This window comes from Streptosporangium sp. NPDC053982, from assembly GCF_055585205.1.
This window is the reverse complement of the sequence record NZ_JBVJKQ010000011.1, coordinates 110,336-167,505: the sequence shown is the minus strand read 5'-3', so window position 1 is coordinate 167,505 and position 57,170 is coordinate 110,336. Positions and strand designations below refer to the sequence as shown.

46 protein-coding genes (1 of these 46 cut by a window edge) are annotated in these 57,170 nt (G+C 72.7%); 24 read left to right on the top strand and 22 right to left on the bottom strand.

The features are described from left to right. Together ACZ6W9_RS21415 and wecB are read right to left on the bottom strand one after the other, a co-directional pair. Positions 1 to 1,360, bottom strand: the 5' portion of a protein-coding gene (locus ACZ6W9_RS21415; protein WP_389966889.1) for a glycosyltransferase family protein. The gene continues 698 nt to the left of window position 1, outside the view; the window shows 1,360 of its 2,058 coding nt (coding positions 1–1,360); the start codon lies at positions 1,358 to 1,360; the stop codon falls past the left edge of the window. A 165-nt stretch (positions 1,361 to 1,525) separates the two neighbouring features. Continuing rightward, on the bottom strand, positions 1,526 to 2,695 hold the full coding sequence (gene wecB, locus ACZ6W9_RS21410; protein ID WP_362939826.1) for a non-hydrolyzing UDP-N-acetylglucosamine 2-epimerase: 1,170 nt from the start codon (positions 2,693 to 2,695) through the stop codon (positions 1,526 to 1,528). 56 nt (positions 2,696 to 2,751) lie between these two features. Between wecB and ACZ6W9_RS21405 the strand changes: the two genes are divergently transcribed. The 5 genes from ACZ6W9_RS21405 to ACZ6W9_RS21385 all read left to right on the top strand — a co-directional run bounded on the left by ACZ6W9_RS21405 (position 2,752) and on the right by ACZ6W9_RS21385 (position 9,595). Beyond that, on the top strand, positions 2,752 to 4,425 hold the full coding sequence (locus tag ACZ6W9_RS21405; RefSeq protein WP_470119217.1) for a glycosyltransferase family 4 protein: 1,674 nt from the start codon (positions 2,752 to 2,754) through the stop codon (positions 4,423 to 4,425). Between the two features lie 240 nt (positions 4,426 to 4,665). Further along, entirely contained in the window at positions 4,666 to 5,883 is a 1,218-nt protein-coding gene (locus ACZ6W9_RS21400; RefSeq protein ID WP_389967141.1) for a nucleotide sugar dehydrogenase, read from the top strand. Positions 5,884 to 5,901: 18 nt separating this feature from the next. Next, complete coding sequence (locus tag ACZ6W9_RS21395) at positions 5,902 to 6,990, top strand: glycosyltransferase (protein WP_362939832.1); 1,089 nt, start codon at positions 5,902 to 5,904, stop codon at positions 6,988 to 6,990. A gap of 69 nt (positions 6,991 to 7,059) precedes the next feature. Then, entirely contained in the window at positions 7,060 to 8,910 is a 1,851-nt protein-coding gene (locus ACZ6W9_RS21390; RefSeq protein WP_470119215.1) for a DUF4434 domain-containing protein, read from the top strand. A gap of 19 nt (positions 8,911 to 8,929) precedes the next feature. Then, the gene (locus ACZ6W9_RS21385) at positions 8,930 to 9,595 is read left to right on the top strand and encodes an NUDIX hydrolase (protein WP_362939838.1); all 666 of its coding nucleotides are present in this window, start codon (positions 8,930 to 8,932) and stop codon (positions 9,593 to 9,595) included. Positions 9,596 to 9,639: 44 nt separating this feature from the next. Here the strand turns inward: ACZ6W9_RS21385 and ACZ6W9_RS21380 are convergent, their stop codons facing one another. Next, positions 9,640 to 10,266: a Uma2 family endonuclease gene (locus ACZ6W9_RS21380; protein ID WP_389966877.1), complete on the bottom strand. Its 627-nt coding sequence runs from the start codon at positions 10,264 to 10,266 to the stop codon at positions 9,640 to 9,642. 102 nt (positions 10,267 to 10,368) lie between these two features. On the opposite strand from ACZ6W9_RS21380, the gene hisC reads away from it, so the two are divergent. Beyond that, a complete protein-coding gene (gene hisC, locus ACZ6W9_RS21375; protein WP_362939844.1) occupies positions 10,369 to 11,430 on the top strand; it encodes a histidinol-phosphate transaminase in 1,062 nt (353 codons plus the stop codon). Positions 11,431 to 11,510: 80 nt separating this feature from the next. On the opposite strand, the gene ACZ6W9_RS21370 is transcribed toward hisC, so the two are convergent. From ACZ6W9_RS21370 to purD, 5 genes are all read right to left on the bottom strand, one after another. Then, positions 11,511 to 12,452 (bottom strand): EamA family transporter, encoded by a 942-nt coding sequence (locus ACZ6W9_RS21370; protein ID WP_389966871.1) that lies wholly within the window; start codon positions 12,450 to 12,452, stop codon positions 11,511 to 11,513. Between the two features lie 589 nt (positions 12,453 to 13,041). Further along, the gene (locus ACZ6W9_RS21365; protein ID WP_389966868.1) at positions 13,042 to 14,331 is read right to left on the bottom strand and encodes a GTP cyclohydrolase IIa; all 1,290 of its coding nucleotides are present in this window, start codon (positions 14,329 to 14,331) and stop codon (positions 13,042 to 13,044) included. A gap of 225 nt (positions 14,332 to 14,556) precedes the next feature. Continuing rightward, positions 14,557 to 15,825, bottom strand: coding sequence for a UDP-N-acetylglucosamine 1-carboxyvinyltransferase (gene murA, locus ACZ6W9_RS21360; protein ID WP_362939853.1), 1,269 nt, complete (start codon positions 15,823 to 15,825; stop codon positions 14,557 to 14,559). Between the two features lie 207 nt (positions 15,826 to 16,032). Then, the gene (locus ACZ6W9_RS21355; RefSeq protein WP_389966864.1) at positions 16,033 to 17,070 is read right to left on the bottom strand and encodes a hypothetical protein; all 1,038 of its coding nucleotides are present in this window, start codon (positions 17,068 to 17,070) and stop codon (positions 16,033 to 16,035) included. A gap of 198 nt (positions 17,071 to 17,268) precedes the next feature. Then, entirely contained in the window at positions 17,269 to 18,501 is a 1,233-nt protein-coding gene (gene purD / locus ACZ6W9_RS21350; protein WP_470119211.1) for a phosphoribosylamine--glycine ligase, read from the bottom strand. A 364-nt stretch (positions 18,502 to 18,865) separates the two neighbouring features. On the opposite strand from purD, the gene corA reads away from it, so the two are divergent. From corA to ACZ6W9_RS21330, 4 genes are all read left to right on the top strand, one after another. After that, on the top strand, positions 18,866 to 19,987 hold the full coding sequence (corA, locus tag ACZ6W9_RS21345) for a magnesium/cobalt transporter CorA (protein WP_389966859.1): 1,122 nt from the start codon (positions 18,866 to 18,868) through the stop codon (positions 19,985 to 19,987). A gap of 66 nt (positions 19,988 to 20,053) precedes the next feature. Next, the gene (locus tag ACZ6W9_RS21340; protein WP_389966856.1) at positions 20,054 to 21,181 is read left to right on the top strand and encodes a sensor histidine kinase; all 1,128 of its coding nucleotides are present in this window, start codon (positions 20,054 to 20,056) and stop codon (positions 21,179 to 21,181) included. Beyond that, positions 21,178 to 21,870 (top strand): response regulator, encoded by a 693-nt coding sequence (locus ACZ6W9_RS21335; RefSeq protein WP_389966853.1) that lies wholly within the window; start codon positions 21,178 to 21,180, stop codon positions 21,868 to 21,870. Before ACZ6W9_RS21340 ends, ACZ6W9_RS21335 begins: the two co-directional genes overlap by 4 nt. Positions 21,871 to 21,968: 98 nt before the next feature. Then, a complete protein-coding gene (locus ACZ6W9_RS21330; protein ID WP_389966849.1) occupies positions 21,969 to 22,724 on the top strand; it encodes a hypothetical protein in 756 nt (251 codons plus the stop codon). Here the strand turns inward: ACZ6W9_RS21330 and ACZ6W9_RS21325 are convergent. Further along, the gene (locus tag ACZ6W9_RS21325) at positions 22,721 to 23,377 is read right to left on the bottom strand and encodes a TetR/AcrR family transcriptional regulator (protein ID WP_389966846.1); all 657 of its coding nucleotides are present in this window, start codon (positions 23,375 to 23,377) and stop codon (positions 22,721 to 22,723) included. The two genes, ACZ6W9_RS21330 and ACZ6W9_RS21325, sit on opposite strands and share 4 nt — an antisense overlap. Positions 23,378 to 23,436: 59 nt before the next feature. On the opposite strand from ACZ6W9_RS21325, the gene ACZ6W9_RS21320 reads away from it, so the two are divergent. Continuing rightward, entirely contained in the window at positions 23,437 to 24,405 is a 969-nt protein-coding gene (locus ACZ6W9_RS21320) for an NAD(P)-dependent alcohol dehydrogenase (RefSeq protein WP_389966843.1), read from the top strand. A gap of 152 nt (positions 24,406 to 24,557) precedes the next feature. On the opposite strand, the gene ACZ6W9_RS21315 is transcribed toward ACZ6W9_RS21320, so the two are convergent. From ACZ6W9_RS21315 to fbaA, 4 genes are all read right to left on the bottom strand, one after another. Beyond that, the gene (locus ACZ6W9_RS21315) at positions 24,558 to 25,496 is read right to left on the bottom strand and encodes a glycerophosphodiester phosphodiesterase family protein (RefSeq protein WP_470119207.1); all 939 of its coding nucleotides are present in this window, start codon (positions 25,494 to 25,496) and stop codon (positions 24,558 to 24,560) included. A gap of 98 nt (positions 25,497 to 25,594) precedes the next feature. Further along, positions 25,595 to 26,878: an adenylosuccinate synthase gene (locus tag ACZ6W9_RS21310; protein WP_389966835.1), complete on the bottom strand. Its 1,284-nt coding sequence runs from the start codon at positions 26,876 to 26,878 to the stop codon at positions 25,595 to 25,597. 127 nt (positions 26,879 to 27,005) lie between these two features. Then, positions 27,006 to 27,425: a DUF3151 domain-containing protein gene (locus ACZ6W9_RS21305; RefSeq protein WP_362939886.1), complete on the bottom strand. Its 420-nt coding sequence runs from the start codon at positions 27,423 to 27,425 to the stop codon at positions 27,006 to 27,008. Between the two features lie 185 nt (positions 27,426 to 27,610). Further along, positions 27,611 to 28,633: a class II fructose-bisphosphate aldolase gene (fbaA, locus tag ACZ6W9_RS21300; RefSeq protein ID WP_389966829.1), complete on the bottom strand. Its 1,023-nt coding sequence runs from the start codon at positions 28,631 to 28,633 to the stop codon at positions 27,611 to 27,613. 169 nt (positions 28,634 to 28,802) lie between these two features. Between fbaA and ACZ6W9_RS21295 the strand changes: the two genes are divergently transcribed. Beyond that, complete coding sequence (locus tag ACZ6W9_RS21295) at positions 28,803 to 29,648, top strand: VTT domain-containing protein (protein ID WP_389966826.1); 846 nt, start codon at positions 28,803 to 28,805, stop codon at positions 29,646 to 29,648. A gap of 46 nt (positions 29,649 to 29,694) precedes the next feature. Here ACZ6W9_RS21295 and pyrE read toward each other — a convergent pair whose 3' ends face one another. Next, positions 29,695 to 30,237: an orotate phosphoribosyltransferase gene (pyrE, locus tag ACZ6W9_RS21290; protein ID WP_362939894.1), complete on the bottom strand. Its 543-nt coding sequence runs from the start codon at positions 30,235 to 30,237 to the stop codon at positions 29,695 to 29,697. A gap of 232 nt (positions 30,238 to 30,469) precedes the next feature. On the opposite strand from pyrE, the gene ACZ6W9_RS21285 reads away from it, so the two are divergent. The 3 genes from ACZ6W9_RS21285 (at position 30,470) to ACZ6W9_RS21275 (ending at position 34,996) form a co-directional block, all read left to right on the top strand. Continuing rightward, positions 30,470 to 31,510: a sigma factor gene (locus tag ACZ6W9_RS21285; protein WP_470119205.1), complete on the top strand. Its 1,041-nt coding sequence runs from the start codon at positions 30,470 to 30,472 to the stop codon at positions 31,508 to 31,510. A 259-nt stretch (positions 31,511 to 31,769) separates the two neighbouring features. Next, the gene (locus ACZ6W9_RS21280; protein ID WP_470119203.1) at positions 31,770 to 33,527 is read left to right on the top strand and encodes an NYN domain-containing protein; all 1,758 of its coding nucleotides are present in this window, start codon (positions 31,770 to 31,772) and stop codon (positions 33,525 to 33,527) included. A gap of 692 nt (positions 33,528 to 34,219) precedes the next feature. Continuing rightward, on the top strand, positions 34,220 to 34,996 hold the full coding sequence (locus ACZ6W9_RS21275; RefSeq protein ID WP_389966816.1) for a MerR family transcriptional regulator: 777 nt from the start codon (positions 34,220 to 34,222) through the stop codon (positions 34,994 to 34,996). 402 nt (positions 34,997 to 35,398) lie between these two features. Here ACZ6W9_RS21275 and ACZ6W9_RS21270 read toward each other — a convergent pair whose 3' ends face one another. Then, positions 35,399 to 36,031 carry a response regulator gene (locus ACZ6W9_RS21270; RefSeq protein WP_389966812.1) on the bottom strand — a complete coding sequence of 211 codons (633 nt, stop codon included), beginning with the start codon at positions 36,029 to 36,031 and terminating at the stop codon, positions 35,399 to 35,401. A gap of 3 nt (positions 36,032 to 36,034) precedes the next feature. Continuing rightward, positions 36,035 to 40,231, bottom strand: a complete 4,197-nt coding sequence (locus ACZ6W9_RS21265; RefSeq protein ID WP_470119201.1) for a HAMP domain-containing protein — start codon at positions 40,229 to 40,231, stop codon at positions 36,035 to 36,037. A 121-nt stretch (positions 40,232 to 40,352) separates the two neighbouring features. On the opposite strand from ACZ6W9_RS21265, the gene ACZ6W9_RS21260 reads away from it, so the two are divergent. Continuing rightward, the gene (locus ACZ6W9_RS21260; protein WP_362946510.1) at positions 40,353 to 41,894 is read left to right on the top strand and encodes a PP2C family protein-serine/threonine phosphatase; all 1,542 of its coding nucleotides are present in this window, start codon (positions 40,353 to 40,355) and stop codon (positions 41,892 to 41,894) included. A gap of 49 nt (positions 41,895 to 41,943) precedes the next feature. On the opposite strand, the gene ACZ6W9_RS21255 is transcribed toward ACZ6W9_RS21260, so the two are convergent. Together ACZ6W9_RS21255 and ACZ6W9_RS21250 are read right to left on the bottom strand one after the other, a co-directional pair. Next, positions 41,944 to 43,710: a prolyl oligopeptidase family serine peptidase gene (locus ACZ6W9_RS21255; RefSeq protein ID WP_470119199.1), complete on the bottom strand. Its 1,767-nt coding sequence runs from the start codon at positions 43,708 to 43,710 to the stop codon at positions 41,944 to 41,946. Between the two features lie 173 nt (positions 43,711 to 43,883). Next, positions 43,884 to 44,732, bottom strand: coding sequence for a putative RNA methyltransferase (locus ACZ6W9_RS21250; protein WP_470119197.1), 849 nt, complete (start codon positions 44,730 to 44,732; stop codon positions 43,884 to 43,886). A 312-nt stretch (positions 44,733 to 45,044) separates the two neighbouring features. Between ACZ6W9_RS21250 and ACZ6W9_RS21245 the strand changes: the two genes are divergently transcribed. Beyond that, entirely contained in the window at positions 45,045 to 45,341 is a 297-nt protein-coding gene (locus tag ACZ6W9_RS21245; RefSeq protein WP_470119195.1) for a type II toxin-antitoxin system TacA family antitoxin, read from the top strand. A 111-nt stretch (positions 45,342 to 45,452) separates the two neighbouring features. Next, complete coding sequence (locus ACZ6W9_RS21240; RefSeq protein ID WP_470119193.1) at positions 45,453 to 46,196, top strand: MBL fold metallo-hydrolase; 744 nt, start codon at positions 45,453 to 45,455, stop codon at positions 46,194 to 46,196. A 48-nt stretch (positions 46,197 to 46,244) separates the two neighbouring features. Here ACZ6W9_RS21240 and ACZ6W9_RS21235 read toward each other — a convergent pair whose 3' ends face one another. After that, on the bottom strand, positions 46,245 to 46,871 hold the full coding sequence (locus tag ACZ6W9_RS21235) for a helix-turn-helix domain-containing protein (protein ID WP_470119191.1): 627 nt from the start codon (positions 46,869 to 46,871) through the stop codon (positions 46,245 to 46,247). A 73-nt stretch (positions 46,872 to 46,944) separates the two neighbouring features. Between ACZ6W9_RS21235 and ACZ6W9_RS21230 the strand changes: the two genes are divergently transcribed. Continuing rightward, complete coding sequence (locus tag ACZ6W9_RS21230; RefSeq protein WP_470119189.1) at positions 46,945 to 48,354, top strand: benzoate/H(+) symporter BenE family transporter; 1,410 nt, start codon at positions 46,945 to 46,947, stop codon at positions 48,352 to 48,354. A 118-nt stretch (positions 48,355 to 48,472) separates the two neighbouring features. Here ACZ6W9_RS21230 and ACZ6W9_RS21225 read toward each other — a convergent pair whose 3' ends face one another. Then, entirely contained in the window at positions 48,473 to 49,060 is a 588-nt protein-coding gene (locus ACZ6W9_RS21225; protein WP_389966787.1) for a hypothetical protein, read from the bottom strand. Positions 49,061 to 49,443: 383 nt separating this feature from the next. Here ACZ6W9_RS21225 and ACZ6W9_RS21220 point away from each other — a divergent pair, with 383 nt between their 5' ends. The 3 genes from ACZ6W9_RS21220 (at position 49,444) to ACZ6W9_RS21210 (ending at position 52,843) form a co-directional block, all read left to right on the top strand. Next, the gene (locus ACZ6W9_RS21220; protein WP_389966784.1) at positions 49,444 to 50,412 is read left to right on the top strand and encodes a magnesium transporter CorA family protein; all 969 of its coding nucleotides are present in this window, start codon (positions 49,444 to 49,446) and stop codon (positions 50,410 to 50,412) included. Between the two features lie 258 nt (positions 50,413 to 50,670). Beyond that, on the top strand, positions 50,671 to 51,420 hold the full coding sequence (locus tag ACZ6W9_RS21215; RefSeq protein WP_389966781.1) for an HNH endonuclease family protein: 750 nt from the start codon (positions 50,671 to 50,673) through the stop codon (positions 51,418 to 51,420). Positions 51,421 to 51,565: 145 nt separating this feature from the next. Beyond that, positions 51,566 to 52,843, top strand: coding sequence for an aspartate aminotransferase type Ic (locus tag ACZ6W9_RS21210; protein ID WP_389966778.1), 1,278 nt, complete (start codon positions 51,566 to 51,568; stop codon positions 52,841 to 52,843). 104 nt (positions 52,844 to 52,947) lie between these two features. Here the strand turns inward: ACZ6W9_RS21210 and pdxR are convergent, their stop codons facing one another. Beyond that, positions 52,948 to 54,510, bottom strand: coding sequence for a MocR-like pyridoxine biosynthesis transcription factor PdxR (gene pdxR / locus ACZ6W9_RS21205; protein ID WP_470119186.1), 1,563 nt, complete (start codon positions 54,508 to 54,510; stop codon positions 52,948 to 52,950). Positions 54,511 to 54,745: 235 nt separating this feature from the next. Between pdxR and ACZ6W9_RS21200 the strand changes: the two genes are divergently transcribed. Both ACZ6W9_RS21200 and ACZ6W9_RS21195 read left to right on the top strand, forming a co-directional pair. Further along, positions 54,746 to 55,363: a mycothiol-dependent nitroreductase Rv2466c family protein gene (locus ACZ6W9_RS21200; protein ID WP_470119184.1), complete on the top strand. Its 618-nt coding sequence runs from the start codon at positions 54,746 to 54,748 to the stop codon at positions 55,361 to 55,363. 13 nt (positions 55,364 to 55,376) lie between these two features. Beyond that, complete coding sequence (locus ACZ6W9_RS21195; RefSeq protein WP_470119183.1) at positions 55,377 to 56,636, top strand: MFS transporter; 1,260 nt, start codon at positions 55,377 to 55,379, stop codon at positions 56,634 to 56,636. Here ACZ6W9_RS21195 and ACZ6W9_RS21190 read toward each other — a convergent pair. Then, positions 56,611 to 57,021, bottom strand: coding sequence for a DUF2000 domain-containing protein (locus ACZ6W9_RS21190; protein WP_362946545.1), 411 nt, complete (start codon positions 57,019 to 57,021; stop codon positions 56,611 to 56,613). The two genes, ACZ6W9_RS21195 and ACZ6W9_RS21190, sit on opposite strands and share 26 nt — an antisense overlap. Positions 57,022 to 57,170 lie beyond the last annotated feature (149 nt).

Below are 57,170 nucleotides of genomic sequence, written 5' to 3'. Positions count from 1 at the left end.
GCTGCACGGGCCGGCCGAGGAAGCCCAGGATCTGGTCCACCCGGTGGGTGAACAGGTGCTTGTCGAAGACCTCGCGCATGGCCAGGTGCCCCCGGCGGGCGCGCAGCTCGGGGCTGTTGACCAGGTGCAGGACGTTGTTGTAGGACTCCAGCTCGTCGTGGGCGATGGGGACGAGGTCGCCGAAGGTCTCCTCGATGGCCCGGGACCAGCCGGAGACCACCGGGGTGGAGCAGGCCGACAGCTCGAAGACCCGCCGGGCGCACATGGTCGGCGAGTGCAGCACCGAGTTCACGTTGAGGAAGACCTTGTACATCTTGTACGCGGCGAGCATCCGGTCGTAGGGCAGCTCGCCCACGATGTGCGGGACGTACTTCTCCGGCCAGGCGTACTTCTCGTCCACCGTGCCGTTGCGGGCGAAGATGTGCAGGCCCAGCTCGCGGATCGGGTCGAGGACCGTCTCCATCTGCTCGCGGCGCTCGGGGTGCTTGTCGCGGAAGTACATGCCCGCGAAGACCACGTCGTGGATGCGGCCCTGCTTCTCCTGGATCGGGTTGTGCACCCGGGGCTGGGCCGCGAACTGCAGGACGTCGACCCGGTCGTGCCCGAGCACCTTGCGGTAGCGCGGCACCATGTCGCCGTCGCAGGTGAAGACGTAGTCGAACAGCTTGGCCGTGTCGATGAAGAAGTCGAAGTTCGGCGGGTCCTCCTTGTTCCAGAAGACCGTCGGGATTCCCTCGGCGCGGCACCACTCGACCAGCGCGCGCAGCTCCGGCTTGGGGGCGTTGGTCCCGGTCATCTGGTAGCGCCAGCGGCCCTGGTTGCCGTGCCAGGCCGACTCGGCGAACAGGATGTCCGGCCGCCGCTCGGCGAAGATCTCCGGCCAGTCGCGAAGCCCGAACTCGATCTGGTCCCACTCGTACTTGAACGCCATGCGGGAGAAGTCGTCGAGGATGACCGCGACCTTGAGGTCGGGCCGGTTCACCGGTCCGGCCGGCCACTTCACCTGCGGCACGTCCACGACGGGTCCCCGGTTGGAGACCTCCTCGATCACCTCGGACACCGGACGGGGCGCCTTGGGCGCGCGGCCGGGCCGCATCGCGCCGCGCAGCTTGCCCGGCAGACCCACCACCCCGGCCCCGCGGGACCCGGTCAGCGCCTCGGCCACCCGGTAGGGGCGCTGGACCTTCGTCGACTCCAGCTTCCACTGGGCGTACTCGGCGCGGGCCTCGGCGATGGCCAGCCGCCGCTCCAGGTCCTGGACGCGCTCTTCGTAGCGCTCGATGACCTTGCGCTCCTCGGGCAGCCAGTTGACCGGTCCGAGACGCTGGTACTTCGGCTCTTCGGGGGTCTGCTCACTCATGGGTCGGTCGCCTTCGTCCGGGGTCGTGCCAGCGTACGGCTTACGCCGTGATCAAACGGGCGTTTTGTGGAGATTCGCGGCGTACGGCCTGCCCGGCACGGCACCGTAGGGCACGGCCCGCACGGCCCGTCACGGCATACCGAGAAGCCGTACGACCCGCACCCGTCACAGCGCGTCGCGCGGTTCGTTCTGCGCCGCCGGGGACAGGTTCCGCCCGCCGAGCCACGCCTCGATCACCCGGGCGATCCGGGGACCGGCCTTGCCGTCCCAGAGGGGCGGCAGCTCGCCCGACGGCGTCGCGGCGCCGGCGGCCAGGGCCCGGTCCGCGGCGGCGGGAAGCTGCGCCGGGGTGACCAGGCGGTTGGTGCCGTGCGTGACGGTGACCGGCCGCTCGGTGTTGGGCCGCACGGTCAGGCAGGGCACGCCCAGCATGGTGGTCTCCTCCTGCACGCCGCCGGAGTCGGTGACGACCAGGGCCGCCCCGCGCACCAGCGACAGGAAGTCGACGTACCCCAGCGGGTCGACGATGGACAGCCGCTCGCCGTCCACCAGGCCGGCCTCGGCCAGGCGGGTCCGGCCGCGCGGGTGCAGCGGCACCACGACCGGCAGCCGCTCGCTCACCGCCAGCACGGCGTCGACCAGCTCCTTGGCCGCGGCCGGGTCGTCGACGTTGGCCGGGCGGTGCAGGGTCGCCACCGCGTACCGCTCGCCCAGCCCGAGGCGGGAGCGGACCGGGGCCGGGTCGAGCCGGTCCAGCGCGGAGAACAGGCTGTCGATCATCGGGTTGCCGACGAGATGCACCCGGGCGGGGTCCACGCCCTCGTTCGACAGGTGGGAGAGCGCGTCGGGCGAGGTGGCGAAGAGGATGTCGGACAGCGCGTCGGTGACGACCCGGTTGACCTCCTCGGGCATCCCCCGGTCGAAGGAGCGCAGGCCCGCCTCGACGTGCGCGGTCGGGACGTGCAGCTTGGCGCAGACGAGGATCGCCGCGAGCGTGGAGTTCACGTCGCCGTAGACGACGACCAGCGCCGGGCGGTGCGCCAGCACCACCTCCTCCAGGCCGGTCAGCAGGGCCGCGGTCTGGCGGGCGTGCGAGCCGGACCCGACGCCGAGGTTGGCGATCGGCTCGGGCAGGCCGAGGTCGGCGAAGAACACGTCCGACATCAGGGCGTCGTAGTGCTGGCCGGTGTGGACGATGCCCTGGCGCACACCCAGACCCGCGAGCGCCCGCACGACCGGGGCGGCCTTGACGAAGTTGGGCCGCGCGCCGAGCACGTGCAGGACGAGCGGGTCCTCGGGGGCCGGAGCCGTCTCCGTGGGGGCATAGTCCCTCACTGACCTCGCCTTTCATCCGGGAGTAGGTCAAACGTTGCCTATGGTACGGTCACGGCGTGGTATCCGACGCCAGCAGGCCAGAGTCCCCCAAGGTATCCGCGAGGACGGCCCGAGCCGGTCTCGGCGGGCTGCTGAAGGGGTTCGCCCAGCACCCCGTGATCGTGTCCCGCGTCGTCGCGGCCAAGGTGAAGTCCGACCCGGTCCGGGTGGCCCAGGCCGCGGCGGAGACCCTGCCGCCGAAGCTGCGCCCCGTCGTGGGCAAGGTCGCCTGGCCCGCCGCGCGCCGCGCGAGGTTCGTGTTCCGCAAGCTCGGCATGCGCGTGCTCAAGGGCCCCTGGAACGACGCCAAGGAGCACTTCGACTCCGGCCGGATGACCGACGCCGTCGCGGTGCTGCAGCCGTACGTCAAGTACCCCTTCATCAACCGCAGGGCCACGTACTACGCGGGCGAGCTGGCCGCCATCCAGCCGAACCCGATCCCGCCCAAGCCCAAGGTGATCGTGGGCGAGCGCGTCCCGGGGCGGGTGCTGCACTGCGTCACCAACGCCCTGCCGTACACGCAGGCGGGCTACACCGTGCGGACCCACCGCATCGTCACCGCGCAGAAGGCCGCCGGGCTCGACCCGCACGTCGTGACGAGCTGGGGCTGGCCGATGATGCAGGGCCACGCCGACGCCGAGCCGTACGAGGAGATCGACGGGATCCCCTACCACCGGCTGCTGCCCGACGGCGGCGAGGTGCCGTTCGAGAGCCACGGCCGGATGATCCGCGGCGCCGGCGAGGTGACCGAGCTGGTCAGGACGCTGCGCCCGCAGGTGCTGCACGCCGCGACCGACCACCGCAACGGCTCGGTGGCGCTGGCCGCCCGCGAGCGGACCGGCACGCCCCTGGTCTACGAGGTCCGCGGCTTCCTGGAGGAGACCTGGGCCTCGCGCGACCCCAAGCGGGTCGGCAGCCAGCGGCAGGTGCTGCAGCGCGAGCGCGAGGCGTTCATCATGCGCTCGGCCGACGCCGTGGTCACCCTCGCCGAGACCATGGCCACCGAGATCGCCGAGCGGGGCGTGCCGCGGGAGCGGATCTACCTCGCGCCCAACGCGGTGGACGACTCCCTGCTCACCGCCTCCTACGACGGCCCGGCCTTCCGCGCCTCCTACGGCATCGAGCCCGGCGAGATCATCATGGGCTCGGTGTCGAGCATCGTGGGCTACGAGGGCTTCGGCACGATGATCAGCGCCGCCGCGCTGCTGCGCGACCGGGGCGCCCCGATCAAGGTCCTGCTCGTCGGCGACGGCGCCGCCCGGCCCGAGCTGCTGGAGCAGGTCGAGGAACTGGGGTTGCAGGACATCGCGATCCTGCCCGGCCGGGTCGGCCCGGACGAGGCGCTTCAGGCTCAGGCGGCCATCGACATCTTCGTCTGCCCCCGCGAGGATCTGCGGGTCTGCCGGCTGGTCACGCCGCTGAAGCCGGTCGAGGCGATGGCGCTGGGCAAACCGGTCGTGCTGAGCGACCTGCCCGCGCTGTCGGAGCTGGTGGGCACCGACGGCGCCGGCCTCCTGGTCCCGCCGGGCGATCCCGAGGCGCTCGCCGACGCGCTCGCCGCGCTGCGCGAGGACCCCGAACGGCGTGCCGCGATGGGCGAGGCGGGACGGGCCGAGGTGGCGGCGAAGCGCACGTGGAGCCGGGTCGCGGAGACCTACCGCGAGATCTACCGATCCCTCACCGACCGATGACCGCCCCCCGTGAGCTGGATGACCAGCTGTTTACGAGGCGTTCAGTCGCATTAGACGTGCCTCGTGCCGACTTGAGATAGCCTTTGCCACCATGAAGTGTTGTTTCCGGCATTCCAGGGTCGCGCCGTGAGCGAGCGAAGCGAGCACGCCGACGGGCGGGGCGACCTCGCGGGCGTGGCCGAGGAGGCCCATGACGTGGGTGTCTACGACCTGGCCGTCATCGGTCTCGGGTATGTCGGCATGCCCCTGGCCAAGGAGGCCGCGGCGGCGGGCCTGCGGGTCGTCGGCTTCGAGGTCGACCCCGCCAAGGTCGAGGCGCTGAACGCGGGCCGCTCCTACATCGACGACCTCACCGACGCCGACCTCGACCACATGCTGGCCGGCGGGTTCCGCGCCACCCTCGACGAGTCGGTGCTGGCCGCGAGCCGCACCATCGTCATCTGCGTGCCCACCCCGCTGGACGAGGACCACCGCCCGGACCTGTCCGCGGTCGAGGGCGCCACCGCCACGGTCGCCCGCAACCTCTCCGCCGGCACCCTGGTCGTCCTGGAGTCCACCACCTGGCCCGGCACCACCGACGAGGTCGCCCGCCCGATCCTGGAGGCCTCCGGCCTCGCCGCGGGCACCGGCTTCCACCTCGCCTTCTCGCCCGAGCGCATCGACCCGGGCAACCCCAAGTACGGCCTGCGCAACACCCCCAAGGTCGTCGGCGGCTACACGGCCGCCTGCCGCGACCGAGCGGTCGGGTTCTACTCCCAGTTCGTCGAGCAGGTCGTGCCGGTCAGCGGCACCCGCGAGGCCGAGATGGCCAAGCTCCTGGAGAACACCTACCGGCACGTCAACATCGCCCTCGTCAACGAGATGGCGATCTTCTGCGACGAGCTGGGGGTCAACCTCTGGGAGTCCATCGAGGCCGCGGCCACCAAGCCGTTCGGCTTCCAGAAGTTCCTGCCCGGTCCGGGCGTCGGCGGCCACTGCATCCCGGTGGACCCGTCGTACCTGTCGTACACGGTCCGCAAGCTGGGCTACCCGTTCCGGTTCGTGGAGCTGGCCCAGGAGATCAACGAGCGGATGCCGTCGTATGTGGTCGCCCGCGTGCAGCGGCTGCTCAACCGGCACAGGAAGGCCGTCAACGGCGCGAAGGTGCTGCTGCTCGGCGTCACCTACAAGCCCGACATCGCCGACGAGCGGGAGACCCCGGCCCTGCCGGTCGCGCGGGCCCTGCTGGAGCTCGGCGCCGACCTGGTCTTCGCCGACCCCCACGTGAGGGAATGGCGGGTGGACGGCGTCGAGGTGCCGCGCGAGGAGGACCTGCACCGGGCGGTCGCCGAGGCCGACGTGACGCTGCTGCTGCAGCAGCACGCCGCCTTCGACCTCACGACCATCGAGGACCACGGCCGGCTCGTGCTCGACACCCGAGGCGTGCTCGCCGAGGGTGAACGCGTCGAGCGACTCTGACGGCGGAGGCTGCGCGCAGTGCACGTGCTCGTCATGACGGTGGTGCATCACCCCGAGGACGCCCGGATCCTGCACCGGCAGATCCGGGCGCTCGTCGATGCCGGTCATGAGGTCACGTACGCCGCGCCGTACACCGCGCGGGGCGTCATGGCCCGGTCGTGGGTGAACGGCGTCGACCTGCCCCGGGCGGCGGAGCGCAAGCGCCTGTCCGCCGTGCGCGCCGCCCGCAAGGTGTTCAAGCGGATGCGCGACCAGGTCGACCTGGTCGTGATCCACGACCCCGAGCTGCTGGTCGCGGTCGCGGGCGTGCGCGGACGCCCGCCGGTGGTCTGGGACGTCCACGAGGACACCCCGGCGACGCTGTCGCTGAAGCCCTGGCTGCCGGCGCTCCTGCGGCCCCCGGTACGGTTCCTGGCCCGCATGTTCGAGGGCGTGGCCGAGCGGCACCTGCACCTGCTGCTGGCCGAGCACGCCTACGCCGGCCGGTTCAGCCGCACCCACCTGGTCGTCCCGAACGAGACCTGGGTGCCCGACGCGGTGGCCGAGCCGGGCGACGACCGCGTCGTCTACCTCGGCTGGCTGTCGGAGGCGCGCGGGGTGCACGACGCCATCGAGGCGGCCCGGCTGCTGCGGCCGCACCGGGTGGCGGTCGAGCTGATCGGCTACGCCGACCCGCAGTCCCGCCCGGCGCTGAACGCGGCGGTGGCCGAGGGTGTGCTGGAGTGGCGCGACTTCATGCCGAACGACGAGGCGCTCAAGCGGCTCGACGGCGCGCTGGCCGGCCTGTCGCTCCTGCACGACGAGCCCAACTACCGCCACTCCATGCCGACGAAGATCGTGGAGTACATGGCCCACGGCGTTCCCGTCATCACCACGCCCTCGCCGCGCGCGGTGGAGCTGGTCGAACGCTACAACAGCGGTGTGGTCGTGCCCTGGAACGACCCGGGGGCGGTCGCCGAGGCCGTGCTGTTCCTCCGGAACGATCCCCGCGAACGGCATGCCCGGGGCGCCCGAGGGTATGCGGCGGCCCGTGCGAACCATCACTGGCCGAACTCCGCCCGCCGCTTCGTGGCCCAGCTGGAGGAGTGGGGCGGCGTCAAGAGCTGACCTCTTGTACGGGCTGTACGGCGAAATGGCTTACGTCCACCTGATCACGAGAACGGTAGTGTCCTGATCGTGCGCTGGTTCACGGCTCTGCTCGGCGTGGCGATCCTCGCGGCGGTGGCGGCGGTCGTCCTGGTCCTCCCCCGGACCGGCGGGAAGGCGACCGGCGACGGGACGCCGATCGCGTCGTCGTCGGTCCCCGCGCGGACCCCCTCGACCCCCGCCCCGAAGGCCGAGGAGTTCACCGATCCCTGTGGAACGTTCGACACCGCCGTGCCCACGCCGTACGCGGTGACCGGCTACTGGCTCATCCCCACGGCCGACCACTGCACCTGGCGGCGGCAGTTCTCCGCCATCCACCGGCTGGGCGGCGACACCGTGATCCGGATCGGCTGGGGCCTGCAGGCCCGCCGCGTCGACGACCAGGGCCGCGTCCTCGACAAGGCCGGCGAGGAGATCGACCCCCGCTACGAGCCGTGCGTGGAGGACGGGCTGTCCTGCGAGGCCGCGGCCGAGCGCGACCTCAAGGCCGCCAACCCCGGCAACCGGGTGAGCTGGACGTTCGTCTACCGCACCGACGAGGCGTTCGGCCCCGGCCTGTTCCGCTGCCCGGAGTTCGAGCGGAAGATCCCCGTCGGCAAGACCGTCTTCTACCGCCTCATCGTCAACGAGGACGGCAGCGACGACCCGACCTGCGACAACATCAGGGCCAAGGGCCGCGGCTACCACGTGATCCTGATCGCCGCGGCGGAGCAGGACAGCCTCACCGAACTGCTCGACCTCGGCGACCGGTTCGGGGTGAAGGTCTTCCCCGCCCTGCCGCTGGCCCCGCGCGACCCGGCGCAGCAGTCCCGGGCCGCCAGGCAGGGCACGAACACCCTGACCACCCTCACCCGGCGCATCCTGCAGGACTACGGTGACCGCTTCGGCGACCGGACCTCGCTGGGCGGTTTCTACCAGCCGTTCGAGGTGCAGATGCGCGACATGCGCTACTCGGGGTCCAACGACCCCGAGGAGGCGGCGAAGGACCATCCGACGCTGCGGGTCTACGCCTCCCAGCACGAGATCGTCGAGCAGGAGATGCCGGGAAGGCCCATCCTCGTCAGCCCCTACCTCGACGCCCGCAAGAGGCTTCCGATCAGCGCCACGCCCAAGGAGGTCGCCCGGGGGTTCGAGGCGCTCGCCAGGACCGGGGTGGGCATCATCGCGCCGCAGGACAGCCGCGGCACCGGCAAGGTCGGGCTGTTCTGGCCCGACGAGCGCGACGAGAAGGTGGACGAGCGGCTGCGCCCGGTCGTCGGGGAGGCCGACAACGGCACCGCCTACCACGGCTCGACCCGCGACTACTACCGGGAGATGTCCGCGGCCCGCGACCGGATGGCCGAGCAGGGTCACGACGTGCAGCTGTGGGCCAACGTGGAGGCGTTCGAGCCGTCGAAGGGCGAGCCCTGCGAGGTGCGGACCGGCAGCCGCGGCCGTACCGACAAGAAGCGGCTCGACGCGGCGGTGACCCAGGTCGGCCGCTACGTCTCCAAGGTCGTCTCCTACATGTGGAGCGACTTCTTCACCTGCGGTTCGCCGTCGCTGTCGGAGGAGATCACCCGAGACTGGAACCGGCCCATCCCGGTGGACGCCGTCCGCCGGCCGCGCGACATCCAGGACGGCGTGGAGATCCGGGGCTACAACCTGCCGATGGGCGCGAAGGTCACCCTGAAGTGGGAGGGGCAGGAGACCCCCAAGGTCGTCGAGGTGGCCGGGGTGAACCTCAACCCGCCCCCGCCGGACCAGCCCGCCCGGATGGAGACGGCGTGGGTCCCCTTCGACTGGACCCAGGTGCCGCCCGGCCAGTGGGTCGAGATCGAGGTCACCGCCCCCGACGGACGGCCCGCCGCCGAGGCGCTGCACGTCCGCGTCGCCCTCTGACCGGTGTAACGTGCCTGACATGGTTCCGCGCATTCCCGTCAGCGTGGATCTGGTCGTCCTCACGGTGCGCTGCCAGGCGCTGAGCGCGCTCGTCTGGCGCCGCGACAGGCCCCCCTACGAAGGACGCTGGGCCCTGTCCGGCGGATTCATCCAGCTCGACGAGGACCTCCCGGCCGCCGCTGCGCGGATCCTCGCCGAACGGGCCGGTCTGCCCGGCGCCCCGGTCCACCTGGAGCAGCTCCAGACCTACGGCTACCCCGACCGCGACCCGCGTCAGCGCGTGCTGAGCGTCGCCTACCTCGGCCTCGCCCCCGACCTGCCGGCCTCCACCGAGGCGCACATGAGCTGGGAGCCCGTCTCCTCGCTGTGCGACATGGCCTTCGACCACCGGCGCATCATGGTCGACGGGATCGAGCGCGCCCGCAGCAAGCTGGAGTACACCCCGCTGGGCGCGGCGTTCTGCCCCCCGGAGTTCACCGTCGCCGAGCTGCGCCGGGTCTACGAGATCGTCTGGGGCCGCCCGCTGGACCCGCGCAACTTCCACCGGAAGGTCACCCGGGCCGAGGGCTTCCTGGTGCCGACCGGCCGCACGACCACCCGCGACGGCGGCCGCCCCGCCAAGCTCTACCGCCGCGGCCCGGCGACGCTGCTGCACCCCCCGATGCTCCGCTCCCTGAAGGACTGACCACGACGGCTTCCTGAAGTGACCCCTCCGGAAGACCACGGGGCTCAACGTTTGACGATGGCCGCCAGGTCGATGTCGATCTCGAAGGGAAGACTCAGCCTGAGCCGGTCACGATGGGAGCCCGTGAGGGTGTAGGCGCGCGTTGCGGGGTTGAGCTGGTGGACGTGAACGGTGGGCTGGCCGTCTTCGTACTCCACCCGCCAGAAGTGGGGGATGCCGGCCTCCGCGTACAGCTGGGGCTTCCTGTTGCGGTCCCGCTCCGCAGACTCCGCCGAGACCACTTCGACGGCCAGGAGCACGTCCGACGCCTCGTAGAAGGTCCGCATCATGTCGGAGGCCGCGTGCGCGTGGAGCACCACGATGTCGGGCTCGGGCCGCTGGCGCTCGCCCAGCTTCAACGTCATCTCCCTCTCCACCCGGAGGTGGTCGGGAGCCGCCTGATCCAGCTCCTTCTGCAGAGCGAAGATCATGACGGCGTGGAAGCGGGTCTGGGGGCTCACGAAGACGAGAGTGCCATCGATCAGCTCGGTGTGCGGGGGGATTCCCCTGAGCCGGTCCAGGTCATCGGCGGTGAAGCCCCCCGTGGGCGGGATCACCCAGGAGGGCAGGGGCTCCGTTTCGGATACGTCGGCATCGGAGGTCTCGGCCACGTGCGGCGGTGCGATGCTCATGTCGTCCTCCCGGTCGGGCAAGCCTCTCACCTCCAGTGTTCCAGGATCATGCCCCGTGCGCCCGCCGTTCTCCCGTCCGGGCGATCCTCCTAAAGTAAGAGCATGCCTCGTTTCCGCGCCATCCTGGACACCATGCCCGCCTACAAGGCGGGCAAGGCCGTCGTGTCACCCGACGGCCGGTCCTACAAGCTGTCCTCGAACGAATCCCCCTACGAGCCGCTGCCTTCGGTGGTCGAGGCCATCGCCAAGGCGGCCACGGAGATCCACCGCTACCCCGACCCGGCCGCCGCCGGCCTGACCGGCGCCCTGGCCGAGCGGTACGGCGTGCCGCCGGAGCACGTCGCGCTCGGCGGCGGCTCGGTGGCGGTGGCCCAGCAGCTCTTCGAGACCGTGGGCGAGCCGGGCGCCGAGGTGGTCTACGCCTGGCGGTCGTTCGAGGCGTACCCGCTGCTGGCCGACCTCGCCGGGACGACCTCGGTGCGGGTCCCGCTGGCGGGTGAGACGCACGACCTGGACGCCCTGGCCGAGGCGATCACCCCGCGGACCCGCATGGTGCTCGTCTGCAACCCCAACAACCCCACCGGCACGGTCGTCCACTCGGCCGAGCTGGAGGCGTTCCTGGACCGCGTCCCCGAGGACGTGCTGGTCATCCTCGACGAGGCGTACCGCGAGTACGTCAGGGACGCCGACGTGCCAGACGGCCTCTCCTACTACCGCTCCCGGCCCAACGTCGCGGTGCTGCGCACGTTCTCCAAGGCGTACGGCCTGGCCGGGCTCCGGGTGGGCTACCTTATCGCCGACGAGCCGGTGGCCTCCGCCGTGCGCAAGACGATGGTGCCCTTCGCGGTCAGCCATCTCGCGCAGGCCGCCGCGGTCGCCTCGCTCGCGGCCGAGGACGAGCTGCTGGAGCGGGTGGACGCCGTGGTCAAGGAGCGCACCCGGGTCCGCGAGAGCCTGATCGGCCAGGGCTGGGAGGTGCCCGTCACCGAGGCCAACTTCGTCTGGCTCCGCCTGGGCGAGCGCACCACGGCCTTCGCCGAGGCCTGCGCGGCCGAGGGCGTGGCGGTGCGCCCGTTCGCCGGGGAGGGGGCGCGGATCTCCATCGGCTCCCCCGACGCCAACGACACCTTCCTCGCCGCCGCCGAGGCGTTCCGGAGCGCCTGACGGCCCGCCGCGGGCCCGCGCCGCCGGGCCCGCGACGGGTCCGCGGGTACGGCCCCGCCCCGGCGTGCCGCCGGGTTCACCTACACGGCCGCCGGTTCCTCCTCGACGGCCGCCGGCGTCCGGCCGCGGCGCTCGGTGGAGACCACCAGGGCCACGCCCAGGACGATCACCAGGCCCGCCACGAGCATCGGGACGGTGACCACCTCTCCCACGATGATCGCGCCCAGGGCGACCGCCACCGCCGGGTTGACGTAGGCGTAGGTGGAGACCAGTGAGATCGGGGCGTTGCCCAGCAGCCAGACGTAGGCCGTGAAGCCCACCAGGGAGCCCATCGCGACCAGGTAGGCCAGCCCCGCCCAGGACGTCCCGGAGACGGCCCCGAAGTCCACGCGCTCGCCGACGGCGAGGGCGGTCAGCACCAGCCCGGTGCCGCCCGCGGCCATCTCGACCGCGCTCGCGGCGAAGGGGTCGGCGGGCATCGGGATCCTGGCCGACAGGAACGAGCCGATCGACCACGACAGCGACGCCAGCAGGATGACGGCGATCCCCGTGCCGTCGCTGTGGCCGCCCCCGCCGGTCAGCGACAGCCCGGCCACCCCGGCGAACCCCAGCAGCACCCCGGCGAGCGTCAGCGCCCGCGGCCGGTCCCTGGCGACGAGCCGCAGGACGACCAGCCACAGCGGCACCGAGGCGACCAGCAGCGCGGCCAGCCCGCTGGAGATGTGCTGCTCGGCGACGGCGACCATGCCGTTGCCGCCGTTCAGCAGCAGCAGCCCCACCAGCGCGGCCCCACCGGCCTCCTTGGCGGTCATCCGGAAGGCCCGCCGTCCCCGCAGGGCGAGCACCGCGAGGGCCAGGATCGGGGAGGCGAGCAGGAAGCGCATCGCGCCGCTGCTGAGCGGTGGGATCGTCTCGATCGCGAACCTGATCCCCAGGTAGGTGGAGCCCCACACGACGTACACGATCGCCAGCGCTCCCCACACGAGGAGCGGCCGGGGGCTGACAGCAGTGTCACGGCTCATGACTCATGACAATAGCCTCTGTGGCCGATCGTCACATCGCATATTTCAGACATTCATGTCATATGTTTCGGACACCGAGCCGGGCGGGGGGTGAGCCATCGGGTCGGGAGTGAACCGCCGGATCCGGGGAAGCCGGGAAGGGAGCCACCGGCTCCGGGACCACCGGACGGGAGCAGGGGGCGGGAGCGCCGGATCCGGGGAAGCCCGGAAACCGGGCGGTGGACCGCCGGCTCCGGGACCACCGGACGGGAGCGCCGGGCAGGGCCGCCGGACGGGAGCGCCGGGCAGGACCACCGGACGGGAGCGCCGGGCAGGACCACCGGAGCCCGGGAAGCCGCCGGGCGCGGAAGGGAGCCGCCGGCCTGGGGGGTGAACCGCGGAGCCCGGGGGCCCCGCCGTACGAGGGCGGGGCCACCCGGCCGCGGAAGGCCGCGAGGGGCTCGGTGACCGCACGGCGGCCGTTCCACGGTCGCCTCGGTGATCGCTCGCTGACCGGGCAGCGGCCGGTCGGCGGACGCCTCGGTGGCCGCTCGGCGAACCGCACGGCGGTCGATCGGTGGCCGTGCCGGTGGCCACCTCAGTGGCCGCCTCAGTGGCCGCCGAGCTTCTCCACGATCAGCCGGTACAGCTGGCGGGGCCGGCCCGGCTGGGGGGTGCGGTTCGGCGGAAGCGGCCACGCGAGTCCCTCGTCCACCAGCGTGCGCAGCAACCGCCGTGCCGTCCTCGGGGTGACGCCGAGCATCTTGCCCGCGCTCTCGGCGTCCACCACCGTGTCCCCGCCCTCCAGCTTGGCCGCCAGCCTGGCCAGCACCTCCACGCCCTTCGGCTTGAGCTGCCCGCCGCCCTGGGGAGGCATCCTCGGCGCCGGGACCAGCGCCCGGCCCTCGCGGTCCACCGCGAAGCCCTGCGCCTGCTTGCCCGCCTGCGTGCGCGCCATGGCCGCGCGGGCATGGGACTCGGCGTCGTGGGCGGTACGGCCCATGCCGACCCCCACCTCCACCGCCAGACCCAGCTCCTCCCGGACCCGCGCCGCGAACGGCAGGACCCGGAACCCCTCGGTGGCCGTGGCCACCGAACCCCGTGTCGCGGTCACCATGTAGCTGTGGTCGTCGACCGGGGTCACCGCGGCGTTGATCCGGTTGGCCTCCTGCACCAGCAACCGGTGCAGCGACAGCCGCAGCTCGTCCCGCCAGTGGCGCGGCGCGGCCCGGCGGACCGGCTCACGCAGCGTGGGCACCTCCACCAGGATCACGGTGAGCTGCGACTCCTCCAGCCGGTGGTGGGCGCCCAGCAGGGTCGCGGTGTGCAGCGCCGTACGGATCGCCGCGGAGGTCGGGCGGATCCTTATCGCCGGCACCCCGACCGCCTGCAGGCGGTCGGCCACCGCGGGCAGGCACGTCAGCGCGCCGCTGCTGAGGCCCTGGCGGACGAGGCGCTCGTGGAAGGCCGTGATCGTCCCGGTGGCCCCGGGCTCGTCACGGCTGTGCACCTCGCCGGCGGGCAGGCCCAGGTCGGCGTAGGCCTCCTCGACGTCGGCGCGGCCCAACACGTCCACACTGACCCGCCGCGGGTCGATCCGCTCGTCCAGCGCCGCCCTCGCCAGCGCGGCGATCAGGGCGGCGCCGCCGAGCTGCACGTACGTCGCGGGCATCGTCAGCACCCCCGAACGCCGGGCCAGGTCGTAGGGGACGGGGCTGGCGAACAGGCAGGCGTCCACCCCCGCCCCCAGGCGATTGACCTTGTCGGAGGCCTCCTGCTCGTCCCGGTACGCAGCGGCTACCAGGCGACAGGGCAGCGGGGCCGCCGCGTGTCCCATCAACATCACTCGCTCGACGAGGTCATGGGGTCCCACGACACCGATAGTTAGGTCCGGTGTCATGGCACCCGGGCGTGACACTCGTGGAGCTTCTTCAGCCCGCTCGACCAATGTTCGTCCCATCATGCCATCCGTTTGTTTCGGCTCTCTTTTGGAACGATCGCTTGTGAAGGCCGTAATGTCACGCCTGATTTGATGTCAATTCTGGAGGCAAGTTCGGGGCTAAACCCCTTACTTCCGCCGTTTACACAGGTCATCCTGGCTTCAGGGGAGGTGCGAACCCGGCGATTACGCGGGAGAAATCTCCCGGGTCACATCGCCGCCCAGGGCCTGCATACGGTCGGCGAGATATGAGTGGCCGCGGTCGATGAGATATCCCGATTCGATGACGGTCTCTCCTTCGGCGGCCAGACCGGCGAGCACGAGGGCGATTCCCGAACGGAGGTCGTGTGCCGTCACCGACGTTCCGGTCAGCGGAGTGGCGCCGCGGACGACCGCGCTGTTCTCCTTGACCTCGATGTCGGCGCCCATCTTGTTCAGTTCGGAGGCGAGCGCGAACCGGCCGTCGAAAATGCGCTCGTGAATGTAGCTGGCGCCGTCGGCGAGACAGGCGACCGTCATGATCGGCGACTGGAGGTCGGTGGCGAAGCCGGGATAGGTGTCGGTGATGACGTTGATCGGGCGCAGCGGGCGGTCCCGGCGCACGTGGAGGACGGCGCCGTGGTCGGCGAACTCCACCCCCATCTGCTCCAGCTTGTAGCGGACCACGCCGAGGTGGTCGAGGTCGGCGCCGACCAGGTTGACCTCGCCGCCCGTGATGGCCGCCGCCATGGCGAACACGCCCGCGTCGAGACGGTCGGGCATCACGGTGTGCTCGACGGCCTGCAGCTCCTCCACGCCCTCGACGGTGATGAAGCCGGTCCCGCCGCCGCTGATCTTCGCGCCCATCCGGGTCAGCATGTCGATCACGTCGAGGACCTCGGGCTCCAGCGCCGCGTTCTCGATCACGGTGGTGCCGCGCCCGAGGACGCCCGCCATGATGAGGTTCTCGGTGCCGGTGTGCGAGGGGGTGTCGAGGTAGAGGGTGGCGCCGGTGAAGCCGGCGGCCTTGACGTGGATGACGGCGTCGCCCTCGTCCACCACCGCGCCGAGGCGCTTGTAGCCCAGGTAGTGGAAGTCGAGGTTGCGGCTGCCGAGGTTGCACCCGCCGACGCCCTCGATGATCGCCTCGCCGAGGCGGTGCAGCAGCGCGGGCACGAACAGCACCGAGCCGCGGAAGCGGCGGGCGATCTCCGCGGGCAGCACCGGGCTCTTCAGCGTGGAGGCGTCGATGACGAGCGTCCGCTCCGCCTCGTGGAGCTCGACCTTGGCGCCGATCGCCTCGGCCAGTTCGACCGCGCGGCGGACGTCCTCGATGATCGGCACGTTGCGCAGAACGGTCCGGCCCTTGGCCGCCAGGAGCGCGGCGCCGATCATGGGGAGGACGGCGTTCTTGGCACCCTGGATGAAGGCGGTTCCACGGAGGGGATTGCCACCGCGCACGCGGTAACGGACCATTCGTAATGCTCCTTGCAAGTGGGGCGGTTGTACGTCTACGGCGAAGCGCGACAGCCGGGGCGGCTACCGGCCAACAGTAGCCGCTGGATGTCCCTGAACAGGCCGCTTCGTGCGGGAACTACCCCTCGAACGGCCGAACAGTCGGAAGGCGCGGACCGGGGTGGCGGTCACGCGTCCGCCGGGCGGTCCCGGGGGGAACGATTTTATTCATCCGGCCCGTGTCCCCCGCGCCGCGGGGGTCAGCGGGGAGGCGGCGGACAGCAGGGTGTCGGCGCGCTGGTCGACGAAACGGGTGACGATCTGCTGGCCGTACCCGAACGCCATGGCCCACACCAGGATCGCCGGCTGTGAGCCGAGCCCGGCGAAACCGGGGACGAAGCCGGAGTTCAGGATCAGCAGGCCGAGCACGGCGGTGGCGACCCCGGCCGGCGCCTTGAGGAGGTTCTGCACCACGGCCAGCGAGTAACGGGTGGACTGCTCCGACCGGGTGGACAGCGAGGCCGCGGTGGCCAGCGCCGCGCCCAGCATCCCGACCAGGGCGACGAGGGGGACGTCGCCGTGGCCCGGACTGCGCCCGCCGGTCGGGCAGATCTGCGCGGGCATCAGCCCCTGCGCCTGGATCACCGCCTGGTTCCCGCACATCGGGACGACGTCGGGCCAGATCGCGCCGACGGCCACCAGTCCCAGCACGAGCAGGGAGAGCATCACCACCCCGGCGAGCAGCAGGTTGCGGAAGCTGCGGACCCGCCCGGTCTCCATGGCCTGCGCGGTGTAGGCGGCGCGCAGCACCGACTGCATCAGCGGCCTGTCGTCCTCGCCCAGGTCGCCGGCGGCGAGCCTGGCCTGCAGGTGCACGAGGCGGGGGTCGTCGGCGGGGAGGTAGGCCCGGCCGATCGCCACCACCTCCGGGCACCTGCCGCACAGCTCCACCGTGGGCAGCACGCCGTACAGCATGACGGTCGCGCTGTTGATGTTGGACCAGGCGCCCTCGATGGCCTGGCCGGTCAGCCAGCGCCGCAGCCCGTGCCTGCTGCGGGCGTAGGTCTCCGCGCGGGCCAGGTGGGTGCCGATGCCCTCGCCGACCGAGACGAGCTGGCCCGCCTCGTCGCGCAGGGTCAGGGCGCGCTCGGCGTCGGCCCTGATCTCCTCGCTGCGCGTGGCGACGTACACCCGCCAGGTGCCCGGCCATCGCAGCACGCCGGTGTCGCCGATCCGTTCGAGCGACACCGGGGAGTCGAGCGTCATCGTTCCTCCGGGGGGCGGAAGGGACACGGCGGGACGGGCGGCACCTGCCCCCTGCTCATCGGGGCATGCCTCCTCCACGCTACGTCTCCCGCGCCCCCGCGGCCCCGTCGCGGCACCTCCGGCGTGTCCCGCGGACGTCCGTGCCGGCCGTACGGGGAGCGGAGCCGCGGGACGGGCCCGGGGCGCCGCGCCCGCGGATCAGAGGGCGCGCGACGCGATGTCGGTGCGGTGGTGCGAGCCGCGCATCCGGACGCGGCCGACCGCCTCGTAGGCCGCCGCGCGCGCCGCCGCCACGTCGGGACCGGTGCCGACCACGCTGAGCACCCGCCCGCCGCTGGAGACGACGCGGTCGCCGTCGGCGGCCGTCCCGGAGTGCAGCACGTAGGCGTCCCCGCCGACGTCGGCGAGCCCCTCGATCACGTCGCCCCTCACCGGGTCGCCGGGGTAGTTCTCCGCCGCGACGACCACGGTCACCGCGGCGCCCCCGCGCCACGACAGCGGCCCGAAGCCGTCCAGCGTGCCGTTCGCGCAGGCCAGCAGCAGCCGGCCCAGCGGCGTGGCGAGCCGGTCGAGCACCACCTGGGTCTCCGGGTCGCCGAACCGCGCGTTGAACTCGATGACCTTCGGCCCGCCGGCGGTGAGGGCGAGGCCCACGAACAGCACCCCGGTGTACGGCGTGCCGCGCCGGGCCAGCTCGGCGACCGTCGGGACGACGGTCTCGGCCATCACCCGCTCCGCGAGGTCCGCGGGCGCCCACGGCAGCGGCGTGTAGGCGCCCATGCCGCCGGTGTTGGGCCCCTCGTCGCCGTCGTAGGCGCGCTTGTGGTCCTGGGCGGGCTGGAGCGGCACGGCCGTGGAGCCGTCGCACAGGGCGAACAGCGACACCTCGGGGCCGTCGAGGAACTCCTCGACGACGACCCGTCCGCAGGCGGCGGCGTGCCGCAGCGCCTCGTCGCGGTCATCGGTGACGACCACGCCCTTGCCCGCCGCGAGCCCGTCGTCCTTGACCACGTACGGCGCGCCGAACTCGTCGAGCGCCGCGGCGGTCTCCTCCGGCGTGACGCAGGTGCGCGAGCGTGCGGTGGGCACGCCCGCCGCGGCCATGACCTCCTTGGCGAACGCCTTGGACCCCTCGATCCTGGCCGCCTGGGCCGACGGGCCGAAGCAGGGGACACCCGCAGCCCGGACCGCGTCGGCCACCCCGGCGACCAGCGGCGCCTCCGGGCCCACCACCACCAGGTCGGCCTCCAGCTCCACGGCCAGCCCGGCGACCCGCTCCGGGTCGGCCGGGGCCACCGCGTGGAGGGTCGCCACCCGCGCGATGCCCGCGTTTCCGGGAGCGCAGTGGACCTCGGTTACCTCGGGATCCGCCGCCAGCGCCCGGCACAGGGCGTGCTCGCGCCCGCCGGAACCAATCACAAGAACGCGCACGTGCGAGAGCCTATCGGTCCCCCGCGGGGCGGCGGTCCTCCCGGTTCGGCGGACGGCCGTCGCGGCCGGGAGTATCCTGGAGGGCATCCGACTTCTGTGCTAGGTTTGGCCGGCTTTGCCTCTCTCAGGGTGATTGGAGGTGGTTGGGGATGTCCTCTGGCGATCCCAGCAGTACGTGCACGCGCACGGCTTCGGTGCGCACCCTCGACCACTCCGCATCATTGCCCGGCGGGCACCGCGCGCCTCTCTCTTAGAACCGAGCCCTGAACCCTCCTGGAAGAGGGTCTCTCGGAAGCGAGTCTCCTGGAACCGAGGTGACATCGCGTCGCGCGCGAACGGCCCGGGCCGGGCGGGAAGGCCTGCCATGCGCTCCTCGCTTCTCTTTCCCCGGATCAAGCACGCCCGCGTCGTACGGGTGCCGCACGCCTCCGCCGGAGCCTCCTCCCGCGTCAGGACCGTCGGCCGGTGCGTCCCGCCCAGCGACTCGCTGGTCGAGTACGCCGCCTACATCGACGGCGAGAAGATCCACGCGCTGGGCATCCCCGACGCCCTGGAGATCGTCCGCCGGCACAACGCGTCCGCGGAGAACGGCAACGCGTTCGTCTGGGTGGGACTGCACGAGCCCGACGCCCCCGAGGTCGAGTGGCTGGCGGAGGTCTTCGCCCTGCACCCGCTCGCCGTCGAGGACGCCGTCAAGGCCCACCAGCGCCCCAAGGTCGAGCGGTACGGCGACTCGCTGTTCATGGTCCTGAAGACCGTCGCCTACCTCGACCACGACGTGCTCACCGCCACCAGCGAGATCATCGAGACCGGCGAGATCATGATGTTCGTCGGGCCCGACTTCGTGGTGACCGTACGGCACGGCGGGCTCTGCCCGCTGTCGGTGGTCCGCGAGCGCCTGGAGGGCGACCCCCGGCTCCTCGACCGCGGCCCGACCGGCGTGCTGCACGCGATCGCCGACCACGTCGTGGACAAGTACCTCACCGTGGCGGACCTGATGCAGGCCGAGCTGGAGGACGTCGAGGCCATGGTCTTCGCCGACGTCAGCGCCCGCGACATCGGCCGCATCTACAACCTCAAGCGCGAGATGATCGAGATGAAGCGGTCCGTCACCCCGCTCCAGTCGCCCATGTCGTCACTGGCCCAGCGCCGCATGATCCCCTCGGAGATGCGGGAGTACTTCCGCGACGTCGTCGACCACCTGGCCCGCGTCTGCGAGCAGGTCGAGTCGTCCAACGAACTGTGCAACTCGATCCTCCAGGCGGCCCTGGCCCGCTCGAACGCCCTCGCCAACGAGGACATGCGGAAGATCTCCGCGTGGGTGGCGATCATGGCGGTCCCGACGATGATCGCCGGCATCTACGGCATGAACTTCACCCACATGCCGGAGATCAACTCCGTCTTCGGCTACCCGCTGGTGCTCGCCGTGATGGTCGTCGCCTGCTCGCTGCTCTACCGGGGCTTCCGCCGCAACGGCTGGATGTAGCGCCCGCCGGACCTGTGGAGGCGGGGGCGTCCCGGTGTGTACGGTGAGCGCGTGCTACGGCGATGGTTGACCGACGTCGGTCTGGCCGGCGCGGTGCTGGCGGCGGCGGAGATCGCGATCGTGACCGGTCGCGAAACGGACTCGATCTCGCGTGATCCGCTGGCGTACGCGCTCGGCGTGGCGATGGCGGCCCCCGTGCTGCTGCGGCGGCGGTTCCCGGTCGGCGCGCTGTACCTCGTCTCGGCGGCGCTGATGCTGTTCTACGCGCTGGGTTATCCGGGTTTCCCCCCGGCGCTGGTGCTCGCCGTACCGCTGTACGACGCGGTGCGGGCGGGACGCCCGTGGCGGGCACTGCCGGTGCCGGTGGTGTTCCTGGTCCTCGGGCACATCACCGCGCTGCGCCGGGGGATGCCGCCGCTCGACGTGGTCTCGGCGTTCCTGCCGCAGACCGCGGTGACGGCGGTGGCCATGCTGCTGGGCGCGCTGGTGCGCAGCCGGCGGGCGCACGCCGAGGAGGCGCGCCGGAGACTGCGGATGGCCGAGGAGGAGCGGGAACGCGACGGCGAGCGGCGGGTCATCCAGGAACGGCTGCGCATCGCCCGGGAACTGCACGACACGGTGGCACACGCGATCACCACCATCACCGTCCAGTCGGGCGTCGCGCTGCACCTGGTCGACCGCGAACCGGACCGCGCCCGGGAGGCGCTGACGGCGATCCGGCAGACCGGGAAGGCGGCGCTCGCCGAGATGCGGGCCACCCTGGACATGCTGCGGGCCGACGGTGAGCCCGCGGCCGCCGATCGGGACGCCGGCCTCGACCGGTTGCCCGACCTGCTGGCCGCGGTGCGGGCCGCCGGCCTGGAGCTCACCTTCGACGGCGGCATGGGGGACCGGCGACCGGCCGCACCGGTCGACCACGCGGCGTACCGGATCCTCCAGGAGTCGCTGACGAACGTGCTGCGCCACGCCGGGCTGGCGGCGCGGGCGCGGGTCCGCCTGCTCTCCGAGCCGGAATGGCTCGTCATCGAGGTCGACGACGACGGCGTCGGCGCCGGCCCCGAAGCGAGGAGCGGCGGTCACGGGCTGGCGGGGATGCGTGAGCGCGCCGAAGGGCTGGGCGGCGGGTTCGAGGCCGGGGCCAGGCCCGGCGGGGGTTTCCGGGTGAGGGCGCGCCTGCCGCTGGAGGCGGCGTGATCCGGGTGCTGCTCGCCGACGACCAGGCACTGGTGCGGGCCGGGTTCCGGTCCCTCCTGGACAGCGCCGCCGACGTCGAGGTGGTCGGCGAGGCCGGCGACGGCGGCCGGGCGGTCGCGCTGGCCCGTGAGCTGCTGCCGGACGTGGTGCTGATGGACATCCGGATGCCCGGCGTGGACGGGGTGACGGCCACCCGCCGGATCACCGACGACGAGCGCCTGTCGGGGGTGCGGGTGGTCGTGCTCACCACCTTCGCCGAGGAGGAGAACGTCTTCGCGGCGCTGCGGTCCGGGGCGAGCGGGTTTCTGGTGAAGGACATCGAACCCGAAGAGCTGCTCCAGGCGGTGCGCGTCGTGTCGCGGGGCGACGCGCTGCTGTCGCCCAGCGTCACCCGGGCGGTGATCGCCCGTTCCGTCGGCGCGAGACCCGCCGGGCCGCGGCGGGAGTCGCCGGAGCTGGCCGTGCTGACCGCCAGGGAACGCGAGGTCGTCCGGCTCGTCGCGGCCGGGTCGAGCAACGACGAGATCGCGACGCTGCTCGTGGTGAGCCCGCTGACCGCCAAGACCCACGTGTCGCGGGCGATGGTCAAGGTGGGCGCCCGGGACAGGGCGCAGCTGGTGGTGTTCGCCTACGAGAGCGGTCTGGTCACGCCCGCGGCGTACTCCCCCCGTGGTACACCGCCGCGGTAGGCGCGGCCGGAGGGTGTCTTCGCGGGGCGGACGCGTGCCGCCCGCCGGGTGACGACCATTGCGGGTGTCCCTCCTCCACCCCCCACGGGAGAAGATCCATGCGTCAGGAAGAGACACCGTCCACCGCCCGCCGTACGGCCCTGCGGCTGGGCGGCGCGTGCGCCGTCGCCGGCAGCGTCGCCGTCGCCGGCTTCCGCCTCAACCACGGAGACCTCCCGGCGGCCGACGCGCACGCCGCGCTGGGGTTCATCAGCGCCCACCCGTTCTACGCCGGGGTCCACATCGGCGCGATCCTCGGCGTGCTGACCTGGACCGCGGGATTCGTCACCCTCGCGAGCACGCTCACGCACCCGCTCGGCAGGGTACTGGGCAGGATGGGCGCGGCCGGCGTGCTGGCAGGCGCGGCGATCTACGGCACCGAGCACTCCATCGACGGCGTCACCGGGCAGAGCCTGGCGGGGATGTGGGCAGGGGCGGCGCCCGCCGGGCAGGCGAACCTGGACCTGGCCGCCCACACCGCGTTCCAGATGCTGCGCGGCCCGTCCCTGATCGCGATCATCCTGCTGTGGGGGCTGGCCCCCATGCTGTACGGCCGCGCCCTGACGCTGGAGGGCCACCCGGTCTGGCTCGGCCGCGCCGGTCTGGTGATCGGCGCGACGACGGTGGTCTCCTCCGTGGCGCTGCTCATGCGCGAGGACCTGTTTCCCGGATTCCTGGTCTACGGCCTGCTGGTGTCCATCGTCGTGCAGCTGTGGAGCCTGTTCGTCGGCGTCTCGATGTGGCGGCGGTCCCGCGGCACGGCCTCCGCCGGCCTCTCCCCGGCCCCGGTCCGGGACGGGGAGCCGGTGTCCTAGGAGCTGCTCAGAGTCCGGATCATGTGGCCGAGCGTGAGCGGCGGTGGTGGCGGCAGCGGTTCGGCGTGCCCGGTGCCGAAGGACTGCAGCAGGTACGCCACCAACCGCCGCGACGCCGCCTCCACCCCCTCTCCCGCACCGGCGAGGAGGCCGCAGTTGGCCCTGAACAGCAGCACCAGGTCCGCGACGTCGAAGTCGGCCCGCAGCCGGCCCGTGGCCTTGGCCCGCCGTACCATCTCGGCGAAGCCCCGCTCGGCCCGCAACCGCGTGCGCTCGTAGTCGATCGAGTCCGGGAACACGGTGAGGAAGGCGTCGGTGAACCCCCGGTCGGCGACCTGCATCGCGCACACCTTCTCGATCGCCCCGCGAAACCCCCGCCACGGATCCGGGTCGGCCAGGGCGTCGTCCACGACCGACGCGCACGCCGCCAGCTCGTCCTTGAACACCTCCGTGATCAGGGACTCGCGGGACGGGAACCGCCGGTAGAGGGTGGCCACCCCGACCCCGGCGCGCCGGGCGATGGCCGCCATCGGCGCGTCCAGACCGCGTGCGGCGAACGTCTCCCGCGCCGCGTCGAGGATGCGCACCCGGTTGTGCCGCGCGTCCGCCCGCAGTTCCTTGGCCGACGCCAACTGAGAGGGATGATCAGCCATATTTCTCACATTAGCGTAAGTGGACGGGCTCGTCCGGTTAGCGAGCTAGCGTCTCCCGTATGGAGACGAATCAGATGCGTGCGGCCCTGTTCGACCGGTACGGACCGCCGGAGGAGCTGTACGTGGGCACGGTGCCGAAGCCGGTCCCCGCCCCCGGACAGGTGCTGGTGCGGGTACACGCCGTCAGCGTGAACGGCGGCGAGGTGCACGGCCGGACGGGCCGGCTGCGCCTGGTGACCGGGCTGATGCAGCGGGGCTTCCCGAAACGGGTCGGGGTCGACCTCACCGGCGAGATCGTCGCCCTCGGCCCCGGGGTGACCGGCCCGAAGGCGGGCGACCGGGTGTGGGGCATGCTGGGGCGCACGTTCGGGAGCGCCGCCGAGTACGTGGCGATCCGCCCCCGCCGTCTGTCCCCGGCTCCGGCGGGACTCGACCTGGTGACGGCTGCGGCGCTCCCGGTGGGCACGACGGCCATCACGGCGCTGCGCGACCTGGCCGCGCTCAGGCCGGGCGAACGCCTGCTCGTCCGGGGTGGCAGCGGCGGCGTGGGCGTCATCGCGGTACAGCTCGGCCGGGCGCTCGGCGCCCACGTCACCGCCCTCGCCGGGGCGCGCAGCCTCGACCTCGTCCGTGACCTCGGCGCGCACGAGGCGTACGACTACGCCGCCGTCGCCCCGGCGGACCTGGGCGGGTTCGACGTGATCCTGGACACCGCCGGCACCGAGCACGCCGCCTTCCGCCGCCTGCTGACGCCGTCCGGCCGAATGGTGGCGATCGCCTTCGACCCGCGCAGGATCGCGGCGTCCCTGGCGTACATCGCCGCCTCGGCCGTTCACGGGCGGCGGCGGGTGCGCTTCTTCAGCGGCAACCCCACCACCCGGCTCTTCACCGACCTCGCCCGGTACGTGGACAGCGGTGCCATCCGCCCGGTCGTGGACACGGTCTTCCCCTTCGAAGACATCGCCCAGGCACACCGGACACTGGAGCAGGGCGGCGTACGCGGCAAGGTCGTCGTACGGATCGCCTGAGAACGCTACGGCGCGCGTCGCCGGACACGCCGAACGTCCACCGCGGCGCCGCCATCGGGAACGAGGACGGCTGGAGCCTGTACGGAGTTCGGCCCACCAGGGCCACCGGCCATACCGCAGGCGATCCCTCTGATCTCGACTCCGTACAGAACCTAGGCGGGGACCGGGACCCGAGTGGGGGGCCGGAGGGCGACGGGCGGAGGGACCGGCAGGCCCCGCTCCGCCCACAGCGCGCGCATCCGGTCGGGGTAGTCGGTCACGATCCCGGCCACCCCGAGGTCGAGCAGCTCGGCGGCCCGGCCCGGGTCGTTGACCGTCCAGGGCACCACCGGCAACTCGTACTTCTCCGCCTGCCTCGCCAGCTCCACGTCGACCAGGACGTGCGCGGGCGACAGCACGGTGCCCCCGGCCGCCGCCGCGGCGGCCGGCACGTCGCCGCCGAAGTCGTCGAGGCTCAGGCCCGCGAGCCAGACGGCGTCCATCGTGGCCTGCTCGATCAGCGCGTACCGGGGGACGTCGGGGACGAGCGAACGGGCCACGTCCAGGATCCGCCAGTCGAAGCTGAGGATCGCCGCCCCGTCGAGCCTGCGGTGGCGGGCCAGCTCGGCCGCCACCGCCTCGGTGAACTCCGCGGGATCGGCGGTGAGGTCGGGCCTGGACGGGTCGGACTTCAGCTCCACGTGCACCCGCACGTCGTCCGCGCCGTAGGCGTCCACCAGGCCCAGCACGGCGCCGAGCGTCGGCATCCGGGTGTCGGGCACCGGCACCTGCGTCGCGGCGAACCGGTCGGTCCCGGCGCGGGGGCGCCGGACCCCGCAGTCGAGGGTGCGCAGCTGCGCCAGCGTCAGTGCGCCGACGGGCCTGCCGACGTAGGGGAAGAGCGGGTCGCCGGGGAAGGCCGGCCCGCGGTCGGCGCTGGTAACCGGGGAGACGGTCAGGTCGTGACTGAGCACCAGGCACCGGTCGGCCGTCATCACGACGTCGAACTCCAGCGCGTCGACTCCCAGCTCCAGGGCGTGAGCCAGACCGGGGAGCGTGTTCTCCGGACGGAGCCCGCGAGCCCCCCTGTGGCCGTGAATCTCGACATGCACGGGGGGACCTTACCGATCTCCCGTGCCGAACGCCCGTACGACACGCGCCCGCCGTACAACGGGCGCGTGTCGCGGGGGTGAACCTCAGGTCAAGGAGATCAGATCAGCGAGTGGAGCTGGAGCGTCTGGGTACGGCCCGGCCCGACGCCGATCGCGGAGATCCGGGCGCCGCTCATCTCCTCCAGCGCCCTGACGTACGCCTGGGCGTTGGGCGGCAGCTCGTCGAACGACGTGGCCCCGGAGATGTCCTCCTGCCAGCCCGGGAACTCCTCGTACACCGGCTTGGCGTGGTGGAAGTCGGTCTGGGTCATCGGGATCTCGTCGTGGCGGACACCGTCCACCTCGTAGGCCACGCAGACCGGGATCCGCTCCAGGCCCGACAGCACGTCGAGCTTGGTGAGGAAGAAGTCGGTGACACCGTTGACGCGGCTGGCGTAACGGGCGATCACCGCGTCGAACCAGCCGCAGCGGCGGTTGCGGCCGGTGGTGACGCCGTACTCGCCGCCGGTGGTGCGCAGCCACTCGCCCATCTCGTCGGTCAGCTCCGTGGGGAACGGGCCGGAGCCGACGCGGGTGGTGTACGCCTTCAGGATGGCGATCACGCGGGTGAGCCGGGTCGGCGGGATACCCGAGCCGGCGCAGGCGCCGCCGCTCGTCGGGGAGGAGGAGGTGACGAACGGGTACGTGCCGTGGTCGATGTCGAGCAGCGTGCCCTGACCGCCCTCCAGCAGCACGGTCTTCCCCTCGTCCAGAGCCCTGTTCAGGATCAGCGAGGTGTCGGCGATGTGCGGGCTGAGACGCTCGGCGTAGCCGAGGTACTCCTCCAGGACCTTGTCGGCCTCGATCGCCCGGCGGTTGTAGAGCTTGGTGAGGATCTGGTTCTTCTCCTGCAGGGCGACCTCGATCTTCTTCCGCAGGATGCCCGGGTCGAGGAGGTCCTGGACCCGCACGCCCATCCGGTAGACCTTGTCGCCGTAGGCCGGGCCGATGCCCCGGCCGGTGGTGCCGATCTTGGCCTTGCCGAGGAAGCGCTCGGACACCTTGTCGATGGCCTTGTGGTGCGGCATGATCAAATGCGCGTCCGCGGAGATCAGCAGCCGCTCCGAGGAGACACCCCGCTCGCTGAGACCGTCGATCTCGCTCAGCAGCACGCCCGGGTCGATGACCACGCCGTTGCCGATGACCGGCACCACGTTCGGCGAGAGCACGCCGGTGGGCAACAGGTGCAGAGCGTACTTCTGGTCGCCGATGACGACCGTGTGACCGGCGTTGTTCCCGCCCTGGTATCTGACGACGTAGTCCACCCGGTCGCCGAGAAGGTCGGTCGCCTTACCCTTGCCCTCATCGCCCCACTGGGCACCCACGAGAACGACTGCCGGCATCGCTTTTCTCCCACCACAAAAACGAAAACCCCGGACGCAATCGCGACTGGGGCTCTTGCGTGGTGAGAATACCCGAACGGATCCGGTATGGGGATCTCCCGCCCTCCCGGCGGGAGATCCACCGGTGTCAGCGGGAGCCGAGAACCTCGGCCGCCTCGGGGCTCGCGTCCTTCAGGAACTGCAGGCAGCGTTCGGCCTCGTCCTTCTCCCCGATGGCCGTGGCCGCCCGGCACAGCGCGTGCAGGCAGCGCAGGAAGCCGCGGTTGGGCTCGTGCTCCCAGGGGACGGGCCCGTGGCCCTTCCAGCCCGCGCGGCGCAGCTGGTCGAGGCCGCGGTGGTAGCCGGTGCGCGCGAACGCGTACGACGTCACCGCGTGGCCGCCCGCGAAGTACTCGTCCGCGAGCGTGGCCCAGGCCGCCGGGTAGGCGGGGAAGCGCGCGGCGACGTCGGATGCCTGGACGCCGGATTCCAGCGCCTCCCTGGCTTCGGGCAGGTCCGGCAGCCGGGTCGGCGGCGGGCCGGCGAGAAGGTTCTCGTGCGTTTCCATGGGGACAGTCCTACCTCTTCCGTCGGTCCTGGCGGAGAACGACCCCCGGTTGTCCGCGAGCGGGGAGTCGCGGAGGCGCCGCGCCGGGCGTCCGGAGCGGCTCCCCGGCCGCCGGGCGCCGTCCGGGAGTCGCTTCCGGCGCCATCACGTCGCGCGTCGCCGGGGAACCGCCCCGGCGCCGCGGATCAGGAGATCTTCGTGCCCGCGGACCTCAGGTGCCGGCAGGCCTCGACCACGCGGGCCGCCATGCCGGCCTCGGCGGCCTTGCCGTACGAGCGGGGGTCGTAGGTCTTCTTGTCGCCGACGTCGCCGTCCACCTTCAGCACGCCCTCGTAGTTGCGGAACATGTGGTCGGCGATGGGCCGGGTGTAGGCGTACTGGGTGTCGGTGTCGATGTTCATCTTGACCACGCCGTAGGAGATCGCCTCCTGGATCTCCTCCAGGGCGGAGCCGGAGCCGCCGTGGAAGACGAGGCTGAACGGCTTCTCCTGGCCGTACTTGGCGCCCACGGCCTCCTGGATGTCCTTCAGCACGCTCGGCCGGAGCTTGACGTGACCCGGCTTGTAGACGCCGTGCACGTTGCCGAAGGTCGCGGCGAGCATGTAGCGGCCACGCTCGCCCAGGCCCATCGCCTCGGCCGTGGCCATGGCGTCCCCGACCGTCGTGTAGAGCTTCTCGTTCATCTCGCCGACGACGCCGTCCTCCTCGCCGCCGACGACGCCGATCTCCGCCTCCAGCACGATCTTCGCGCGGGCCGCCTTCTCCAGGAGCTCCTGCGCGATCTGGAGGTTCTCGTCCAGCGGCACGGCCGAGCCGTCCCACATGTGCGACTGGAACAGCGGGTCCTCGCCCCGCGACACCCGCTCCAGGGAGATGTCCAGCAACGGCCGGACGAACGTGTCCAGCTTGTTCTTGGGACAGTGGTCGGTGTGCAGCGCGACCGTCACCGGGTACTTCTCCGCCACGACGCGGGCGTACTCCGCGAACGCCCTGGCGCCCGTCACCATGTCCTTCACGGTCGCACCCGACAGGAACTCGGCGCCACCGGTGGACACCTGGACGATCCCGTCGCTCTCCGCCTCGGCGAAGCCGCGGAGCGCTGCGTTCAGGGTCTGGGACGACGTCACATTGATGGCCGGGTAGGCGAACTCGTTCGCCTTCGCCCGGTCCAGCATCTCGGCGTATACCTCTGGGGTCGCGATGGGCATGGTGTCATCTCCCTACGAGACGGCTTAAGGCGGCTGGCGCGGGGTCCGGCGCGGACCGCGCCCTTGGCCAGTATCCAGGGTCAGGGTCCGGCCCGATAGTTCCGCCACCGCCCCTTCGCATGCCCAGACGACCTCGCCGATAATCCCCGGCGGGGTAGGCTTCACGCTGATGGACCTCCTGCACAACCTCCTCGACCCCAAGTGGTGGCTCGGCCTGCTGGGCCCGTTCGCCACGGCCGGCGTGCTCGGCATCATCTTCGCCGAGACCGGGCTGCTGCTCGGCTTCTTCCTGCCCGGAGACTCGCTGCTGGTCGCCGCGGGCATCTTCAGCACGGCCGAGGCCGCCTCCGCCATCCCGGGGCTCGCGCCGCTGTCGTTCCCGCTGCTGCTGATCCTGGCGCCCCTGTGCGCCATCGCCGGCGCCCAGCTCGGGCACCACCTCGGCGCCACCTACGGCCGCAGGATGTTCGACCGCCCCGACTCCAGGCTCTTCAAGAAGGAGTACGTCGACAAGGCCGAGCACTACTTCCAGAAGTTCGGCCCGGCCAAGGCGGTGGTGCTCGCCCGGTTCATCCCCATCGTCCGGACGTTCCTCAACCCGGTCGCCGGCATGCTCGGCATGGACCGCAGGCGGTTCTTCCTGTGGAACTGCATCGGCGGCGTCGTCTGGACCGACGGCATGCTGCTCTTCGGCCGGTTGGTCGGCTCGGCCGTGCCCGACATCGACAAGTACATCCTGCCGGGCGCGATGGTCGTCATCCTGCTCTCGGTCATCCCGATCATCATTGAGATCGTGAAGGGCCGCAGGGGCGGCGTCACCGACGCCCCCGGCGTCCCCGGCATCTCCGACGTTCCCGGCGGGCCGGTCGCCTCCGGACCTCACGGTGTCCCAGGAGTCCCCGGCGCCCCGGGCGTTCCGGGCGCCCCGGGCTCGCAGGGCGAGGCCGGCGTGGCCCGCCCCCGGGGCAGGCACCACCGCGACGCGTCCTCCCCGTGGGGCGACGACCAATGGTGACCCCGCGTCACCGCCGGGCCCCGCGCCGCCCCGGGCCGGATCGATCTCAGGCCAGGCCGAGGTCCTCCAGGCCGTAGGCGCTCCGGTACGGCAGGCCCGCCTCGGCCACCGCCCCCGTCGCCGCCGCGCCCCGGTCCACGACCACGGCCACGGCCACCACCTCGGCGCCGGCCTCGCGCAGCGCCTCCACCGCGGTCAGCGCGGACCCGCCCGTCGTCGAGGTATCCTCCACCGCCAGCACCCGCCGCCCCGCGACGTCCGGGCCCTCGATCCTGCGCTGCAACCCGTGGACCTTCTGCGCCTTGCGCACCACGAACGCGTCGAGCCTGCGGCCCCGGGCCGCCGCCGCGTGCAGCATGGCCGTCGCGACCGGGTCGGCTCCCAGGGTGAGGCCGCCCACCGCGTCGTAGTCGAGGTCCTCGGTCAGGTCCAGCATGACCCGGCCCACCAGCGGCGCCGCCTGCCCGTCGAGGGTCACCTTCCGCATGTCCACGTAGAAGTCCGCCTCCTTGCCGGAGGACAGCACCACCTTGCCCTGTACGACGCCCTTGCTCTTGATCTCGGCCAGCAGGCTCTCACGATCGCTCATGGCAACAAGGTTAGGGCGGCCTCCCCGGCACGCCGCCTCCGCCCCGCTCACCGCTCCGTCCCCGCCCGCGCCGCCGTTCCCGCCTCGCGGGTCGCGCCGTACCCGCTCTCCCCGGCTCCCGGGAGGCCGCTTCACCCGGGCCGTGACCCAGGCAAAGGCGTGATCCTGGTTTAGCCATCACCCCGGATGCGGAATCACCGATACTGCTACGCAGAGTAACGAGGAGTTCGCGATGGGTGCGGTAGGGCTTCAAGGAGACGCCGACCTGCTGGCCGCGACGCGGAGGGGGAACGCCGCGGCCTACGGCGCGCTGTACGAACGGCACGCCCCGGCCGCCCGGATACTCGCGCGCCGCCTCGTCCGCGACCCCGTCGAGGCCGAGACCGCCGTCGCGGAGACCTTCACCGCGCTCCTGCTGCTGGTCAGGGACGGCGGCGGCCCACGGGAGGCGTTCCGGCCCTGGCTGCTCGCCGCGCTCCGCCGCACGGTCCGCGACCGCGGACGGGGGAGGCGCGGGCCCGGCCGGGGGACGCCTCCGGCGGACCCGGCCCCGACCGGTCCGGAACGCGCGCCGATGGCGCGCGTCTTCTTCTCGCTGCCGGAACGCTGGCGGCTCGTCCTGTGGCACACGGGAGCCGAGCGGGCCGGACCGGCCGAGGTCGCGCCCCTGCTGGGCCTGGCCCCCGACGGCGCGGCGGCGCTCGCCCGCACCGCGCGGGAGGGGCTGCGCCAGGCGTACATCCGGACCCGCCTGGGCGGGGACCTGCGGATCGGCTGCCGTCCCGCCCTCCGGAAGATGCCCGCTCACCTGCGGGGGGACCTCGAACGGCGCGCCGCGACGGCCCTGGAGGCGCACATGGACGGCTGCGCCGGCTGCCACGCCGTCTTCCTGGAGCTGGCCGACGTCGGCCGGGCGCTGCGCCGGGCCGTCGGCCCCCTCGTCGCGGGCCCGGCGTTCCCCGCCTACCTCGCCGGGCTGGAACGGGCGAGGGGCGTGCGCGGGCGGCTCCGCCGGTGGCGGGTGCCCGGCTCATGGTGGCGTCCCCTCGCGGCCGTCGCGGCGGTCGTCGCGCTGACCGCCACGGCGACCCTGGCCGCCGCGCTCACGGTGGCGTCCGCCGGCGGCCCGCCGGTCTCGCCGTCCGGTTCTCCGCCGCCCGGCGAGCCGTTCCCGTCGCCTGGCGCGCCGTCCCCGGCGTCCCCGGCGGACCGGTGCGCTACGGGCCCGCCCGCCCGGACGCCGGGAGCGGGGAGCGGTCCTTCCCGGCCGTGATCCGCCCCGGAGGACCCGGACACCGGTGGAACCGGCCGGGTGAATCCGCCGGTTACGGAAGACCTCAATAACAGGACAAACTGGTACGGTCTGCGTGGACACACTGGCGTATGGTCAGGCGCGGGTCGAATCGCCGGGATTCAGCCTCAGACGATCAGTTGCTTGATTACCCTGAGGAAGGGCCGCCTGCCTGATCCCTCAGAGGTGCTTTCTGGCTTTCTCGGGCCGAAGGCGGGCCACGTAGGAAGGGCGGTGTCGCGTGGATCGCTGCGCGCTGTTCGTGGACGCTGGCTATCTGCTGGCCGACGGCGCTATGGCCGCGCATGGGACCCGCCATCGCGAGGCCGTCACCTGGGACTACCCGGGCCTGCTGAAGCTTCTCAACACCCTGTGCCGGGAGCGGACCGGGCTTCCCGTGCTGCGCTGCTACTGGTACGAGGCGACCGTCGAGGGCCGCCGCACGCCCGAGCACGACACGCTGGCCGACATCCCCGGCCTCAAACTGAGGCTGTCGCGCATCCGCCCCGGCCGCCGGGAGGGTGTCGACGCGCAGGTCCACCGCGACCTGATGACGCTCGCCCGCAACAACGCGGTCTGCGACGCCGTCGTGGTCAGCGGCGACGAGGACCTCGCCCAGGTCGTCTGCGACGCCCAGGACCTCGGCGTCCGCGTCACCGTCGTGCACATCGGCGCCGACGGGAGCTGGGCGGTGTCCCGCTCGCTCCGCCAGGAGTGCGACGACCTCATCGAGATCGGCGGCGGTCATCTACGGCCCTACGTCACCCTGAGCGGCGCCGCGGCCGACTCGCCCGCCCGCGGCAACGGACATCACGCCGCCGGAAACGGCCAGGTCATCCCACCCCTGACCGGCGGATCGCCGAGCGGCGGCGCGGGTGGCCTCGAAGCAGGCATGAGCGCCGGCCTGGGCGGTGGCGCGGCCGGCCGGAACGGCTCCATGAGCGGTGCGGGCGGCCTGGGCGGGGGTCTGGGCGGCGACCTCGCCGGAAACGGCACGGGCGGTGGCCTGGGCTCCGGTGCGCCGGTGGGCGGTTCGAACGGCCTGGGCTCCGGTGCGCCGGTCGGGAGTCTGGGCGGCGGCCCGACCGGCCTGGGCGGCAGCGGCGGTACGGCCGGTCCGGGGGGCACGGGCGGGCCGGGCTCCGGTACGCCGGGTGGCGGCTTGGGCAGCCTGGACGACCCCACCCCGAGCAGCGGCATGAACCCCGGCACCGCGGGCGGTCTCGGCACCGGCCCGGGTTCCGGTACGGCGGGCGGCGGTCCGGGCAGCGGCCCGAACAGCGGTGCGCAGGGCGGCGTCACGGCGGGCGGCGGTCTGAGCGGTGGTGCGCCGGGCAACGGTGCGACGGGCGGCCAGGGCATCGGCACCGCATCAGGTGGCGGCCAGGGTGGCGGCGCCACGGGCGACGGCCTGAACACCGGCACGGGTGGCGCTCCGGCCCCCGCCCCTCTGCCGCAGAGGAGGAGCCGGGCCAGCCACGCCCAGACCTCCCAGCCCGCGCCGTCCTCCTACTCCGGCTACACCCAGGACCCGTCCTCGTCCCTCCCGCCCGCCACGACGCCGCAGCTTCCCGCCCCGATCTCACCGCCCTCGTCTCCGGCGCCCTCGACCCCCAACGGGCCGACCGGCCCGCTGCCCTCCGCCTCGCCGTACACGTCGAACGGGGCCGGGGGCATGTCCGGCTACCAGTCCTCCTACACCGGCCCCCATGCGGCACCGGTGCCGCTCCAGGGCACGCCTCCAGGCGTCGCCACCACGCTCGCCGACGCGGTCAAGGCCGCGCACAAGGAGGGCTACGACTTCGGCGAGTCCGTCGCCAAGGACGCTCCCGCCCTGTGGCTGGAGGCCGTGCTGGCCCGCAAACCCCGGATGCCCTCCGACCTCGAGGCCCGTCTCCTCCAGGGTTCCTCTCTGCCGATCGACTTCCTCCTCCACGACGAGGTCCGTCACGCCCTCCGCCGCGGCTTCTGGGACGCCCTCGAACGCGCCCGCCGCTGACGGCCACGGCGGGCCGTGTCCCGAGACCCGCCCCGTACGGCCGGTCAGGCGGGGGCTTTCCCGCTTCGGGGCGTTTCCCGTGTATTCGGGCGGGGCGCTGCTTGCCGTGTTGGTCGGTGGTGCGCGCTGCGGTGGGTGGGTGTTCCGGCCGGCGTTGGGGCTGGGCTCTGGTGCCGACCGGCCTTCGGCCTTGGTGTCGGGCGCGGTGGTTTCTGGCGTTTTGAAGCCGGCCGGAACACCCACCCACCTCCGCGCCATACCTGCGTCGTCCGTACGGATGACCCGCCGTAGCGTCTCCCTTTCCGCGGGCTGACGGTTCCCGCCGATGCTGAAGCGACCTGTTGCTCCCCGCTCGGAGCGGGTCACCGTAGCCTTGCGGCCACACTGACGGGGGAGAGCGCAGGGCCGGGCACCGTAGCCCCTCCCTTACGGACCGCCCACGGCCCCCGCCCCCGCCTTCCTGCTCACTCCCTGCTCATTCGCTCTTCCCGGTCATCCACGGCTCCGGTCCGGGGAGCAGAAGCGCTGGTCTCCCATGGTTCACCTCCGGGGCAGGAACACGGGCCTCCCACGGCCCCGCCTCGGAGAAGCCATCTCGCTCCGGAGACAAGAGAGCGGGGGCCGAAAGAGCAATCCGAGGGAGGAAGGTGGGGCTTGAACCTCTCGTCGCGTGAGGTCTTAGCGTTACTGACGTGATCGGGGAAGACGCCACCGCACGCCGGTGGAGCATCGGTGAACTGGCTCAGGCCAGTGGTGTCACGGTGCGCACGCTGCGGCACTATGACGAGATCGGCGTACTGCGATCCGGCGAACGCACAGCGTCGGGTCATCGCCGGTACACCGCGGCTGACCTACGGCGGCTGTATCGGGTGCGGACGCTGCGGGCGCTGGGCATGTCGCTGGATGAGATCAAGGAGGTGCTCACGCCTTCGTCGGAAGATCCGGCGGCGATGCGGACTCTCCTGATGACCCAGCTGCGGCAGCTGACGTTCCAGGCGGAACGGATCCGACAGCTGATCGAACAGATCCACGGGCTGCTGCGACAGCTCGACGAGGCGTCGATGCCCGATCCGGACCAGTTCATGACGACCCTGGAGATGATCTCGATGCTGGACGCCTACTTCACACGGGAGCAACGCGAGGAACTCGCCCGCCGCCGCGGCGAGCTGGGTGCCGAGGCCGTCGAGGAGGCCAAGGCCCGCTTCGTCGAGCTGGTCGGGCGACTCCTGGGGCATGTGCAGGACGGCACCCCTGTCGACGACCCGCAGGTACAGGAACTCGTCCGGCGCTGGGACGAACTGGCCACCCCCTTCCACGCCGAAGAGGCCAGGGGAGAACAGACCAGGGCGGCGGCCCGGCGGATGTGGCAGGAGCGCAGCGACCAGCTCAGCGCCCGCCTGCCCTGGCCGACCGAGAAGATGGTCGAACTCCTGGCATACCTGGAACGCGCGCGGACCACCGCTCACTGAGCGGTCCGTAAGGGAGGGGCTACGGCGCCCGGCCCTGCGCTCTCCCCCGTCAGTGTGGCCGCAAGGCTACGGTGACCCGCTCCGAGCGGGGAGCAACAGGTCGCTTCAGCATCGGCGGGAACCGTCGGCCCGCGGAAAGGGAGACGCTACGGCGGGTCATCCGTACGGACGACGCAGGTATGGCGCGGAGGTGGGTGGGTGTTCCGGCCGGCTTCAAAACGCCAGAAACCACCGCGCCCGACACCAAGGCCGAAGGCCGGTCGGCACCAGAGCCCAGCCCCAACGCCGGCCGGAACACCCACCCACCGCAGCGCGCACCACCGACCAACACGGCAACCACCGACCCGCCCAAGCCACAGGGAAACATGCCCGAGCGGGAAAAGCCTCAGAGCCGGGACGTGTTCAGGAGAGGGCGTCGAGGCCGGCGCGGAGGTGGTCGAGGCGGTGGGAGAGGTCGGCCAGGGCGCCGGTGAGGCTGGGGTCGCCGGTTTTGCGGGCCAGCTCGCCGACCCGGATGAACTCGTCCTCCACCGCGGCCAGGCGCCTCGACAGCTCCGGGAGCACGGCCCCCTGGTCGGAGGCGTCGCCCGGGGGCAGTTCGCCGGCGAGCCGGTCGCGGAGCATGGACGCCTGCTCGGTCAGGCGGCGGTTCATGTTGTAGAGCTCGACGAACACCGCGACCTTCGCCCGCAGCACCCACGGGTCGAACGGCTTGGTGAGGTAGTCGACGGCGCCGGCGGAGTAGCTGCGGAAGGCGTAGTCGGGGGCGCTGTCGACGACGGTCAGGAAGATGATCGGGATGTTGCGGGTGCGTTCGCGCCGCTTGATGTGGGCGGCGGTCTCGAACCCGTCCATGCCGGGCATGCGGACGTCCAGGAGGATGAGCGCGAACTCCGTGTTGAGCAGAGCCTTCAGCGCCTCCTCGCCCGACCTCGCCCGCACGGGGACGAGGTCGAGTGAGCTGAGGATGGCCTCGAGCGCGATCAGGTTCTCTTCCCGGTCGTCAACCAGGAGGATCTTCGCTCGGTCGGACATCGATCAGGCCCCTTCGTGGGAGTCGTCGGCCGCCTTGCCGCGGCTCAGCCAGCCGCGCAGGCGTTCCAGCAGGCGGTCGACGTCCACGGGCTTCGGCACGTAGTCGGAGGCGCCGGACGCGATGCTCTTCTCCCGATCGCCGTGCATGACCTTAGCGGTTAGCGCGATAATCGGCAGATCGGCGAACTGCGGCATCTGGCGTATCGCGGATGTGGTGGCCCAACCGTCCATCTCGGGCATCATGATGTCCATCAGCACGAGCGCCACGTCCTCGTTGCGTTCGAGCTGTTCGATGCCCTCACGCCCGTTCTCGGCGTAGATGACCGTGGAACCGTACCGTTCGAGCACGCTGGTCAGCGCGAAGACGTTGCGGATGTCGTCGTCCACGATCAGGATTTTGGCGCCGGTGAGCGGGTCGTCGCCCTTCCAGGGCTTCGTCTCGCTCTGCCAGGGGTTCGGGGCCGGCAGGCTCTCCGGCAGCATCGCCTCCAGCTCGGGCAGCTGGATCGGCGGCTCCACCGGCGTCTCGTCCGGCACGAGGACGGGCGTCTCGTCGTGGGGCGGGGCGGAGACGGACGGCACGGCGGCTCCGCCGTCGCGCGACGACAGCGGGCCGCTGTAGACCGGCGGGAGGTAGAGGGTGAAGGTGCTTCCCTTCCCGACCTCGCTGATCACGTGGATCTCACCGCCGAGCAGGCGGGCGATCTCCCGGCAGATGGACAGGCCCAGGCCCGTCCCGCCGTACTTGCGGCTGGTGGTGCCGTCGGCCTGGCGGAACGCCTCGAAGATGACCTCCTGCTTGTCGGCGGCGATGCCGATGCCGGTGTCCACGACCTCGAAGGCGAGGATGCCGGCGGCGCCGCGCAGGGTGTCGTCCACGAAGGTCACGCCGGGCTGCGCGTGGCTCACGCGCAGCCGCACCTCACCGTTGGGGGTGAACTTCATCGCGTTGGACAGCAGGTTGCGCAGCACCTGCTGGAGGCGCTGCTCGTCGGTACGGATCTCCTGCGGGACCGAAGGGTCGGCCTCGACCGCGAACGACAGGCCCTTGTCATGCGCCACGGGGGCGAAGGTGGCCTCGAAGTAGTCGACGAGCTTGGGCAGGGAGATCTGCTGGGGGTGGATGTCCATCCGCCCGGCCTCGACCTTGGACAGGTCGAGGATGTCGTTGATGAGCTGGAGCAGGGCCGAGCCCGCGCCGTGGATGGTCCGGGCGAACTCGACCTGCTGGACGGTGAGGTTGCCCTCGGTGTTCTCGGTGAGCAGCTTGGCCAGCACCAGCAGGCTGTTCAGCGGGGTGCGCAGCTCGTGCGACATGTTGGCGAGGAACTCGGACTTGTAGCGCGAGGAGACCGCGAGCTGCTCGGCGCGCTCCTCCAGCGTCCGGCGGGCCTGCTCGATCTGGAAGTTCTGGATCTCGATGGCGCGGTTCTGCTTGGCCAGCAGCGCGGCCTTCTCCTCCAGTTCGGCGTTGGAGCGGCGCAGCTCCTCCTGCTGCCTCTGGAGTTCGTCGGAGCGCTCCTGCAGCTCGGTGGTGAGGCGCTGCGACTCGGTCAGCAGGTCCTCGGTGCGGGAGTTCGCCATGATCGTGTTCATCGTGACGCCGATGGTCTCGACGAGCTGGGTCATGAAGTCGTGGTGGACCTCGCCGAACTGGCGGAACGAGGCCAGCTCCAGCACGCCGAGGACCTGCGTCTCGAACAGGATGGGCAGCACGACGATCTGGGCGGGGGAGGAGGAGCTGAGGCCGGTGTCCACGGTGAGGTACTTCGCGGGCACGTCGTCCAGGACGATCCGCCTGCCCTCCTGGGCGGCCTGCCCCACGATGCCCTGGCCGACCGGGAAGTGCTCCCGGGCGCCGGAGCCGGGGCGCGTGCCGTACCCGGCGATCAGATGGAGGTCGCCGGAGGCGTCGGCGAGGTAGAAGGCGCCGTAGCGGGCGGAGACCAGCGGGGTCAGCTCGCCCATGATGAGCCTGGCGACCTCCATCAGGTCGCGGTGGCCCTGCATGAGGCGGGAGATGCGGGCCAGGTTGGACTTGAGCCAGTCCTGTTCCTGGTTGGCGGTGGTGGTGTCGCGCAGCACCGACACCATCGTGTTGATGTTGTCCTTCAGCTCGCCGATCTCGCCCTCGGCGTCGACGGTGATGGAGCGGGTCAGGTCGCCGCGGGCGACGGCGGTGGTGACCTCGGCGATCGCGCGGACCTGGGTGGTCAGGCGGCCGGCCAGCTCGTTGACGTTCGCGGTGAGCCGCTTCCAGATGCCCTCGGCGCCCTCGACGCGGGCCTGACCGCCGAGCTTGCCCTCGGAGCCGACCTCGCGGGCGACGCGGCTGACCTCGGAGGCGAAGGAGGACAGCTGGTCGACCATGGTGTTGATGGTGGTCTTCAGGGCGAGGATCTCACCCTGGGCGTTCACGTCGATCTTCCGGGTGAGGTTGCCGCTGGCGACGGCGGTGGTGACCTCGGCGATGTTGCGCACCTGGTAGGTCAGGTTGTTGGCCATGGAGTTGACGTTGTCGGTGAGGTCCTGCCAGACGCCGGAGACGCCGCGGACGCGGGCCTGGCCGCCGAGCTGGCCTTCGGTGCCGACCTCGCGGGCGACGCGGGTGACCTCGTCGGCGAACATCGACAGCTGGTCGACCATGGTGTTCAGGGTGTCCTTGAGCTGGAGGATCTCACCCGCGGCGTCCGCGGTGATCTTCTTCGACAGGTTGCCCTGGGCCACCGCGGTGGAGACGGCCGCGATCTGCCGCACCTGGGTGGTGAGGTTGTTGGCCATGACGTTGACGTTGTCGGTGAGGTCCTTCCAGACTCCCGACACGCCGTGCACCTGCGCCTGGCCGCCGAGCTGTCCCTCGGAGCCGACCTCGCGGGCGACGCGGCTGACCTCGGAGGCGAAGGAGGACAGCTGGTCGACCATGGTGTTGATGGTGGTCTTCAGGGCGAGGATCTCACCCTGCGCGTCCACGTCGATCTTGCGCGTCAGGTCCCCGTTGGCGACGGCGGTGGTGACCTCGGCGATGTTGCGCACCTGGTAGGTCAGGTTGTTGGCCATGGAGTTGACGTTGTCGGTGAGGTCCTTCCACACGCCGGAGACGCCGCGGACGCGGGCCTGGCCGCCGAGCTGGCCTTCGGTGCCGACCTCGCGGGCGACGCGGGTGACCTCGTCGGCGAACATCGACAGCTGGTCGACCATGGTGTTCAGGGTGTCCTTGAGCTGGAGGATCTCACCCTGCGCGTCCGCGGTGATCTTCTTCGACAGGTCGCCCCGCGCCACCGCGGTGGACACGTCGGCGATGGCGCGCACCTGCGTGGTGAGGTTGCTCGCCATGACGTTGACGTTGTCGGTGAGGTCCTTCCACACGCCGGAGACGCCGCGGACGCGGGCCTGGCCGCCGAGCTGGCCTTCGGTGCCGACCTCGCGGGCGACGCGGGTGACCTCCTCGGCGAAGGCCGAGAGCTGGTCGACCATGGTGTTGACGGTGTTCTTCAGCTCGAACATCTCGCCGACCGCGTCGACGGTGACCGTACGGCTCAGGTCGCCCTTGGCGACCGCGGTGGTGACCAGCGCGATGTCGCGGACCTGCGCGGAGACGCGGCTGGACATCGTGTTCACGGCCTCGGTGAGGTCGCGCCAGCTCCCCGACATGCCCCGCACGTTGGCCCGTCCGCCCAGGCGGCCCTCGGTGCCGACCTCGCGGGCGACACGCGTCACCTCGGAGGTGAACAGGGAGAGCTGGTCGACCATGCCGTTGATGGCCTTGCCGAGGCGGCGCACCTCGCCCCGGGTGCCCCGGCTGAGGTCGATCCGGCGGGACAGATCGCCCTTGGCGACCGCGTCGATCACGTCGGCCGCGCCGGTGACCGGCCCCACGAGGGCGTCGATCAGCAGGTTCACCGAGTCGACGCTCTCCGCCCAGGAACCGACGCCGGGGCCGGGGGTGAGGCGCTCGCCGAACCGGCCCTCCCGCACCACCTCGCGGCGGACGCGGTGCAGCTCGTTGGCCAGGTGCTCACGGCGGTCGGCGACCTCGTTCAGCAGGAGGCGGATCTCACTCAGGATCCCGGGGGGAGCGTGCGGGACGCGGCGGCGGAAGTCGCCGTCGCGCCAGGTGATGAGTGTCTGCAGGATCGGCCTGAGGTCCGATTCGCTGTATCGCCGCTCCTCGGCGTGGGACACGGTGTCGGCCGTGGTCATGAGACCTCCTTGACTCCCGGGGGGCGCGTCCGTGAGTCATCCCAGTCTGTCACGGTGCGCAACCCGGAGTCCTGCCTTCGAATTACCCCATGCCGCCGTCAAGTGTGATAGGCACGAGGCAATGACTAACGCTCCCCGAGCCGTCCTGGCTGCGGCTTTCGCCCCAGCAGACACGGCCGTCCTCGCCGCCAGACGGTTCACCACGGAGGTGATGACCGCCTGGGCGGCCGTGTCCGTGACGGCGTCGGCCGAACATCTGGCGGGAGAACTCTCCTCGCAGGTGGTCGACGAGCCGTTCGAGGTCGTCTGGAGCCACCTGGGAGACAGCGTCCAGATCGAGGTCCGCCAGCGGGGTGTTCCTGAGAAGACCCCTGCTCCTCCCACCGTACCTGTGGAGGAGTGGGGAGTCACCTTCGCAGGTCAGGCCCGTATCCACTGGGCGCGGCTGCGGCTGCCCGAGGCGGGCGGCCCGGCGACCGGTGAGTGGGAGATCGCGGAGTCGGGCAGGGGCCCGCTGTGGATGGGCTTCCTGGCCAACGCCAGCGACCTGCTGGCCGGCACCCTCGACCCGGACATGGTGCCGGCGATCATCTCGCAGATCGTGGTGCCCCGGCTGGCCAGCTGGTGCGCCGTCTACACCTGGGCCGACGAGGGCGGCGGCCCGCAGCGCCCGGCGTACGTGTGGCACGCCGACGAACGGCGCATCGACGCGCTGCGCGACGAGCTGGACACGGTGCAGATCCCGCAGTCCGGCGGCGTCCTCCAGGTCGGCGACTCCCAGATGCTGGTGATCCCGCTCCTGGCCCGGGGGCGCGCCCTGGGCGTGATGTGCCTGGGCCGGCCCGACCGCTTCGCCGAGGACGCCTTCCAGTACGCCGAGGACATCGGCCGCCGTGCGGCCCTGGCGCTGGACAACGCCCGCCTCTACGCCACGCAGGCGGCGGCCAACCGCGCGCTCCAGCGCAGCCTGCTCCCGCCGGGCGAGCCCGGTGAGATCCCCGGCCTCGACCCCGCGGTGGTCTACGAGCCCGCCGGCGAGACCAACGAGGTCGGCGGCGACTTCTACGACCTGTTCGCGGCCCGTGACGGCGCCTGGCGTTTCGCGGTCGGCGACGTCTGCGGCACCGGTCCCGAGGCCGCCGCGGTCACCGGCCTGGCCCGGCACACCCTGCGCCTGCTCGCCCGCGAGGGGTATGGCATAGCCGCCGTCCTCGACCGGCTCAACCAGGCGATCCTGGACGAGGGCGACCGGGCGCGCTTCCTGACCCTGCTGCACGGGGAGCTCGTGCCCGCCGCGTCCGGATTCGACGCGTCGCTGGTCTCGGCCGGTCACCCGGAGGCGCTGCGGCTGCGGCCGAGCGGTCTGGTGGAGACGGTGGTGACCTCCCAGACGCTGCTGGGCGTCTTCCCCGAGGCGGAGTTCAAGGCCGAGACGGTCCACCTCGACCCGGGTGACGTCCTGCTTGCGGTGACCGACGGGGTCACCGAGCGTCGCCGTGACGGCAGGCTGCTCGACGACGACGGCGGGCTGGCCAAGCTGTTCGCCGAGTGCGTGGGGTTGTCGGCGCGGGCGGTCGCCGAGCGGATCCGCCGCGCCGTACAGGACTTCGCGCCCGACCCGAGCGCCGACGACATGGCGATCGTGGTCCTGCGCGCCCGCTGAGCACCGATCCCGCGGCCGGGTGCGCCCGCCGGTACGGCGGAGCGGCGCGTCAGTCGTCCAGCTTGACGTGTTTCCGGATGAACTCGAGCTGGATCGCCATCTGCGTGATCCGCTCGGCGACGACCAGCGAGCCGTGGCCCGCGTCGTACCGGTAGACCTCGTGTTCGTGGCCGCGCCCGGCCAGCCGGGCGACGTAGCTCTCGACCTGGCCGATGGGGCAGCGCGGGTCGTTCTCCCCGGCCAGGATCAGCAACGGCGCCTCGACCCGGTCGGCGTAGGTGATCGGGGAGCTGGCGGCGTAGCGCTCGGGGTGTTCGCCGGGCGGGCCGCCGAACAGCGCGCGGTGGTAGGCCCGCAGCGCCTCCGGCTCGGACGCGTAGGCGGCCGTGTGGTCGGTGAGCGGCACCGCCGCGACGCCCGCCGCCCACATCCCGGGCTGGGTGCCGAGGCCGAGCAGCGTGAGATATCCGCCCCAGGAGGCGCCGGCCAGCACCAGACGTCCGGGGTCGACGGCCCCCTGCGCCACCAGCGCGTCCCGGACGGTCGCGACGTCGGACAGCTCGATGTGGCCGACGTCGCCGACCAGGGCGTCCCGCCAGGCGGAGCCGTACCCGGTGGAGCCCCGGTAGTTGACCCGGACGACCGCGAGGCCGAGGTCGACCCACGCGGCCACCTGCGGCAGGAACGAGTCGTCGTCGTGCTTGCCCGGCCCGCCGTGCAGCAGGAAGACCGCCGGAAGCGGCCCCGAGCCGCGCTCGGGGCGGGACACCAGGGCGTGGACGCGCCCGCCGGGACCCAGGACGTCGAGATCCTGGACCGGGACGGACGGGGGCGGGGTCGGCCCGCCGTGGCTGATCACCACGTTGCCGTTGCTGGAGCGGATCACCGGCGGGTGGGCTCCGCTGGACCAGGAGTACTCCACCGAGCCGTCGGGCCGCGGGACGGCGGCGTCGATCACGCCGAGCCTGGTCTCGACGGGGAAGAGGCGGCCGCCCGCCAGGTCGTAGCGGTGCAGGTAGGTGCGGCCGCGGTTGGCGCGGACGATGAGCAGGGAGCGGGCGTCGCCGTACCATTCGGCGGTGATCTCACCGGGGTCGCGCAGCCAGATCTCGCGCTGCTCGTCGCTCTCGGGGTCCCAGACCAGCGGCTCGCGGCGTCCCCTGCGCTCGTGCAGGGCGAGCAGTCTGCGGTCGCCGTGGAGCGGGGCGAAGCGCAGGCCGAGGACGCCCCGGCCGGGGCCGTCGTGCAGTTCGCCGACGGTCTCGCCGTTCGGGCGCAGCACGCGCAGCGCCGGGTGGCGGGAGTCGCCGTGCTCGCTGTGGCTGATCGCGATCAGCGAGCCGTCCAGCGACATGGCGGCGACGGAGGCGGCCTCGGCGTGCTCGTAGATCACTCGCGCGGGGTGGCCGGGCCGGACGAGGTGGATCGTGAAACCCTCGCCGGGCCGGGCCATGCCGACCGCCGCCTCGCCCGTCGCGGACAGGGCGAGGCCGGCCGGGGCGCCGGGCGGGAGATCGACCGGCTCGTCGGGGCCGCCGCCGAAGGGCTGGCGCATCCACCGGCCCCATTCGTCGCCGTCGGTGTCGGCGAACCACCAGATCCACCGGCCGGAGGGGTCGATCACGCCGTGCGAGGTGCCCTTGGGGCGGGAGGTCGCCTGGCGGACGGAGCCCGTCGAACGGTCCCAGGCGTAGACCTCCCAGGTGCCCGAGGCGTTGCTGCGGTAGACCGCCCGCGCGGGGGCCTGGGGCGCCCACACGGGCAGCGTCGCGCGCGGCGCCCGGAACCTGGTCCGCCAGCGTTCCTCGGCCTGCATACGGCGCTTCCCTCCGTCACGGCATGGCTGTGATCCAGGCGTGGGGATCGCCGGATTGCCGTCCAGTATGTCGGTTCGCCCCGTGTTTCGCGCGGCTAATGTGTGGCAATTTCGGACTATATGTCACTTGAGTAACATGCGCCCCATAGGCCGCTGTCAAGCCGGGCCCTTGCTCACGGGCTCCGCTGAAAGATAGACATGCGAAAAGAAGCCGTCACATAGTTCGTTTCCGGAAGTTTCGCAATTTCATGGTGCATATTCTCCGGATCGGTGTGCCAGGCGCTCGGCCCCATGCCCACGACGGCCTCCACCGCCGCGCGGCCGAGCGCCATCTCGAACTCGTGGACGCTCCGCTCCGCCTCGGTGAACCGGTCGCCCAGGCTCGCGGCCACCCGCCGCTCCTTGTCCTCGTCCACCGACAGCAGGCCCAGCCGTCCCACCAGCGGCCGCAGGTGCCGCGGCGTGGGGGTGACCACGACCAGCGTCCCGCCGGGCCCGAGCACCCGGGCGAACTCCGGCCCGTTGCGGGGCGCGAACACGTTGAGGATCACGTCCGCCGCGCCGTCGCGGACGGGCAGCGGCCGCCACACGTCGGCCACCACCGCCCCCAGCCGGGGGTGCGCCCGCGCCGCCCGCCTGATCGCGTTCTTGGAGACGTCCAGCGCGATGCCTACCGCCCCGGGCAGCCGGTCGAGCGCCCCGGCGAGGTAGTGGCCCGTCCCCGCGCCCGCGTCCGCCACCACCCGCACGTCCGCCGCCCCCCTGCCGGTACGGCAGGCCGCGGCGACGGCCTCCACCAGCGGCGCGAAGTGCCCGGCGCCGAGGAAGGAGTCCCTGGCCGCCACCATGGCGGCGCTGTCGGCCGTGCCGGGCGCCTGGGAGCCGGTCAGCAGGCTGACGTACCCCTGCCGGGCGACGTCGAAGGCGTGCCCGCGCGGGCAGCGGAGCACCCGGTCGCCGAGGCCGAGCCCGTCCCCGCAGACCGGGCAGATGAGGTGTTCGACGACGTCTGTGAGGCTCACCGGAAACCAATCGACGAGGACGGCCTTACCGGCGCAGCGTAGTCGCAGGACACCCCCGTCCGGGAAACAGCCGGACGCCCGAGCACCACCTGACGGGCGGGCGCCCCCTTCGGCCGTTGCCGGACGGTGAGATCACCCGGGTGGACGTGCGGGTCTGCCTCCTCGACGCCAGACGCATGCCCTCCCGCTGCCACGTCGACCCCGCCAGAGCCGAGACCATCGCCGCATGGCCTCGGCGGCCCCGCCGGAGTCCGGCGAGGGCTGATCCGGAATCCGCGCCTCATGCGTGTGCGACATGCGTACCCTGCTGCCATGGCGAAGAAGGAAGGCATCGGTCTCCCGACCGGCGCCGGGCGGAAGCGGCTGTTCGAGGCGGCGAGTGCGGCCGAGGGAAGATCCGTCCCGGAGTTCGTCCTGGAAGCGGCGACCGTCGCGGCGGAGCATGCTCTGGCCGACCGGACCGTCTTCAGGCTGAGCGAGGAGCAGTGGGCGGCCTTCGACGCGTTGTCGGACCGGCCTGCGAGGGATCTTCCGAGGCTTCGCGAACTTCTCGACGCCCCCACGGTTCTCGATGTGGTCCCGTCCCCGTCCTGCGCCTCCGATCGATGATCTGCGACGGGTTCCTGGGCCGGCGGCTCTGAACCCCCGTCGGGGCTGGTGGGCGGGGTGGATGTCCGGTATCACTGGGAATCCGGTGGAACGGGTGAGCAGGAGGACCGGATGCGGCACGAGCCGAGGACCGTCGCGGGGGTCGAGGTGTTCCCGCTGTGCGACGCCGTGGGGCCGATGGGCGGTGAGGTCCGGCGCCCGCTGCCGGAGCTGTTCCCCGGCGGCGTCCAGGAGGACGCCGAGTGGATCCTGCACTTCCACTGCTACCTGCTGCGCGACGCGGCCGGCCGTACCGTGCTGGTGGACACCGGGGTCGGACCCGAGGACTCCCCCGCGGCGAGTTGGGCGCCGGCGCCCGGAGCGCTCGGCGCGGAGCTGGCGCGGGTGGGGATGGCCCCCGAGGAGGTGGACGCGGTGGTGATCACGCACCTGCACAGCGACCACGCGAGCGGAGCGGTGATCGGCGGCGTGCCCGTCTTCTCCAACGCCGACCACCTCCTGCAGCGGGCGGAGATCGACACCGCCGCCGAGGCGGTCCTCGACCACGTGGTCCGGCCGCTGGGCGAGCGGGTGCGGGTGGTGGACGGGGACACCGAGGTGCTGCCCGGCATCCGGCTGCTCCATGCGCCGGGGCACACCCCGGGCCACCAGGTCGTCCGGGTGGGGGAGCTGACGCTGACCGGTGACGTGGTGCTGCACCCGGTGCAGCTCGCCGACCCGAAGGTGCCCTACCTCTACGACGCCGACCCCGATCTGGCCGCGGCGACGCGGACCGAGCTGCTGGAGCGGGTCAGGGCGGAGAACGGGCTGATCGCCACCGCCCACTTCGCCGAGCCCTTCACCCCCGTCCGCTGACGAGCCCCGTCCGCTGACGAGCCCCGTCCGGCGACGGCCGTACGGGGGTCACCGCCCGGGGGCCGGCGGACGGCGCGGGTAGCGGATGAGCAGGCTCGCGCGGACGTCCTCGTCGCCGGCCGCCGCGTAGGTGTGCGGGACGTCGGACGTCCAGCTCACGTGCTCGCCCGGCCCGGCGGTCAGGGGCGCGTCGGCCGGGCCCGCGCGGAGGGTCCCGCCGAACACGGTGACGTGCTCGGTGACGCCCGCGTGGTGGGCGGGGGAGGTCTGGACGGTCCCCGCCCGGACCGTCAGCCGGTAGAGCTCGTAGGTGACCGCCTCGTCCTGGAAGACCTCCAGCAACGCGGCCTGTACGGCGGCGCCGTGGACGACCGCCCCCGCCGCGCCGGCGGTCCCCGTCTCCCCGGGGCCGTGCCGACCATGCCGGGCCTCGTCCGCGCCCAAGGCCAGCGCCAGCGGCACGCCCAGCTCGGCGGTGACGGCCCAGAGCGTCTCCAGGGTCGGATTGCGGGTGCCGTTCTCCAGTCCGGAGAGCGTCGCCTTGCCCACGCCGGCGCGCCGGGCCAGCTCGGACAGGGAGACGCCGCGCTCCTCGCGCAGCCTGCGGATCCGTGGTCCGACGGCTTGGGCGCCCGTGTCGAGCGCCGGACGGGGGACTGGTGTGCCGGGCTTCATGAGGGCTATCGTGCAACACGCCGCCGTTCCGTTTACGGAACGAGCGTACGCGACCCCCGGAGAGGAGCACAGGATGACACGTCTTCTGCAACCGGTGCTGGCCGGTCTCGTCACCGGGGTCGTCGGCTTCGCCAGCTCCTTCACCGTCGTCCTGGCCGGTCTGCGGGCGGTGGGCGCCGACGAGCGGCAGGCGGCGTCGGGGCTGCTCGCGCTCTGCCTGGCCAACGGCGTGGTGGCGATCTGGCTGGGCCTGCGGCATCGGATGCCGATCACCATCGCGTGGTCCACTCCGGGCGCGGCGCTGCTGGTCGCGACCGGTGCGGTGCAGGGCGGCTTCCCCGCCGCGGTCGGCGCGTTCGCGGTGTGCGGGCTGCTGGTCGTGGCCGCCGGGCTCTTCCCCGTGCTGGGGCGCTGGATCGCGGCCATCCCCGCCACCATCGCCAGTGCCATGCTCGCCGGAGTGCTGCTCGGCCTGTGCGTCGCACCGGTCCGCGCGCTCGCGGAGATCCCGGCGATGGCCGTACCGGTCGTGCTGACCTGGGCGTTGCTGAGCAGGTTCGCCCGCACGTGGGCGGTCCCGGGGGCGCTGCTGGTCGCGGTCGCGGCGATCGCGCTCACCGGCCCCGGCCTCGGCGCGGTGGACGTGCGCCCGGTGGTCGTGCCGACCGTGCCGTCCTTCGGCGCGCAGGCCATGGTGAGCATCGCGCTCCCGCTGTTCCTGGTCACCATGGCCTCGCAGAACGTGCCGGGCATGGCCGTGCTCGCCGGGTACGGCTACCGCCCGCGGCTGGGCGGCATCCTCGTCGGCACCGGCCTGGCGACCGCGGCCGGGGCGCCCCTGGGCGGCCACGCGGTGAACCTGGCGGCCATCACCGCCGCGCTCGCCGCCGGTCCCGACGCCGGCCCCGATCCCGGACGCCGGTGGATCGCCTCGGTCACCGCCGGGGGATCGATGATCGTCCTCGGTCTCGGCTCCGGTCTGGCCACGGCGCTGGTGCTGCTCTCGCCTCCGGTGCTGATCGAGGCCGTCGCGGGCCTGGCGCTGCTCGGCGCGCTGGCCTCGGCGGTCACCGCGGCCGTGGCGGACCCGGCGCGCCGGGAGGCGGCGGTGGCGACGTTCGTGGTCACCGCCTCGGGGTTCACGCTGTTCGGGGTGGGGGCGGCCTTCTGGGGGCTGGTCGCGGGCGGGGCGATGACGCTCCTGCACCGCCGGAGGAAGGACCGGGCCGTGCCGGGGGAGAACGTCCAGGAGGACGGAGACCCCGGTGAGAGCGGTGAGGGCGCAGGTGGTGCCAGGGGGAACGCCGAGGGCGCAGGTGGTGCCGGAGGGGGCGCCGAGGGCATCGGCGCTTCCGGGGAGGGAGCCGAGGGCGCCGGCGCTTCCGGGGAGGGAGCCGAGGGCGCCGGCGCTCCCGGGGGATCTGGGCTCCCCGGGAAGGAGGCCGGTGCGTCCAGGGAGGAGGCCCGGCTCGCCCAGCGGTGACAGCCGAGCTATCGCCGGGCGAGCGGGCCGCCTGCGCCCCTGCCGGGACGCCTCCTCGCCGGTACGGCCCGCGGGCCGTACCGGCGAGGAAGTCGTGGTGAACCAGGCCGGAGCGTGGTCACCGGGTGGTCTCGTGGCGTCCGTGGCGGCCGGCCACCAGGCGGTCGGCGCTGGACTGCTGGGGCACGTCGACCCGGGGGTGCGGAGCGGTCGTCTCGTTCCGGTCGTCGATGCCGTCGCGGTCCCGGTCGAGCGCCGGGGCGCGGCCGGCGACACCGTGGCGGTCCAGGCCGGACACCGGGGCGCGGTCGGCGACGCCGTCGCCGTCGCGGTCGGACACCGGGGTCCGGCGCTCGGGCACGTGAGCGGTGGTCACGGTGTCGGGGGTCTCTTCCAGCTTGCGCTCCAGCTCCCGCTTCTCGGCCTCCAGGCGGGCGACGCGCTCACGCGTCTCCAGCTTGGTCTCGCGGAAACGGCGGCGCTTCTCGGAGGCGCGACGCATCCCGCTGAAGATCATCGAAAGGCCGAGCAGGAACACGGCGCCGGTGATGGCGCCGGCGAAGAAGAACTCCAGCTGGGAGAGCTGGATCGTCTGGTCGAAGACCGTGAACGACGCGGGGGTGGTCGCCGTGGCGGTCTCGTCCCAGGAGACCGCGATCACGGCAGCGCCCGCGAGTACGATCATGAGGAGTCCCAGAACTATCATTTGACCTCACTTCGGGCTGCGTCTGTGGTGCCCCCGCCTCTGCCCCGGAGAGATGGGATTATGCGCGCGGCCCGGACACCGGAAGCCGCGGGAACGGCGGCGCGGCCGGGGTTTCACGGGCTCACCTGGGCGGGAGCGCGGACGGGAGTCGTCAGGAAGGGAACGACGCCGGGGGCCGGGATCCGCCGGGGCGGTGGCGCAGGGACGCGCGGAGCCGGAGCGGACGAACCGGTCGCCGGGGTGCCGGAGCCGTGCCCGGGGTGCCGGAGCCGTGCCCGGGGTGCCGGAGCCGTGCCCGGGGTGCCGGAGCCGTGCCCGGGGTGCCGGAGCCGTGCCCGGGGGGCGATGCCGCCTCGCCGGGGCGCGGGCTACCGTTGACGGCCATGAACCGTACCCGCCTGTACCGCGACGGCGTCCTGGAAGCGGAGGGCTTCCCCGTGGACGAGGTCTCCGACCACGTCTCTGATCCGTCCGCCGTGGTGTGGTTCGACCTCTGTTCCCCCACCCCCGCCGACCTGGCGAAGATCAGCGAGGAGCTCGGCCTGCACGAGCTGGCCGTCGAGGACGCCCTGCACAGCCACCAGCGTCCCAAGCTGGACATCTACGACAGCCACCTGTTCCTCACGGTCTACGGGGCGAAGTCCGCGGGCGGGCGGCTCGGCCTCATCGAACTGTCGGTCTTCGTCACGAAGAACGCCCTGGTCACCGTCAGGGAGAGCGCGGAGTTCGACATCGCCGACGTCGTCAGGCGCTGGGACGCCAACGGCGCGATGGCCAAGTACGGCGTGCAGTACCTGCTGCACGGCCTGCTCGACCACGTCGTGGACGGCTACTTCCAGGTCCTCCAGGAGCTGGACGACCGGGTCGAGGACCTGGAGGACGAGCTCTTCGACGAGCAGCCCGGCGACCGCGCGCACATCCAGCGCCAGACCTACGAGATGCGCAGGGAGCTGGTGCGGTTCCGGCGGATGGCGGTCCCGACGCGGGAGGTCGTGGGCAGCCTGCTGCGCCGGAACGTGGAGACCCTCGACCCCGTGCTGACCCCCTACTACCAGGACGTCCACGACCACTCACTGCGCGTCGCCGAGTGGACGGACTCGCTGCGCGAGCTGGTGGGCAACGTGCGCGAGGCCCACATGAACCAGCAGGGGTTCCGGCTCAACGACATCATGAAGAAGATCACGAGCTGGGCGGCCATCGTCGCGGTGCCCACGATGATCACCGGTTACTACGGCCAGAACGTGCCGTATCCCGGCTACGGCCATCCGGGCGGCTTCTGGACCTCCACCGCGGCCATCCTCGTGGCCTCGGCCGCCCTGTACGTGGTCTTCAAGAAGAAGGGCTGGCTCTGACGTTCCGCGCGGGTCCCGTGGGTTCCGTCCCGCGGGTTCCGCGCCGTGCCGGGACTCGGGGAACGGGTTCCGGCCGCGCCGCCCCGCGGCTCATCCCGCTCACCGGGCACTCCCGGCCCACGGGACATCCGCGGTTGACCAGGTGTTCCGGACGACTCACCTCCGGGTGCGCCAGAAGTGATGAAACGGTTCGTGTGATCCGTACATGCGCGGGTAGCCCCAGAGCTTCTGGGCCTGTCACTCGTTCCGGAGGCACGATTGGGCGCACGGGGGGTGGTCGCCGCCGTGCTCGGCGCGGCCGTGATGTTCTCGCTGACAGGGCAGTCCGGCACCCGGGCGGACAGCGACACCGCGGCGTCGGCGCGGAGCGGCACCCGGGCGAGGGCCGTCCCGCTCGACAACCCCCGGGGCGTGCGGCCGGGGCTGGCGCCGGTCCTGTCCACGCGGGACCGGGCGGTGGCTCGCAGGCTGATCGCCAGGGTGCGGGTCGGCCGGGTGGGGCCGGTGAAGGGGTACAGCCGGACGAGGTTCGGCGAGAACTGGAGCGACCGGGCCAGGGGCGTGCCGTACGCGCGCAACGGCTGCCGGACCCGCGACGACGTCCTCGCCCGCGACGGCGACGGCGTCACGCGCCGGAAGGGGTCGCGCTGCGTCGTCGTGGCGATGCGGCTGCGCGACCCGTACACCGGCAGGACGATCCGGTGGCGCAGGGAGCGGGCCGGCGCGGTCCAGGTCGACCACGTGATACCGCTGTCCTACGAGTGGCGGATGGGCGCCTCCCGGTGGCCGCTGTCCAAGCGGATCCGCATCGCCAACGACCCGCTCAACCTCATGCCGGTGCACGGCGCCGCCAACCAGGCCAAGGGCGGCGCGGGACCGGCCACCTGGCTGCCGCCGTCGCGCCGGATCCGCTGCGCCTACGTCGTCCGCTTCGCGCAGGTCGCGCTGAAGTACGGTCTCCCGGTCAGACGGAGCGACAAGAAGGTCATGCTGGCCCAGTGCCGCTGAGCCCCGGGGACGCCCGGGGACGCCGTACGGCCTCCCGGGACGCTGCGGGATTCCCGGATCAGCGGTCAATGCCGCGATCCGGCCGTGGCGATCTCCTATCCTTTCGTGCGAAGCCCCACCCGCGACCGTCAGGCGGAGGAACCCCGTGACGATTCCCGCTTCGGACCCCGGCGAGCTCGCCGCCCGGCACGACAGCGCCCTGCGCGACTACGAGGCGCTCAAGGCGCGCGCGCTCTCCCTCGATCTCACGAGGGGCAAGCCGTCGGCACGCCAGCTCGACCTCGCCGACCGGATGCTCACCCTGCCCGGCGGCCACACCGCCGCCGACGGGGCCGACTGCCGCAACTACGGCGGCCTCCAGGGGCTCCCCGAGCTCCGGGAGATCTTCAGCGGACCGCTGCAGGTCCCGGCCGGTCAGCTCGTCGCGGCCGGCAACTCCAGCCTCGCGCTGATGCACGACTCCATCGTGCACGCCCTGCTCGACCGGATTCCCGGCGCCGACCGCCGCTGGGTCGACGAGCCGCGGATCGCCTTCCTGTGCCCGGTTCCCGGGTACGACCGCCACTTCGCCCTGTGCGAGCGCTTCGGCATCGAGATGATCTCCGTTCCGATGACCGCAGACGGCCCCGACATGGACGTCGTGGAACGCCTGGTGAGCGAGGACGCCCAGATCAAGGGCATCTGGTGCATACCGAAGTACAGCAACCCCAGTGGCGTCTCCTACTCCGACGAGACGGTGCGGCGCCTGGCGGCGATGTCCGCGGCGGCACCCGACTTCCGGATCTTCTGGGACAACGCCTACGCCGTCCACCACCTCACGGACACGCCGGTGGAGATCGCCGACGTCCTGGCGCTCTGCGCCGAGCACGGTCACCCCGACCGCGCCTTCGTCTTCGGCTCCACCTCGAAGGTCACCTTCAGCGGCGGTGGCGTCGCCTTCTTCGGCTCGTCCGAGGCGAACGTCGCCTGGATGCTGAAGAACACCGCCAAGCGCACCATCGGCCCCGACAAGCTGAACCACCTCCGCCACGTGGAGTTCTTCGGCGAGACCGACGGCGTCCTCGCGCACATGCGCCGCCACGCCGAGCTGCTCCGGCCGAAGTTCGACCTGGTGGAGACGGTCCTCGCCAAGGAGCTCGGCGGCACCGGCCTGGCCTCCTGGACCACCCCGGCGGGCGGCTACTTCGTCACGCTCGACGTCCTTCCGGGCTGCGCGCGCGAGGTCGTGCGCCGGGCGGGCGAGGCGGGCATCGCGCTGACCCCCGCGGGCGCCACCCACCCGTACGGGGACGACCCCCACGACAGCACGATCCGGATCGCGCCGACCTACCCTGACCCGGCGGAACTGGAGCTCGCGATCACCGGGCTGACCGTCTGCGTGCGGCTGGTCGCCACCGAGAAGCTGCTGGAGCGGGCCGGATAGGGATCCGGGTCAGGGGTTCCACGGGGCCAGGCGGAGGATCGGACTCCGGGAGGTCTCCCGGGTGGTGCGGTGACCTCCCGCGCGACCCGGGGACCCGCCCGTCGTCAGCCCCGGGCGGCGGCCCGGACGATCTCCGCGAGCCGCCGCATCCCGGGCGCGATCCGTTCCGGCGTGATCGCCCCGTAGCCGATCACCAGCCCCGCCTGGGCGGGCGGCTCGGCGCAGTAGGCGGCCAGCGCCTCCACCGCGACCCCGGCCGTCCGGGCGCGCGAGACCACCTCGCCCGGGTCCAGCCGGACGCCGGAGGAGACCCGGGCGCACAGGTGCAGGCCCGCCGCGGAGGGCACCGGGTCGAGCAGTCCGGCGAAGTCCCGCCGGAGCGCGGCGGCGATCCGCTCCCGGCGGGCAGCGTACTCGCGCGTCGCCCGGCGGATGTGCCGTCCCATCAGTCCCTCGTCGAGGAACCTCGCCAGCGCCGCCTGCGCGGACGGCTCGCCGTGCCGGTCGGTGAGCAGCCGGGCGGCGCGCAGCGCGGGCAGCAGCGAGGCCGGGGCCACCAGGAAGCCGAGGCGCAGCGCGGGCAGCAGCGTCTTGGAGAAGGACCCGACGTAGACGACGTGGCCGTCCCGGTCGAGGCTCTGCAGCGGCTCCAGCGGGCGGTCCTCGAACCGGAACTCGCTGTCGTAGTCGTCCTCGACGACCACCGCGCCCCGCCGTACGGCCCACTCCAGAAGCGCGGCGCGGCGGTTCAGGGACATCGGCGTGCCGAGCGGGAACTGGTGGGAGGGCGTCACATAGACCAGGCGGGCGGCGTCGGGGAGGGCGGAGACGACCAGCCCCTCGGCGTCGACCGGCACGCCGGTGACGCGGGCGCCCAGTGACCGCAGCAGCGTCCGCGCCGGTGGGTAGCCCGGCTCCTCGACCGCGACCAGGTCGCCGGGTTCGATCAGCACCCGCCCGACGAGGTCCAGCGCCTGCTGCGCGCCGGCGGTGACCAGCACGTCGGCGGCACCGGCCCGCACCGAACGGGACACCCCCGCGTACCGGGCGATCGCCTCGCGCAGCCCGGGATGCCCGGCCGGGTCGGCGTACCCGGCGGGCCGGACGAGGGCGGCGCGGAGCTCGCGGGCCAGGAGGCGGCGCCAGGTCTCCAGCGGGAACAGCTCCGGGTCGGGGACGCCCACCCGGAAGTCGTAGGGCGGCGGGACGGCCGCGCCGGTCCCCGGATCCCGGAGGGCCGCCGCCCCGGTTTCCGGCTCTCGGAGGGCCGTCGCCCCGGTCCGCGGTTCCCGGAGGGCCGCCGTCCTGGCTTCCGGTTCCGGAAGGGCCGCCGTCCCGGTCCGCGGTTCCGGCGCGGCGAAGCGCCAGAAGGCCCGGGGGAGTACGTCGCCGCCCGCCGGCGCGCTCCTCGGGAGCGTCCGGCCGGGCGGTTCGTCGCACACGAAGGTGCCCGCGCCGACCCGGCCGACGAGGAAGCCCTCCGCGGTCAGCCGGTCGTAGGCGATCGACACCGTGTTGCGGGAGACCTCCAGCCGCCGGGCCAGCTCGCGCGTGGGCGGCAGCCGCTCGCCCGGCCGGAGCCGGCCGTCCAGGACGGCCTCGCGGAGCTGCCGGTAGATGCGCGCGGACAGGTCGCCGCGGCCGGTCAGGGTCACATGGACGTCCATCCGCCCCCTCCTCGATCTCCTCGGATTGGCATGGCCGGTTCGCCGGATATTGGATCTTACGATGAGCCAATCGGCTCCGTAACGTGGGTGCCGAACGTGATCGGCACCGCGACCGGGCCGCACGTGTCCCCCTGACGCCCCCCGATGTCCCCTGCCGCCGGTCCGGCGTCCGCCGGGCTCCCCGCGTGCCCGATGCGCGTGCCCTGTGCGCGTGCCCGATGAGGAGGAAGACGAGATGACGACGGTCGACATGTGGTTCGACCCGAAGTGCCCCTGGGCCTGGATCGCCTCCCGGTGGCTGCTGGAGGTCGAGCGGGTCCGCGAGGTGGAGGTCCGCTTCCGCGTGATGAGCCTGGCGGTGCTGAACGAGGGTCGCGAGGGGCTGGAGGAGTGGTACGTCGGGTGGCTCGCCCAGGCGTGGGGCCCGGCGCGGGTGGCGCTCGCGGCCGAGCGGAAGTACGGCGCCGCCGCCACCCGTGACCTCTACACCGCGCTCGGCACCCGCCTCCACCACGACAGGACGCCGCCCGGCCGCGACCTCTACCTCGCCGCGCTGGCCGAGGCCGGCCTGCCCGCCGAACTCGCCGACGCCGCCGGCACGGACGACCTGGACGGGGAGCTGGAGGCCGCCAACCGCGCAGCCCTCGGGCCGGTCGGCGAGGACCTCGGCACCCCCGCGATCCACGTGCACGGCCCGGACGGCACGGTCAACGCCTTCTTCGGGCCGGTGGTGAGCCCGATCCCGCGCGGTGAGGACGCGGGGCGCCTCTGGGACGGCGTCCTGCTCGTCACCTCCGCCGACGGGTTCTTCGAGCTGAAGCGGAGCCGCACGCGCCCGCCGGTCACCCGCTGAGCGGGAGGCGGACATGGCCGGCCGGATCATCCCGCCTCCCGGGACGCCGCGCGTCCTGGCGCTGGCGCAGCTCGCCAACTCCTTCGGCGACGGCGCGTACTACGTGTGCTCGGCGCTGTACTTCACCCGCGTCGCCGGGCTCTCCCCCGAGCAGGTCGGGTTCGGCCTGACCCTCGGCTGGGCCGCCGGGTTCGCCGCGGGGGTCCCGCTCGGGCACCTGGCCGACCGCCGGGGGCCCCGGGGGGTCGCCGTACTGCTGGCCGTGGCGACCGGCGCGGCGGTCGCCGGGTTCCTCCTCGCCGGCTCGTTCGGCGCCTTCGTGGTGGCGGCCTGCCTGTACGGGTGCTGCCAGTGCGGCCTCGCCGCCGCCCGGCAGGCCCTGCTCGCCGCGCTGGTGGGACCCGGGGAGCGGACGAGGGTCCGCGCGTACCTCCAGGCCACGGTGAACGCCGGGCTGGCGGTCGGCGCGGCGCTGGGCGGGCTGGCCCTGTACGCGGGGACGCGCGAGGCGTACCTGGCGGTGTTCGCGATGGACGCGGCGAGCTTCCTGGTGGCGGCGCTGGTGCTGCTCCGCCTCCCCGCCGTGCCGCCCGCGCCGCCCGCCCCGCCCGGAGAGCCCGCGCTGGCCGTACTGCGTGACCGGCCGTACGCCCTGGTGACCCTGCTGAACACGGTCATGCTGCTGTACATGCCGATGCTCAGCCTGGTCGTCCCGCTGTGGATCGCCCAGCACACCCGGGCGCCGGGCTGGACGGTCTCGGCGCTGCTGGTGCTGAACACGACGGGCGTGGTGCTGTTCCAGGTGCGGACGGCCCGCCGGGTGACCGGCCTCGCCTCCGCCGCCCGCTCGGTACGGCGGGCCGGCGCGACGATGCTCGCCTCGTGCGCGGTGTTCGCGCTGTCGGCGGCCGTCCCCTCCGCCTGGGCGGCCGGGGCGGTCCTGGTGGTGGCCGCCTGCCTGCAGGTGGCCGGCGAGCTGATGCAGGCGCCGGGGGCCTGGGAGATCGGGTTCGGCCTGGCCCCCGCGGACCGGCAGGGCCAGTACCAGGGCTTCTACGGCGCGGGCACGGCGGTCGCCAGGATGCTCGGCCCCCTGCTGCTCACCACGATGGTCGTGGGCTGGGGCGCCCCGGGCTGGTTCGCGCTGGGCGGGCTGTTCCTGCTGGCGGGCCTGGCGACGGGCCCGGCCGTACGCTGGGCCGAGAGGGCCCGTCCGGCCGGCCGGGCCGGACCCGCCGCGGTGCGGCTCACTGATGCAGGCGAAGTCCCTTGAGGGCCTTGTCCACGGCGTTCCGCGGTCCGTGGACCGCGATGCCGACCAGGCGCAGCTCCTCGGCCGGCACGTCGCGCACCGCCGCCCGGTTGTCCTCGTCGTTGTCGGTCTTGAACAGCTCCTCGGTGTAGAGGGCCACATCGAGGCCGCGGGCCAGCGCCCGGGAGTGGGCGGCGGCCAGACCCGGGGCGTCGGCCGCGTAGACGAGGACGGGCTGGCGGAACATCGCGAGGTAGGAGTTGCCCGACCCGTCGGCGTACGGCTCGCCCGTCACCCGCGGCTCCCCGCCGGCCACCCCGCTCGCCAGGAAGGCCGTGACGTTGAGCTTCTGCCAGACCGCGAGGTCCTCGCGCACCACGATGCCGATCTTCGTATCGAAACGCATGGGCCCAGCCTGACCGCGCGGTCCCCGCCGGGTCTTGGACGCTCGTGCGGCGGGCCGGCGGGCCGGCGGGACGGCAGGAGGGCGGGACGGGTCGGACGGCGGAACAGCGGGGCAGGCGGGCAGGGAGGGTCAGGTCCGGCAGACGGGAC

Bases quoted from the DNA above. Each gene is read 5' to 3' on its own strand.
- ACZ6W9_RS21220 (WP_389966784.1), top strand. From the start codon at position 49,444: ATGAACCGTACCCGCCTGTACCGCGACGGCGTCCTGGAAGCGGAGGGC.
- ACZ6W9_RS21325 (WP_389966846.1), bottom strand. From the start codon at position 23,377: ATGGCTGATCATCCCTCTCAGTTGGCGTCGGCCAAGGAACTGCGGGCG.
- ACZ6W9_RS21200 (WP_470119184.1), top strand. From the start codon at position 54,746: ATGACGACGGTCGACATGTGGTTCGACCCGAAGTGCCCCTGGGCCTGG.
- ACZ6W9_RS21295 (WP_389966826.1), top strand. From the start codon at position 28,803: ATGGACCTCCTGCACAACCTCCTCGACCCCAAGTGGTGGCTCGGCCTG.
- ACZ6W9_RS21305 (WP_362939886.1), bottom strand. From the start codon at position 27,425: ATGGAAACGCACGAGAACCTTCTCGCCGGCCCGCCGCCGACCCGGCTG.
- ACZ6W9_RS21195 (WP_470119183.1), top strand. From the start codon at position 55,377: ATGGCCGGCCGGATCATCCCGCCTCCCGGGACGCCGCGCGTCCTGGCG.
- ACZ6W9_RS21400 (WP_389967141.1), top strand. From the start codon at position 4,666: ATGCCCCTGGCCAAGGAGGCCGCGGCGGCGGGCCTGCGGGTCGTCGGC.
- ACZ6W9_RS21330 (WP_389966849.1), top strand. From the start codon at position 21,969: ATGCGTCAGGAAGAGACACCGTCCACCGCCCGCCGTACGGCCCTGCGG.
- ACZ6W9_RS21240 (WP_470119193.1), top strand. From the start codon at position 45,453: ATGCGGCACGAGCCGAGGACCGTCGCGGGGGTCGAGGTGTTCCCGCTG.
- ACZ6W9_RS21245 (WP_470119195.1), top strand. From the start codon at position 45,045: ATGGCGAAGAAGGAAGGCATCGGTCTCCCGACCGGCGCCGGGCGGAAG.
- ACZ6W9_RS21285 (WP_470119205.1), top strand. From the start codon at position 30,470: ATGGGTGCGGTAGGGCTTCAAGGAGACGCCGACCTGCTGGCCGCGACG.
- ACZ6W9_RS21225 (WP_389966787.1), bottom strand. From the start codon at position 49,060: ATGATAGTTCTGGGACTCCTCATGATCGTACTCGCGGGCGCTGCCGTG.
- ACZ6W9_RS21265 (WP_470119201.1), bottom strand. From the start codon at position 40,231: ATGACCACGGCCGACACCGTGTCCCACGCCGAGGAGCGGCGATACAGC.
- ACZ6W9_RS21255 (WP_470119199.1), bottom strand. From the start codon at position 43,710: ATGCAGGCCGAGGAACGCTGGCGGACCAGGTTCCGGGCGCCGCGCGCG.
- pyrE (WP_362939894.1), bottom strand. From the start codon at position 30,237: ATGAGCGATCGTGAGAGCCTGCTGGCCGAGATCAAGAGCAAGGGCGTC.
- hisC (WP_362939844.1), top strand. From the start codon at position 10,369: ATGCCTCGTTTCCGCGCCATCCTGGACACCATGCCCGCCTACAAGGCG.
- ACZ6W9_RS21320 (WP_389966843.1), top strand. From the start codon at position 23,437: ATGGAGACGAATCAGATGCGTGCGGCCCTGTTCGACCGGTACGGACCG.
- ACZ6W9_RS21370 (WP_389966871.1), bottom strand. From the start codon at position 12,452: ATGAGCCGTGACACTGCTGTCAGCCCCCGGCCGCTCCTCGTGTGGGGA.
- corA (WP_389966859.1), top strand. From the start codon at position 18,866: ATGCGCTCCTCGCTTCTCTTTCCCCGGATCAAGCACGCCCGCGTCGTA.
- ACZ6W9_RS21260 (WP_362946510.1), top strand. From the start codon at position 40,353: ATGACTAACGCTCCCCGAGCCGTCCTGGCTGCGGCTTTCGCCCCAGCA.
- ACZ6W9_RS21230 (WP_470119189.1), top strand. From the start codon at position 46,945: ATGACACGTCTTCTGCAACCGGTGCTGGCCGGTCTCGTCACCGGGGTC.
- fbaA (WP_389966829.1), bottom strand. From the start codon at position 28,633: ATGCCCATCGCGACCCCAGAGGTATACGCCGAGATGCTGGACCGGGCG.
- pdxR (WP_470119186.1), bottom strand. From the start codon at position 54,510: ATGGACGTCCATGTGACCCTGACCGGCCGCGGCGACCTGTCCGCGCGC.
- ACZ6W9_RS21270 (WP_389966812.1), bottom strand. From the start codon at position 36,031: ATGTCCGACCGAGCGAAGATCCTCCTGGTTGACGACCGGGAAGAGAAC.
- ACZ6W9_RS21380 (WP_389966877.1), bottom strand. From the start codon at position 10,266: ATGAGCATCGCACCGCCGCACGTGGCCGAGACCTCCGATGCCGACGTA.
- murA (WP_362939853.1), bottom strand. From the start codon at position 15,825: ATGGTCCGTTACCGCGTGCGCGGTGGCAATCCCCTCCGTGGAACCGCC.
- ACZ6W9_RS21310 (WP_389966835.1), bottom strand. From the start codon at position 26,878: ATGCCGGCAGTCGTTCTCGTGGGTGCCCAGTGGGGCGATGAGGGCAAG.
- ACZ6W9_RS21190 (WP_362946545.1), bottom strand. From the start codon at position 57,021: ATGCGTTTCGATACGAAGATCGGCATCGTGGTGCGCGAGGACCTCGCG.
- ACZ6W9_RS21385 (WP_362939838.1), top strand. From the start codon at position 8,930: ATGGTTCCGCGCATTCCCGTCAGCGTGGATCTGGTCGTCCTCACGGTG.
- ACZ6W9_RS21355 (WP_389966864.1), bottom strand. From the start codon at position 17,070: ATGACGCTCGACTCCCCGGTGTCGCTCGAACGGATCGGCGACACCGGC.
- ACZ6W9_RS21365 (WP_389966868.1), bottom strand. From the start codon at position 14,331: ATGACACCGGACCTAACTATCGGTGTCGTGGGACCCCATGACCTCGTC.
- ACZ6W9_RS21235 (WP_470119191.1), bottom strand. From the start codon at position 46,871: ATGAAGCCCGGCACACCAGTCCCCCGTCCGGCGCTCGACACGGGCGCC.